This is a genomic window from Streptomyces sp. NPDC044719 (genome assembly GCF_056433405.1).
Genome location: NZ_JBWKHE010000001.1, coordinates 168,608 through 226,278, shown reverse-complemented (window position 1 = coordinate 226,278; position 57,671 = coordinate 168,608). Strand labels below are relative to the sequence as shown.

Sequence of the window (57,671 nt, the reverse complement as noted above, 5' to 3'; positions counted from 1 at the left end):
TGCGACATCGAACCCCTCCCCCGTCAGCGCCACGAACGCGTCCTCCAGCGAGGCCCGTTCGACCGTGAAGCCCCGTACCCGTACCCCGGCCGTCACCAGCGCGGCGTTCACCTCGGCGAGGTCGCGGTCCGGCGGTTCGCCGGTCACCCGGTCGTCGGTGACGACGACGTCGCCGACGCCCTGCTCCTTCAGCACCCGAGCGGCCTCGGCCGGGTCCGGCGTGCTCACCACGAGCCTGCCGCGCGCCCCCGCTGACAGCTCGGCGACCGGGCCCTGCGTGATCAGACGGCCCTGGGCCATCACGGCCGCGTGCGTGCAGACCTGCTCGATCTCGTCGAGCAGATGGGAGGAGAGGAAGACGGTCGTGCCGTCCGAGGCCAGCTCCCGGATCAGGGTGCGGATCTCGCGCATGCCCTGCGGGTCAAGGCCGTTGGTCGGCTCGTCGAGCACGAGCAGCCGGCGCGGCTGGAGCAGGGCGGCGGCGAGGCCCAGGCGCTGTTTCATGCCCAGTGAGTACGCCTTGGCCTTCTTGCCCCCGGCGGCCGTCAGACCCACCCGGTCCAGGGCGGCGGCGACCCGGGCCCGCCGGGTGCGGGGATCGGCGGCCGGGTCGGCCGAGTCGTACCGGACGAGGTTGTCGCGGCCGGAGAGGAAGCCGTAGAGGGCCGGGCCCTCGATGAGGGCGCCGACGTGCGGCAGCACGGCGCGGGTGGCCCGGGGCATGGGCTGCCCCAGGACCCGCGCCGTGCCGGAGGTGGCCTCGATGAGGCCCATCAGCATGCGGATGGTGGTGGTCTTACCGGAGCCGTTGGGGCCGAGGAAGCCGAACACGCTGCCCGCCGGGACGGTCAGGTCGAGACCGTCGACGGCGAGCTGTCCGCCGCGGTAGCGCTTGGTGAGCGCCCGGGTGGCGATGACCGGTTCCCCGGCCGCGACATCCGCGCCGCTCGGCTCCGGCACGCGCTCGGGCTCCGTGGCGGACGGTTCGCCCATCGGCTTCCTCGTTCTCTCGACGCCCCGTGGTTCTTTCGACGCCGGTGGTTCTTTCGACGTCCTGTGGCGGTACGGGACTCACTTGCCGGCGTCGGCCGCCTTCACGAGCGCGTCCTTGGTGACCAGGCCGACGTAGACCTTGCCGTCGTCCGTGATCAGGGCGTTGACCAGTCGGGTCGAGAAGACCGTGCCCGAGCCGAACTTGCCGGTGACCTTGTCGCCGAGCGAGTCCATGAAGCCGCCGAGTTCGCCGCCGGCCTCGCCGGAGGGCACGCCCTCGCCACCGGTGTCGAAGGTGGCTATGGAGTTCCAGCCCTCGCCGATGGTCTTCATGCCGTCGAGGCCCTTGCCGAGGTCCTCCTCGGACTTCGGGAGGGACTTCGGGGCGTGCCGGCCGGCCTCTCCCTTGTCGAAGCCCTTCTCAAAGCTCTTCTCGGAGCCCTTTTCGGAGCCCTTCTCTTCCGTGACCTTCGCACCCTTCGGCGGGGTGAAGTCGAAGGTCGAGGCGGCGGGCTTGGCGAAGCTGACCTGGGTGAAGCCCGCGTCGACGACGGCGGAGCCACCGCTCGCCGGGGTCAGCGTGAACTTCAGCGGCGTGCCCGTCTTCGCGTCCACGGCCACGGTGATCGCGCCGACCGTCGAGCCGGACTGCTTCGGCTTGATGAGCAGCTTGTAGGCGTCCCGGCCGGCGACCTGGGCGGTGCCGTCCACGGTCACGGAGGTCGTGTCGTCGGCGGCCTTGAGAGCCTCCTCGGCGAAGTCCTTGGGCGTGGCCGGCGGCTGCTGGTCCTTGCCGCTCTCGGAGGCGGTGCCGTGGTGGACCTCGTTGGACTTGCTGTCGTAGGCCCAGACGTCCTTGCCGTTGTGGACGATGCTGTACTCGGCGGCGTTCTCCAGCAGCGACAGCTTCTGCTTGTCCGGGCCGTCGGCCGCGACGCGCAGGGTGTGCGTGCCGGAGGCCAGTTCCGTGAGCTTGGCGGTCGGGTCGGCGGAGGAGCCGCCCTCGCCCTGGCTCGCGGCACCGGACATCAGGCTGCTCTCCAGACCGCCGAGGTCCGGCAGCCCGAGGTCCGTGCTGATCTTCACGGTGCCGGACAGCTGCTGGACGTCCGACTTGGCGATCTTCTCGATGAGCTGCTGTGCCGTGATCTTCGGGAGGTCGGGGTCACCGGAGTCGGCGAGCGCGGGGACCAGCCCGATCGTCGCGGCCGCCACCCCCATCACCGTGACCGGTACGACGTACCGCGCGGCCTTGCGCCGTCCGGAACGCTGCTCGTCGACCTCTCCGGCGGTCGTGCTGTCGTCGGATGCGTTCGGTGCCATGTGTGCCCTACCTCCGTGGTCGGCGGCGGCTGTCCGTGTCGTCCACGCACTCGTCCCTGGCCGCCATTCTCACCCGAACAGGTGAGGTTTGGTGTTTTCCGTGGTTTCCATCTGACCAAATCGGCCGGGCAGATACGTCAGACCGCGGACTCAACTCCACGTACTGCTGGGGTATGACACGGAGGGGCGGCTTCTCCCCCGACCCGTAGGGGTTGCCGGTCAGCCGGCCCGGTGCACCACGGCGTCGCACAGCTCCACGAGGGCCGTCTTGGCGGCGCACTCGGGCAGGGGGGCCAGCGCCGAGCGGGCGTCCTGGGCGTAGCGGACGGTGTCCTTCCGGGCCTGTTCCAGCGCCGGGTGGGCGCGCAGCAGGCGCAGGGCCTCGGCGTGCCGTTCGTCGTCGGTGAGGTCGGAGTCCAGCAGCTCGCACAGGGCGATGTCGTCCGCGAGGCCGAGCCGGGCCGCCCGCTCGCGCAGCCGCAGCACCGGCATCGTGGGGATGCCCTCGCGCAGATCGGTGCCGGGGGTCTTGCCGGACTCGTGGGAGTCGGAGGCGATGTCCAGGACGTCGTCCGCGAGCTGGAAGGCGACGCCGAGCCGCTCGCCGTACTGGGTCAGCACGTCCACGGTCGTCTCGTCGGCGCCGGACATCATCGCGCCGAACCGGCACGACACGGCCACCAGCGAGCCGGTCTTGCCGCCCAGCACGTCCAGGTAGTGCTCGACGGGGTCGCGGCCGTCCTGCGGTCCGGCCGTCTCCAGGATCTGCCCGGTCACCAGCCGTTCGAACGCCTCGGCCTGCACCCGCACCGCCTCCGGGCCGAGGTCGGCCAGGGTGTGCGAGGCACGGGCGAAGAGGAAGTCGCCGGTGAGGACCGCGACGGAGTTGTCCCAGCGGGCGTTCGCGCTCGCGACCCCGCGGCGCACCGTCGCCTCGTCCATCACGTCGTCGTGGTACAGCGTGGCGAGATGGGTCAGTTCCACGACGACGGCCGACGGCACGATCCCGGGCGCGTACGGGTCGCCGAACTGGGCGGAGAGCATCACGAGCAGCGGACGGAACCGCTTGCCGCCGGCCCGCACCAGGTGCTGGGCGGCCTCCGTGATGAAGGGCACCTCACTCTTGGTGGCCTCGAACAAGCCTTCCTCGACAGCCGCCAACCCGGCCTGGACATCGGCTTCCAGAGCCTGGTCCCGCACGCTCAGCCCGAACGGCCCGACGTCGGTCACGAGGGGTCTCCTGTCTGCTGTGTCTGCCGGTGATTACGCGGATTGTCGATAGGTCGCTGCCATCACTCGAGTCAGCGTATCCGGTCACGTTTCGATCACCGCCAGCGCCCATGGTTACAGGCCGGGTGGTATCTGATCACGACCGTTATGTTTTTGATCGGGCCATAAGAACAGACATTTGTCGACTTACCAGCCGATAGTGAGATATTCACGATTTGCCATGACGACTGAGCAAATTACCTTTGACGGTAATTGCCCCACAGGCTTGTGATCAGTGAGTTGAATCACGTTAACCCCTTTGCCGCGCCACCCCGGCATCGACCCGTACCTCCTTCAGCCGAACGCCAGTTGAGCCTTGGCTTCCGCAAAGGATCAAGCGGACCAAACACCCCCGACCAAGGTCAACCGCGCGATATGTGACTCCGGCGCTTGTTCCCGACATGTGCTCTCGCATACGTTCCCGGCCTGTCCGGCGGACGCCGAATCCTGCCGCCGCCCGGACCCCCACACGAACCGACTCACTCACGCAGGGCAGGAGCGGGGGACCCAGGTAAGTCGCCGGTCCGCACAGCGGCACGGCTCGGGGTGAAGCCGCGTACGGCAGTACACCGCCGTACGCGGCCGGGCACCTCCCGGCCCGAACCCGACAGCTCACCTCGCAGGCGCCGGAGAGGAACATCGCCATGGCCGGACGAGGCAAGCACCGTCGCCCCAGAACCAACCCGCTCACCCGAGGTGTCGCGATCGCCGGCACCGGCGGAGCGGCACTGACCCTCCCGCTCCTCGGCGCGACGCACGCGAACGCCGTGGAGCCCCAGGCGGTCAAGCCCGCCAAGTCCCTCACGTACACCGTGACCAAGGGCGACACGCTCTACCGCATCGCGGACAAGTACGACGTCTCGGGCGGCTGGAAGAAGCTCTACAAGGACAACCGCTCCGCCGTCGGCGACGACCCGAAGCTGATCCACCCGGGCCTGAAGCTGAAGGTGTCGACGACCAAGGCGGCCGCCACGAAGGAGGCGGCCAAGTCGTCCGCCGAGCCGGCCGCGAAGCCCGCCGGCGGCGTCGCCAAGGCCACCCCGGCCTCCGCCAAGACCTACGCCGACAACCTCGACGGATGGATCCGTGAGGCGCTGGACATCATGGCGCAGAAGGGCATTCCGGGGTCCTACGACGGCATCCACCGCAACATCATGCGCGAGTCGTCCGGCAACCCCCAGGCGATCAACAACTGGGACTCCAACGCGGCCAAGGGCACCCCGTCCAAGGGCCTGCTCCAGACCATCGACCCGACCTTCCAGGCCTACCACGTGGACGGCACGTCGTGGGATCCGTACGACCCGGTCGCCAACATCACGGCGGCCTGCAACTACGCGGCCGACCGCTACGGCTCGATCGACAACGTCAACGGCCCGTACTGAGCCGACCCGCCCAGCAGTCGCTCGAGGACGACGGCGATGCCGTCGTCCTCGTTCGACAGGGTGATCTCGTCGGCCACGGCCTTGAGTTCGGGATGGGCGTTCGCCATCGCGACGCCGTGGGCCGCCCAGTCGAACATCGGGATGTCGTTGGGCATGTCACCAAAGGCGATGGTGTCCGCCGGCCGCAGCCCCAGATGCTCGGCGGCCAGCGCCAGGCCCGTCGCCTTGGTGACGCCGCACGGCTGGAGCTCGACCGTGCCGGGCCCCGACATCGTCACCGTCGCCAGGGAGCCGACCACCGAACGGGCCGTCGCCGCCAACTCGTCGTCCGTCAGGTAGGGATGGCGCAGCAGCACCTTGCTGATCGGCTCGCCCCACAGATCGTCGCGCCGGTCGACCCGCACGGCCGGCAGGGTCGGGTGCGGCATGAGATAGCCCGGCTCGATGAGTGTGAGCCCGTCGACCCCGTCCTGGTCGACCGCGGCGTACACCTGCCCCACCTCGGCCTCGATCTTGCCGAGCGCGGTCTCCGCCAGTTCCCGGTCCAGGGTGATGGACCACAGCAGCCGGTCCGCGCCGGCGTCGTACACCTGCGCGCCCTGCCCGCACACCGCGAGCCCCGTGCAGCGGAGGTCGTCGAGGAGCGGTCGCACACGTGGCGCCGGCCGGCCCGTCACCACGAGGTGCTGGGCACCGGCCTCCGCCACCCGCGCGAGCACGGCGAGCGACCGGTCGGAGAGGGTGTCGTCGCCGCGCAGCAGCGTTCCGTCCAGGTCGGTGGCGATGAGTGAATATGCGATGGGTGCGGCCATGATCTGAGAATACGGACAGCGCGGCCCTTCGTTTCATCGCGCCGTGGACACCGATTGCCCGGTTGAAGGCCTCTGTACCAGTTGGCAACAACATGGTCCGCTACCTACCGGCGAGGCCGTCTCGGGCGGTACCTTCCAAGTGTCCAGGGGGGACTTGATCGGGGGGTCGGGTTGAGCAGTGGGCGCATTCGCGTGGCTGGGCCCGGGGAGCTCGGCGAAGGGGAAAGGGAGCGCTGGCGCGCGCTGCGCGCTGCCTCCGAGGCACCACGCAACCCCTTCATGGAACCGGAGTTCACCGAAGCCGTCGGCCTGGTGAGGCCGCAGGCCCGGGTCGCTGTGGTGTACGAGGGGCTGGAGCCGGCCGGCTTCCTGCCCCATGAACGGGGCCCGTTGGGCCAGGGCCGGGCGATCGGGCTGGGCGTCTCGGACGCGCAGGGGGCGATCCTGCGGCCGGGACTGGACCTGGAGGCGGGCCGGCTCCTCAAGGCCTGCTCGGTGTCGAGCTTCGCCTTCGACAACCTGGAGGCCGAGCAGCGGCTGTTCGTCCGGTACGCGGCCGAGGAGCACGCCACCTACGTCATCGACGTGGAGAAGGGCTACGAGACATACGAGTCGGTGCTGCGCGCCCAGTCGCCGAAGTTCCTGAAGACCACCCTGGCCAAGGAGCGCAGGCTGGGCCGGCAGGTCGGCGAGCCGCGGTTCGTGTTCGACGAACGCGACCCGGCCGCGCTGCGCACCCTCATGGAGTGGAAGTCGGCGCAGTACCGCAGGACGGGCCGGCAGGACCGCTTCGCACGGGAGTGGATCACCCGGCTCGTGGGACGGCTGGCCCGGACCCGTGCACCGGAGTGCAGCGGCACGCTGTCCGTGCTGTACGCCGGTGAGCGGCCCGTGGCCGCGCATTTCGGACTGCGCTCGGCATCCGTCCTGGCCTGCTGGTTCCCGGCCTACGACCTGGAGTTCGCGAAGTACTCGCCGGGTCTGGTGCTGCATCTGCGCATGGCCGAGGCGGCGGCCGCCGAGGGCATCGGCATGCTCGACCTGGGGCGGGGCGCATCGGAGTACAAGGACGCGCTGAAGACGGGCGAACTGCCCGTGTACGAGGGTGCGGTGACGCGGCCGGGGGCGGGCGCGGCACTGCACTGGCTGAGCCGCGAGCCGGCGCGCCGCGCGCACAGTTTCGTCCGCGCCAGGCCGCGGCTCGCGGCGCTGGCCGCGCGGACCCTGAAGGGCGCGGCCCGGCTGCGCCGTACCTGAACGCGAGTACGTACCTGACACGAGTGGGGGGTGAGGGGCGCATGGCTCGTTCGGCACGTGCCCGGGAGGAGATACGGCGGTTCCTGGACATCGGGGCGGTTCAGGTCGCCGAGCTGGACCTCGACGGTGACGAGGCGGTGCTCAGACCCGGCCCGGGGAGCCCGCCGTTGACGCACGGCGAGGTGTTCGTGCTGGTCCGCAGGGGTGGCCGGCCGGTGGGCACGCTGCTCGGGCGAGTGCCGGAGGGCGCGGACGCGAGGGTCGTGCTGGAGGCGCTGGCGCGGGCGGAGTGTGCGCCGCTTCCGTCCGCGCGCGCGGACGTGGGTGAGCCCAGTGAGCTTGGTGAGCCTCCGTACACCAGCGTCGTCGTCGCGACCCGGGAGCGGGCCGGGCAGCTGGCCCGTGCGCTGGACTCGCTGCTGGCGCAGGACCATCCGCGGTTCGAGATCGTCGTCGTCGACAACGCGCCGGTCACGGACGAGACGCGGGAGCTGGTGGAGCGGAAGTACGCCGAGCGTGTGCGGTACGTGTGCGAGAGGGCGCCCGGGCTCGCGGTCGCGCACAACGCGGGACTCGCGGCCGTACGGGGCGAGGTGGTCGCCTTCACCGACGACGACGTGGTCGCCGACCCGCGCTGGCTGACCGAACTGACCGCGCCCTTCGCCGCCGACGCCGGACTCGGCTGCGCCACCGGGCTGATCCTGCCCGCGCGGCTGACGACCCCGGCCCAGGTGCTGCTGGAGAGCCACGGCGGCTTCGCGAAGGGCTTCACTCCAAGGACGTACGACCCGGCGCGTCCGCCGGGCGACGAACCGCTGTTCCCCTTCACGGCCGGGCGGTTCGGCTCGGGCGCGAACATGGCGTTCCGTACGGCGGTGCTGCGTTCCGTCGGCGGTTTCGACCCGGCCACCGGTGCCGGTACGGCCGCCCGGGGCGGCGACGACCTCTACGGCTTCGTCCGTGTCCTGGCCCAGGGCCACCGGCTGCGCTACACACCGTCCGCGCTGGTGTGGCACCACCACCGGGAGACCTGGCAGGACCTGGAGACCCAGGCGTACGGCTACGGCGCCGGGCTCACCGCGTATCTGACCGCGGTGCTGGTGAACCGCCCCGCGCTGCTGCCGGCGTTCCTCGCGCGGCTGCCCCGCGGCCTCGCCCACGCCCGGACGCTGACGGCCGTACGCGAGACGGAGGGGGGCGGAGCGCCGGGTGACCACGACGTACGGACGCATCCCTGGCCGCGACGGCTGTCGAGGTTGCAGCGCAGGGGGATGCTGTACGGGCCTGTCGGCTATGTGCGGGCGCGGCGGGCGCTGCGCGCGACGGACCGGGCGACTGTTCGGGGGGCGAGATGAGGACGTCGGCGCGTACGCGGGGTGAGGGGCCGATATCGCCCTCGGGGACCCCGGCCATCCCCGTCTTCCTGTACCACGCCGTGATGGACGATCCGCCCGGCTGGATCGCCGAGTTCACGGTCACGCCACGGCAGTTCGCGGCCCACCTCGACGCCCTCGCCGACAGCGGCCGTACGCCCGTCACGATCAGTACGATCGCCGACCATCTGGCCGGGCGGGCGCCCCTGCCGCCCCGGCCCGTGCTGCTCACCTTCGACGACGGCTTCGCCGATCTGCCGGGCCCGACCGCCGAGACGCTGGCCGGCCGCGGGCTGCCCGCCACCGCCTATCTCACCACCGGCGCCATCACCCCGGGCGGCCGCAGTCTGCTGCCGCCCGCCCCGATGATGACCCTGGACCGGGCGGCGGAGCTGGAACGTTCCGGCATGGAGATCGGCAGCCACACCGTCACCCACGCACAGCTCGACACCCTGTCCGGCAAGGACCTGGCGTACGAACTGCGCACGTCGAAGGCCGTGCTGGAGGACGCCCTCGGGCACGAGGTCCGCCATCTCGCCTATCCGCACGGCTACAACAGCCCGCGGGTGCGGGCCATGTCGGCCCGGGCCGGTTACGAGACGGCGACCGCCGTACGGCACGCGCTCAGCTCCGACCACGACGAGCGGTACCGCATCGCGCGGCTCATCGTCCGGCGTACCCACACCGTCGCCGACGTCGAGGGCTGGCTGGCGGGGGCGGGCGCGCGGGTCGCGCCGTACCGCGACGGGCCGAAGACGATCGGGTGGCGGTGGTACCGGCGGGCCCGTGCCGTCGTGCACGGGCCCGAGTTCGCGGGGTGACCCCGGCGGGGACTACCGCAGCGGCTGGTTCAGGTACGGATCGGCGGCCGCCTTGCGCAGGCTGTCCCAGGCCGCGTCGTTCGCCAGCGCCAGGTCGCAGTGCGGTCCTGGGTCGCGGTAGTTCCACTGGAGGGCGGCCTTGACGCCCTCCAAGCCCTTCAGCACCCCGGGCACCTGCGCATACCACTCGGCCTGCCGCTGCGGGCGGGCCGAGTCCGCGGCGGTGCCGAACTCGGAGAGCATCAGCGGCTTGTCGTCGGAGATGTTCTCGCGGATCCAGTCGTGCGCGGCGTTCTGGGTCTGCGCGAAGGTCATCCAGCGCGTGTTGTGGCAGCGGTAGTAGTTGTACTGGTTGTAGCCGATCCAGTCGACGTACTCGTCGCCGGGATACATCCGCTCCATCTCGTCGGCGTGGTCGAGGTAACCGGTGGTGATCCACGTCCAGACCACGTTGTCGACGCCCAGCTCGCGGAACCGGTCGTGGATGTGCCGGTACGCCTTCACGTACTCGGCGGGGGTGCCGTTGTCCGGGGTGCGGGTGTCCATCTCCAGGTCGAAGGAGAGGAAGACCTTCTTGCCGTAGTCCTTGATGCGCTCGGCCTGGACGTCGATGACCTTGTCGTCCAGCTCACCGGACGCGATCTGCTTCCAGGTGGGCTGCTGCTTCTTCGTGCCGCCCCACCACTTGCTCTCCCAGGACAGCAGCAGCAGGTGGTCCTCGCCGACGCGGCGTTCCTCCGGGGTGAGCAGCTGGCCCTCGCGGCGGGTGCCCTGGGGCAGCGACATGTCGTGGTACGTGTACACGATGTCCAGCTCGCGGCCCACGCGTTTCTCGTAGGCGCGCACCTTCTCGGGCAGGTCGCCGCGCTCGTGCGGCACGAACGCGCCGAACCAGGCGCCGCAGGGCGGTTCCAGGAGTGCCGTGGGACGGCAGTCCGCCTCGGAGCCGGCGCCCTGGGGGTCCGGTCCGGAGGCGTCCCGGAGGGCGAGTACGCCGACCAGGACCGCGCTGACGACGGTGGCGGACGTGATCAGCAGTCGGCGCCGGCTCGATGCGAACGGGCCGGCGGCCGCCTGCCCGCTCGTGTCCGGGTCGCGGCGAAAGGGACGGTGGCGTCCGTGGGGACGATGGGGACGGTTGAACCTCACTGAGCGGAACCCTTCGGTGTACTCGGCGTCGGCCTCGGCTGCGGGGATGCGCGCAGCGGCGGGCAGAACGCGGCGAGCGTGGTCAGCAGAGTCAGTGTCAGCAGCACCCGCTGCGCGCTGAAGGTGTGTGTGGCGATCAGGACGGTCGCGACGAGCATCACGGCACCGATGCTCAGCAACAGCACCAACATCAGCCGCTCCAGCAGGTCGGAGTGGCGTGCGAAGTCCGGGTCCCGGCGCTCGACCGGGCCTTCGGCGGCCCGTGCCCCCAGCGCGGGGGCGCAGACTCTGACCATCGCCGCGCCCGGGCCCGCGGCCAGGAAGATGACGACCGCGGCGCCCCGCAGCGGCGAGCCGCCGGGCAGGGCGAGCGCGGCGAGCGCGAGCCAGCCGCCGAACGGCGGCAGCATCCTGACGACGAGATCCTGCGGTGTCATCGCTCCGCTCCCCCAGCCTGCTTCAGTACGTAGAGCCATCCGGCGCTGTTCTGTGCCACGAGCCGGAACCGCGGTGAGGCGGCGACGGACTTCCGGACGCGGTCCAGCTGTGCCTCGGTGAGCTGGCCGTTCATCTCGGAGTTGGCCAACTGCCCTTTAGTGAGCAGGAAGTAGGCCCGGGCCGGCCGCTCGACCCCGGCCATGTCACTGGCGAGGGTGGCGGCCGGCTTCTGGACGATCCGGTCGACGTGACTGCGGGCGTCGTCGAGGAACCAGTAGTGGTCGACGCTCCAGTAGGAGGCGTACGCGAGCGGGTAGTTGCGGTTGGCGGCCACGACGAGCGAGCCGTCGGGCGCCTGGTCGAACAGCTGCCGTACGAGGGCCACTTCCTGCGGCGGGAAGTAGTTGATCCGGTCCTTGCCGGAGTAGGCCGGGACGAACGCCAGGGTTCCGCCGAGCAGTGCGGCCAGCGGCAGCCAGACGCCGAGCCACCGTCGCCCGCCCTTGGCGGGGGCGGCCTGCCGGCCGCCGGCTTCCCGCGCCGCGGCGTCGGCGGCCAGAGTGCGGACCTTGGGCAGCAGCGCCGCGGCCGCGAAGAACGCGGCGCCGGGCAGCATGAAGAGCAGTACCCGGAAGATCATCTCGCTGCCGTAGCTGCTGGCCGCGAACATCGGCAGCGGGGCCGCCGCGATCAGCAGCAGCGGCCGGGCCCGGTGCCGCAGCACCCGTTGGCGCAGCACGCCGACGGCCGCGAGCAGCAGCACGGAGCCGGACAGCAGACGGGCCGCCCAGGAGGTCGCGATCGCTCCGGTGCCGGTCGGGGTGGCGCCGTACCCCGTCTCTACGTTGGCGCCGACGTCGCCGACGGAGCGGATCATGTCCGGCATCGCGGCGGACAGGAAGGGCAGCGCCGCCGTGAGACACCAGGCCAGGAAGATCACGACGGTCGTGACCACCGGGACCCAGTCGCGGTAGCGGCGGCTGAGGCACAGGGCGAGCAGACAGACGACCAGCATGCCCGGGGTGAGCTGGTGGGAGATGACGATCGCCACGAGCATGACGGTGATCACCACCGTCCACACGGCCTGCCGGGGCTGCCCGCGCCGCACCGCGGACCGGCCGAAGCGGCGCAGGACGACGGCCAGCACGCCGACATGCAGCGCGTAGGCCACGGACTGGGGTGAGAAGTAGTCCTGCCCGACCCAGTTGGCGACGCAGAAGAGCCAGACGGCGGTCCAGATCAGCCGCCGGTCCTCGGTGAAGGTGCGGTAGATCAGCAGCAGCGGGAGCAGCAGCATCAGGCTGGAGGCCAGGGGCCACCAGGCCATGAACATCGCCGCCGAGTCCACGCCCAGCAGCCGCACCAGGGCGGCCTGCGCGGCGAAGAAGCCCGGCCACTGGTCGTACACCGCCATGTCGCCGACCTGGTCGGCCGTTTGCAGACCGCCGGCCGTCAGCAGATGGTCGATGACCGCCTCGTGCTTCCACGCCCAGGCGTACAGCGGGGTCGGGTAGACCACGGCCTGGGTGGCCCGCTCCATCACCAGCAGCCCGAGGACGTACGCCGCCGCCCAGCCGCCCCGCCGGCGCGGATCGCGGACGGTGAACCAGAAGCCCGTGGTGAGCACCGCGAGGCCGGCCCAGAAGGTGGGGTGCAGCGCGGTGACCAGGCCGTAGTCGTCGAGCCGCGAGACGTCGGTGTGCCGCACGGCGTACACCCAGAGGGCGAGCGCGGCGAACAGCGGCACGCCGGGCCAGGCGAGGGCGCGGCGCCCGGGCCAGACGGGAGGCAGATCGGACAGGTCCGTCACGGGCTCATGGGCGGGGCTCGACGACTCCGAGGAAGAGGGGCTGGAGGACTGGCTGGAGGTCTCGGGGTGGGGAGCCGACGCGTCCGCTTCATCCCGGGCAGGTGTGGGTTCTGGCGTGGATCTCTCCCGTGGAGTTGCTGGCGGACGCACGGTGGTTCCCCCCTGGCGAATCGGCTCTGTTCGACTCTGGTCGGCGCTGGATCGTGTCTGTTCGGCGCTGGATCGTGATCAGTCGCTGGGCCGGCGGCTCGGTAATCCGTCGGCCGGTCGGTCGGATAGGGAGCGGGAGCGCGTCCACGCCGACGCGGCGCGGCGGAGCAGCAGAAGCAGGACGAGGACGACGAGCAGGGGCGGCGCGACGGGTGCGAGCGCGTCGCGCCACACCCAGCCGCCGACCGCGACGAGATACAGGACCCCCCAGCGCCCCGGCCACGTCAGCCGCCCGCCCGCGCTCGCGAGCAGCAGCCACAGGGGCACGAGGCACAGCAGCTGGCAGACCGGCGGCGCCCAGCGCAGCAGCGGCTCGGGCCCGTCGAGCCCCAGTGTGTCCGCGAGGAAGCCGGCCGTCTTCTCATACAACGCCCCGTCCACCGGCCGCGGTTCCCGCCCGAGGGCGACCGGTGCGGTGTACAGGGCGAGCAGGGCGGCGTACAGCGCCGTGCCGGGCAGCCACGGGTCGCGCCGGGTGCACAGGGTGAGGGCGGCGACGAACACCACGAGCAGCAGGCCCCCCGCGGTGAGCGAGGGCAACGGCAGCCCCTCCAGCAGCTGACGCCCGGTCAGTGCCGCTGCGGAGGCGTCGTCGAGCCAGGGCAGGTCGCGCAGCGGCGCCAGGAAGAAGACGGCGGCGACACCGAGCAGACTCCAGAGGGCGCCTCTCAGCCGCCGCTCCTGTGGCTCCTGGTCCGTGAGCGGTTCTCCGGGCTCGTGCGGTGATTCCCGGGGCGGTCCTTCCGGCCGCACGATCAGCGCCAGCGTGTCCGCCTGCAGCGCCTCGCGCTCGTACCCCGGCCGGCCGATGAACAGCGTGACCGTGTCCTGGTCACCGTCCTTGGGCTGGTACGCGGCCCGGCGCGCCCAGGTCGTGCCGTAGCCGGCGGTGGCGTTGAGTTTGGCCCAGCGGGTGCCGTAGGAGGGGTCGGGGGCCGTGCGGACGGTGGGCGCGGTGTCGTCGTGGCGCAGTGCCGCCCGGAGCCCGACCGTGGAGACGACGGCGATCAGCGTCATGCTCAGCAGCACCGCCCAGCCGGCGCCCGCGATCCCGGCCGGGGTGAACAGCACGGCCGCGCTGCCCAGCACCAGGGCGCACATGGCGCCCTGGAGCGCGGCCAGCACACCCGTACGCCCCTGGACGCGCAGCACGCCGATGTACAGCTCCACCACGACCCGCGGCAGTGCGCCGAGGGCGAGCAGCCGCAGCACGGTCGAGCCGTGCTCGGCGTAGTCCGGGCTGAAGGGCGTGAGGATGTACGGGGCGAAGAGGACCAGCACCAGCACGACCGGGACCAGCAGCAGCGTCATGCGCCGCAGTGCTCCCCGGACACCGTCGGCGAGTTGGCGTGGGTCGTGCGAGGCGTGCGCGGTGAGGGACGAGGCCATGTTGATGGCCATGAACTCCATGGTGCCGCCGACGGTGTACGCCACGTAGAAGTAGCCGTTCTCCGCGGCGCTGAAGCGGACCGCGACCATCACCGGCAACAGGTTGATCATGGCCAGGCTGAACAGCGCGCCCAGCGAGTCCCCGGCCAGGAAGCGGCCCATGTCGCGGACTTTCGGAGGCTCCTTCTCGCGGTCGCGGTCCGCCTGGCGCGGAATGAGCCTGCGGAAGATCAGCCAGCCCAGCGGCAGAGTCGAGAAGGCGATCGCCACCGCCCAGGAGACGAAGATGCCGAGGACGGGCAGCGTGCCGGCGAAGACGGCCAGCAGGGCCAGTTTCCCGACCGAGAACACCGCGTTCCCGGCCGGCACCCACTCCGCCTTGCGCAGTCCGGTGAGCACGCCGTCCTGGAGGGTGAGCAGCGCCCAGGCCACGCACGCCGCGACGAAGACCGCCCCCGCCATGGGTGTGCCCAGCGGGGCGTACGACGCTCCCCAGGCGTCGAGTGTGAGCAGGAAGACGGCGGCGGCGAGCGCCACGACCAGCGAACTGGCCACGTATGTGCCCCACACCAGGCGCCCGGTCTCCCGTCCCGCGCGTGGGACGAAGCGCACGACGGCCCCGATCATCGTCGTCGCCGTGATGCTGGCGAGCAGCCGCATCGCGGCGATCGCGGCGGAGCCCTGGCCGACGGCCTCCTCGGAGTAGTAGCGGGCGGCCACCAGCCAGAATCCCAGGCCCAGCACGGCGGACACGCCGGTGCTGAGCATGAGGAAGTAGGCGTTCTTGAACAGCGAGTCGTGCGTGCGCTCGCTGTCGGCAGGCTCGAGCCCGCCCCCTCCGGCGCGCGTGGGGGCGGGCTCGTGCACCTGGATCTCAGCCACGGGACTAACCCAGCCCTCCCGGTGTCGGCCTGGCCCTGGACAGCTCTCCCGGTGCTTCGGCCGGCCGTGCCCCGGACCGCTCCAGCACCTCGACGACCGTCCGCGCCCGCAGCGGGTCCACGGGCAGCGCGTGCCGCGCGAACCAGCGGGCCGCCTCGGGGGCCGGTGAGGGGTCGGTGAACTCCGCACCGGCGTAGTCGTCCAGGGGCGGGTCGTAGAGGTAGCCGACGACGACGCCCCGGCGGGCCAGTGCCGCGATCGCCGCGTCCCGGTCCGCCACGAACAGCGGGACGCGGAACAGCGGCTGTGTGCCGTACACGTCGCGCGGCTTGGCCCAGGGCGTGGAGAGCAGCAGCTCCGTGCCCGCCCGGCAGGCGTCCAGCACGTCGTCGAGCCGGTCGAGCTTGCGCCCGATGCGCCGCAGCCGCAGCAGGCCGGACTCCTGGCGGTAGTCGTGCATGTCGACCCGTACCCAAGGGTGGTGCGCCTCGAGGCCGGGCGCCCGGCGCTCGGCCTGGGCGAGTTCGTCCGGGCGCAGCGGCATCCGGATCTCCTCGCGGTCCGCGAGACCCAGCAGCCGGATCGCGGCCCAGGCGGCGCGCCGCAGCCGCAGCCCGCGCACCGTCGCCTCCGCGAACGGCCGGACCGCGTAAGCCAGTTCGGAGCTCATCCGGCGCGGGACGAGCAGCCCCGCGACGGTCTTCTCCACCGCCTCCCGCAGTCCCGGATCGGCGAGCGAGAGCATGCCTCCGGCCTTGGCGCCCACATGCTTGGACAGGCTGAACGCGGACGCCTCCCCCCACGCCCCCACCGGCCGATCCCCCACCCTGCTGCCGATGGCGTGCGCCGCGTCCTCGAACAGCGGGATCCCCAGCGCGTCGCACTTCTGTCTGAGGCGCGGCGCCGGGTCCGGGTTCCCGTACAGGTTCGTCGTGAGCACGGCCGACACCGAGCGCCACGTCTCCTCGGGCACGGCATCGACGTCGATGGACGCGTCGAGCGGGTTCAACGGCGCCTGCACCGGACGCAGTCCGGCCGCGAGCACGACGAAGAAGATCACGTCGTCGTTGACCGGCGACATCAGCACCCGTCCGCCGGGCGGGCACCAGTGGCGCAGCGCCACGTACAGCCCGAAACGGCACGACGGTACATACACACATTCCCGGCCGAGCCGGACGCGCATGGTCTCTTCCAGCCGCTTCGGCTGTGGACCACGCCGCACCGAGCCCGGACCGGCCTCCCCTATGGCCATCCGCCCCCCTGATGTGCCATGGGAACGCCCCCTCCCCGAGGCCTTCCGGCACCCGCCCAGAGTCGCCCCGTTCGCACCGCTCCGTCAAGATTGCGTCGCGTCCTGTGGATAACTTCCGCCACGTACGAAAGTGGCGTCTCGTCCGCCGCGCCGGAGTCGCGCCGTCCGGTCACCCCCACACCCACCTGCCCCGTTCGCCCGTGTCCGCCTCCTCGGACTCTGCCCACGACCGGCGCGCCACCCGTAACGTGTGGCATGACCACGAACACGTGGCGACGACATGGCACACCCGAAAGCGAGGCAGCACCCGATGCCCCCCTTCGATGTCCCCGAGGGCGACCCCTTCGGCCCGCACAATCTGCCGTACGGCGTGTTCTCCCTCCCCGGCTCGTCCCACCGGTCCGTGGGCGTCCGGCTCGGCGACCATGTGCTGGACGCCGGCGCCGCGGCCCACGCGCTCGGCTCCCCGTACGCCGCCCTGCTGGCCCGGCCGACCCTCAACCCGCTACTGGCGGCGGGGCGCACGGCCTGGTCGGACGTGCGCCGGGCGCTGACCGCCTGGGTGACGGTGCCGTCCCACCGCGAGACCGTCGAACCACTGTTCCACCCGCTGTCCTCGGTGACCCTGCACCTCCCCTTCGAAGTCGCGGACTACGTGGACTTCTACGCCTCCGAGAACCACGCCCGGAACGTCGGCCAGATCTTCCGCCCCGACGCCGAGGACTCCCTCACCCCCAACTGGAAGCATCTGCCGATCGGCTACCACGGCCGCTCCGGCACGGTCGTCGTCTCCGGCACGGACGTCGTACGCCCCTCCGGCCAGCGCAAGGCGCCCACCGACGCCGCTCCCGTGTTCGGCCCGTCCGTCCGCCTGGACATCGAGGCGGAGGTCGGCTTCGTGGTCGGCGCGCCGTCCTCCATGGGCGAGCCGGTGGCCCTCGACAGTTTCCGCGAGCACGTCTTCGGCCTCTGCCTCCTCAACGACTGGTCCGCACGCGACATCCAGGCCTGGGAGTACGTCCCCCTCGGCCCGTTCCTCGGCAAGTCCTTCGCCACGTCGGTGTCGGCGTGGATCACCCCGCTGGACGCCCTGGAGGACGCCCGGGTGGCCCCACCGGCCCGGACGCACGAGCTGCTGCCGTACCTGGACGACCGCGACGAGGAACCCGGCGGCTACGACCTGCGGATCACCGTCGCCGTCAACGGTCACGTCGTCTCCGAGCCGCCCTTCTCCACCATGTACTGGACGGCCGCCCAGCAGCTGGCCCACATGACCGTGAACGGCGCCTCCCTGCGCACCGGCGACCTGTACGGCTCGGGCACGGTCAGCGGCCCGGCGGACCGGGAGCGCGGCTCCCTGCTGGAGCTGACCTGGAACGGCCGAGACCCCCTCGAACTCCCGGACGGCAAGCGGACGTTCCTGGAGGACGGCGACGTGGTGACCCTCTCGGCCTGGGCCCCGGGGCCGGACGGTGTACGGGTGGGGCTCGGTGAGGTGACGGGGCGGGTGACACCGGCAGCGGAGTGAGGCCTCGCGGCAGGGGCGAGTCTGGCCGACAGTCGCCCCTCCCGGCTCTTCCGATGGCGTTCGACTCCTGACTCACACCGTCCGGCCCGTCATACTGGGCGTCGGGCGGTGTGTCCGCCCGCGCGCGGTACCCGGCAGGTTCGGCGAGCACTTCGGCCGTGGCACCGGCGCGCACAGCAGCCGCTCTCCCCCGCACCACCCGTAGCCGCCCCTCTTCCGACCAGGAACCGGAGCCCGTGGCAATGACCGTCTGCCTGCTCCTGCTGAGCGTTGTCGCCGTGACGGCCGCCGTGCCCGTGCCCCGGGCGCTGACCCGGTCGGCGTGGCCCGAGCGGGAACCGGTGGTCGCGCTGTGGGTGTGGCAGTGCCTGGTCGCCACCGTCCTGCTGTGCTGTGTGACGGCTCTCGCCCTGGGCGGCGCCGCCGTCTTCGGCACGGTGCGCGCCCAGCTCTTCGCTCCGGCGCCGCCCGCCGTGACCGCGGCATACGACCTCTCCACCGCTCCGCCGTGGGCCGCCACCCTCACCCTGCTGCTGGCCTGCGGGGCCGCCTGGACGACCGCGATGCTCGCACGCGAACTCGTCGAGGCGCGCCGGCGCCGCGCCCAGGCCCGCGCCCATCTGCGCGAACGCGCCCCCGACCTGCCGGCCGGCCTGCCCGCTGCCCGCGGGCCCCTCCTGGTCCTGGAGGACGAGTATCCCGACGCCTGGTGGATGCCCGGCAGTCCGTCCCAGCTGATCGTCACCACGGGCGCCCTGCACCGTCTCACCGGCCACCAGCTCGACGCCGTCCTCACCCACGAGCGCGGCCACGCCCGCGCCCGCCACGACTGGCTGCTGCATCTGTCCACGGCCCTGGCCACCGGCTTCCCCCGCATCCCGCTGTTCGCCCACTTCTGCGACCAGACCCACCGCCTGGTCGAACTGGCCGCCGACGACACCGCCTCCCGCCGCTGCGGCCATCTGACCACCGCACTGGCCCTGATCGAGCTCAACCAGCACCGCGGCGTCCTGTCCTGCGCCTCCAGCCACCGTCTGCTGGGCGAACGGGTCGACCGGCTCCTGGAACCGCCGCCCCGGCTGGACCGCAGGCGCCGGGCCCTGACGACCACCACGGCCGCCCTCGTACCGCTGCTGCCCCTGCTGATCGCGTTCGCCCCGGGCCTGACGGCGCTGTCGTAGCCGCACCGGCCGGGAGCCAAGGGGGCGAATCCGGCCGTGGAACGTGGGCGGCCGTGGTGGCGGATCTCCCCACGGGCCCGCCGAAACCACAGCTCAACCGTCGAACCGGTCACATTCCCGGTGGCGCAACACTCCCGCAACACTACTTTTCCTATCGGATAGGTATGGTCCGAGCCATGCCCATCGACCGCAGCCGAGACCACGCCGGACAGGGAGCCGCGACCACCGTCGCCGCCCACCGGGCGCGGCGACGGCTGCGCGCCGACCGGGCCAGGCAACTGGCGGACCTGCTCCGCCAGCAGACGCTCACCGGTGCTTTCCCCGACGGCACTCTCCCCCACGAGTCGACCCTCGCCGCCGACTACGGCGCCGGCCGCAACATGGTCCGCGAGGCGCTCGACCTGCTGCGGGCCGAGGGCCTCGTGGAACGCCGGCCCGGCGTCGGCACCGTGGTCGTGGCACACAAGTACCCCCACGGTCTCGACCGCCTGATGGGCCTCGCGGAAACCCTCCGCGAACACGGCCGGGTCACCAACGAGGTCCGCACCATGGGTCCCGCCCCGGCACCGGCGCCGGTCGCCGAGCGCCTCCACCTCGCGCCCGGCACCGACGTCCTCTACATCGAACGCCTGCGCCGTCTCAACGGCCTCCCCCTGTCCCTCGACCTCACCTACATCCCGCTCGACATCGGCACCGAACTGCTCGGCGCCGACCTGGAGAACACCGACGTCTTCCGCCTCCTGGAGGCCGTCACCGGCCAGCCCCTCGGCCACGCCGAGATCACCCTGGAAGCGGTCAGCGCGGACACCCACTCGGCCGCCGTGCTCGAGGCCCCGCGCGGCGCCGCCGTCCTCATGCTGGAACGCCTCACCCACCTCGCGGACGGCCGCCCGGTCGACCTGGAGTTCATCCGCTTCCGCGGCGACCGCATCACCATGAGCGGCCTGCTGCACCGGTCCTAGCCACCACCCCGCTCGCGCAGATCCCTGGAGACAGCCATGCCCTTGGCGCCCCAGCGGGCCGACGTGCCCGTGACCATCGACGAGTCGAAGTGCATCGACGGCTGCACGCTCTGCGTGGACATGTGCCCGCTGGACTCCCTCGCCATCGACGAGAGCAACGGCAAGGCGTACATGCATGTCGACGAGTGCTGGTACTGCGGCCCGTGCGCGGCCCGATGCCCCACCGGAGCCGTCACGGTCAACATGCCCTATCTGCTCCGGTGAGAGGCCCGAACCGTCATGTCCCGAACCGTCATGTCCCGAACCATCACGCCCCGAACCACACGGAAACGCACAGCGGTGGCGGTGTCGGCCGTCGTCCTCCTGCTCCCGCTCAGCGCCTGCGGCGGTGACGCCGAGGCCGGCAGCGGCTCCACGGTCACCGTCACCGTCGGCTACCAGTCCAGGACCATCAACACCGTCACGGCGGGCACCCTGCTCCGCTCCCTCGGCTACTTCGAGAAGCAGCTCAACGCCCGCCACGACGGCATCAAGTACAAGGTGGACTGGCAGGACTACGCCACCGGCGCCCCCATCACCGCCCAGATGACCGCCGGGAAGATCGACATCGGCTCGATGGGCGACTTCCCGCTGCTCATCAACGCGGCCCGCGGCAAGCAGCTGAACAGCCCCACCCGCCTGGTCTCGGTCACCGGCTACAACCTCCGCGGCGGCCTCAACACCATCGTCACCGCGCCCGGTTCCAAGCTCGCCTCCCTGAAGGATCTGAAGGGCAAGAAGGTCTCCACGAGCGTCGGCTCGGCCGCCGACGGCACCCTCGTACGGGCCCTGCAGCGCGCCGGAGTCGATCCGAACAGCGACATCGAGAAACTCAACCAGCAGCCTTCCGTCGGCGCCTCCGCCCTCACGGCGGGCAGCGCGGACGCGCTGTCCCAGTTCGTCGCCTGGCCGGGTCTGCTCGCCTACCAGGGCAAGGCGAAGGCCCTGTACGACGGGGCGCGGCTGAATCTGCCCACCTTCCACGGCGTCACCGCCCGCGAGGACTTCGCCAAGGAGCGGCCCGCCGTGCTGGACGCGTTCCTGAAGGCGCAGGCGCAGGCGACGGACTATCTGAACGACCACCCGGTGGACGCCGCCGAGAAGGTCGCGAAGGCGACCGGCCTGCCCGCCGAGGTCGTCTACCTCTACAACGGCACTCACGGCATCGCCACCTTCGACCCGGCGATCAAGCCCCAGCTGGTCTCCGCCCTGAAGCAGGACGTCTCGATCCTGAAGTCGGCCAAGCTCACCGGCGACGTGGACGTCGACTCCTTCGTCGACGACCAGTACGTGAAGAAGGCCCTCGGCCCGGCGGCGTACGCCGAACATCTCGCCACGAAGCCCGCGCCGGCCGCGAGCGAGGCCTGGCCCAAGGGCGCCTCGAAGACCGTCACCTTCACCTCCCCCTCCCAGCTGCTGACATACGTGGCCGGGCACCGCGACGGCGTCCGCGCCTCCTACGTCCCGGACACCACCACCGGCACCCTGTGGTTCGCCGACAAGGCCGTGTGGGTGGCCGACGGCTCCAAGCTGCTGCCCTTCGTCGCGCCCGAGACCGCGCAGGCGTATATCGCCGGGCACGGCGGGGCGCGGGTCGTCTCCTACGCCGACGCTCTGGAGCAGGCGTCGTGACGCGTTATGTGCTCCGCGTGGCCTCCCTGGCCGTCGCCCTCGGCCTGTGGCAGACGCTGACCAGCCTGAAGGTCGATCTGTGGCTGCGCTTCTCGCAGTTCCCGACGGTCACCGACGTGGCCCGGGCCTTCGCCGCCCGGCTGTCCGGTCCTGACTACTGGACGGACCTGACCGACAGCCTCACCCGGATCCTGACCGGCTTTCTGCTGGCCGCCGTCCTGGGTGTCGCCACGGGCGTGCTCGTGGCGCGCTCGCGGCTCGCCGAGGACCTGCTCGGCCCGGTGCTGGAGGTGATCCGCCCGATCCCGGCCATCGCGCTCGTGCCCGTGGCGATCCTGCTCTTCCCCTCCAACGAGCAGGGCATCGTCTTCATCACCTGCACCGCCGCCTTCTTCCCGGTCCTGGTCTCCACCCGGCACGCGGTGCGCGCCCTGACCCCCATGTGGGAGGAGGCGGTGCGCACCATGGGCGGCGGCCGGTGGCGGATCCTCGGCTCCGTCGTCCTGCCGGGCGCGCTGCCCGGCGTGTTCGGCGGCCTGTCCGTCGGCATCGGCGTGTCCTGGATCTGCGTGATCTCCGCCGAGATGATCTCCGGGCAGTACGGGGTGGGCTACCGCACCTGGCAGGACTACACCGTCGTCGACTACCCGGGCGTGTTCGTCGGCATGGTCACCATCGGTGTGCTCGGCTGGCTCACCTCCACCGCCGTGGAACTGCTGGGCCGCCGCCTCACCCGCTGGCTGCCCCGCACCGCCTACGTCCCCGGCGCCCGGCCGCCCCGGCCCGCCCGGCCCGTGAAGCGCGCGCCGGCGGCCCCCGCCGCCGCATCCGGCGGCCCCGTGTCCGGGAGCCCCGTGTCCGGGAGCCCCGTGTCCGGGGGCCCCGCATCCGGGGGCCCCGCATCCGAGGAGGCACGCGATGAGCACCTCGTCTGAGACCGTCGGCACCTCGCCCGAGACCGGCGTGAGCGCCTCGAAGGAGACCGCCTCAGGCGCCTCGTCCGAGGCGAGCCCGCCGGTGCGCGGCACGCGGCTCACCCTGACCGGCGCCTGCCTCGGCCGCCCCGGCGCACCCGCCCTGGACGACGTCGACCTGGACATCGCCCCCGGTGAGATCCTCACCGTCGTCGGCCCGTCCGGCTGCGGCAAGTCGACCCTGCTGCGCACCCTGGCCGGCCTGCTGTCGCCGCTCTCCGGGGAGATCACCCAGGACGGGCATCCGCTGACCGGCCCCGGGGCCGATCGCGCCCTGGTCTTCCAGGAGGACGCACTGCTCCCGTGGCGCACCCTGCGTGCCAATGTCGAACTGCCCCTCGCCATCAGCGGCGTGCCCCGAGCCGAGCGCCGGGAACAGGCCCAGGCCTGGCTGGAGCGGGTCGGACTCGGCAGTCGGGCACGGCAGTTGCCGCACCGGGTCTCCGGCGGGCAGCGCCAGCGCGTCCAGCTGGCCCGCGCCCTGGCCGCACGCCCGCGCGCCGTGCTGATGGACGAGCCGTTCGGCGCGCTCGACGCCCAGACCCGGGCTGGCATGCAGGACCTGCTGGTGGAGGTGCTGCACGGCACGGGCGCGACAGTCGTCTTCGTCACCCACGACGTGGACGAGGCCCTCTTCCTCGGCGACCGTGTGGCCCTGCTCGGCGCGGGCGGCCTCGCCGCCGTACGGGACGTGCCCCGCCCGCGTGACCGGGACGCGCACGACGACCCGGCGCGCGTGGCCCTGCGGCGCGACGTCCTCACCTCGCTCGGTACGTGAAAGGCACCCCGGTGACCACCTCCGTGAACCCCCCTGCGGACACCTCCCTGGCTGTCCCGTCCCTCGCCGACGCCGAGGAACTGGCCTGCGACGTCCTCGTCATCGGCGGCGGCACCGCCGGCACCATGGCCGCACTGACCGCCGCCGAGCACGGCGCGAACGTGCTGCTGCTGGAGAAGGCCCACGTCCGCCACTCCGGCGCGCTCGCCATGGGCATGGACGGCGTCAACAACGCGGTCATCCCGGGCCGCGCCGAACCCGACGACTACGTCGCCGAGATCACCCGCGCCAACGACGGCATCGTCGACCAGTCCACCGTCCGCCAGACCGCCACCCGCGGCTTCGGCATGGTGCAGCGGCTGGAGTCGTACGGCGTGAAGTTCGAGAAGGACGAGCACGGCGACTACGCGGTCCGCCAGGTCCACCGCTCCGGCTCCTACGTGCTGCCGATGCCGGAGGGCAAGGACGTCAAGAAGGTCCTGTACCGGCAGCTGCGGCGGCGCGAGATGCGGGAGAGGATCCGCATCGAGAACCGGGTGATGCCGGTGCGCGTCCTCACGGCCGGGGGGCGGGCCGTCGGAGCGGCGGGCTTCAACACCCGCACCGGGCAGTTCGTCCAGGTCCGCGCGGGTGCGGTGATCCTCGCGACCGGCGCCTGCGGCCGCCTCGGCCTGCCCGCCTCCGGCTACCTGTACGGCACCTACGAGAACCCCACCAACGCGGGCGACGGCTACGCCATGGCCTACCACGCGGGCGCCGAGCTCACCGGTATCGAGTGCTTCCAGATCAACCCGCTGATCAAGGACTACAACGGCCCGGCCTGCGCCTACGTCGCCAACCCCTTCGGCGGTTACCAGGTCAACCGGCACGGCGAGCGCTTCGTCGACTCCGACTACTGGTCGGGCCAGATGATGGCCGAGTTCGCAGCGGAGGTCGCGTCCGACCGGGGCCCGGTCTACCTGAAGCTGAGCCACCTCCCCGAGGAGTCGGTCTCGGCCCTGGAGACGATCCTCCACTCCACCGAACGCCCGACCCGGGGCACCTTCCACTCCGGCCGCGGCCACGACTACCGCACCCACGACATCGAGATGCACATCTCCGAGATCGGCCTGTGCGGCGGCCACTCCGCCTCCGGCGTAAGGGTGGACGACCACGCCCGCACGACCGTGCCCCGGCTGTACGCGGCCGGCGACCTGGCCTGCGTCCCGCACAACTACATGATCGGCGCGTTCGTCTACGGCGACCTCGCGGGTGCGGACGCCTCCCAGTACCAGGCCTACGCGGGCGAGTTGCCGGCGCAGCAGCTCCGGGAGGCGCACGAGCTGATCTACCGCCCGCTGCGCAACCCCGACGGCCCGCCGCAGCCCCAGGTCGAGTACAAGCTGCGCCGCTTCGTGAACGACTACGTGGCCCCGCCGAAGTCCGGCGCCCGGCTGTCGCTGGCCCTGGAGGCGTTCGAGCGGATGCACGCCGACATCGCCGAGATGGGCGCCCACACCGCGCACGAACTGATGCGCTGCGCGGAGGTCACCTTCATCCGCGACTGCGCGGAGATGGCCGCCCGGTCCTCCCTGGCCCGCACGGAGTCCCGCTGGGGCCTCTACCACGACCGTCTCGACCACCCCCGGCGCGACGACGCGTCCTGGTTCCACCACCTCGATCTGCACAAGTCCCCCTCTGGTGCGATGGAGTTCACGGCCCGACCCGTGGCTCCCTATCTCGTTCCGGTCGACGGCTTCACCCCCGTCGGCGGCCCGTCCCGGCTGATCGGCGAGGTCCACGCCGAGGACGTGGCGATGGCGGGGCCGCGGGATGTGGCTCCGGTGGCGGCCCAGGTGGGGGCGGCCGGGGCTGGGCAGTCGCGGCCGACCGCGCCGTCCTCGTCCTCCGCTCCCGCCCCCGAGCAGTCCTCCGCCCGCCTCCTCGAACTCGTCGCCCTGGCCGATGAGGAGCCCGAACTCGACGCCCTTCAGCCGTACCTGACCGACCCCGCGCCCGCCGTCCGGCGCGAGGCGGTCGCCGTGCTCACCGAGACGCTGCCGCCAGGCACCGGCCGCGCCCTCGCCTCCGCCCTGCGCGACACCGCCGCCGAGGTACGGGCCGCCGCTGCCGCCTCACTGCGGGAGCTCGTCGAGACGCTCCCGCCCGAGCCCGACCTGCGCGACGGCCTCGCCGCCGCCCTGGCCGAGCCCGACCCAGTGGTACGCGCCGCCGCGCTGGACGTCCTGCGTGCCCTGCGCCTCGGAGACGCCGTCCTGTTCGCGGACGCCCTGGCCGACGCCGACATCGCCGTCCGGATCGAGGCCGTACGCGCCCTGGTGTCGGTCGACGCCGCCGGGGAACTGGCCCGCGCGGCGGTCGCCGACCCGTCCCGGGAGGTCCGGGTGGCGATCGCCAAGGGGCTGGCCACGGTCGGTGCCGAGCGACTGTCCGGTGGTCTTCCGGCCGGCTCCGATTCCGCCTCCGGCTCGATCGAAGCGGCCCTCACCGGCCTCCTCGACGACCCCGACGCCCTGGTGCGGGCGGCGGCCTACGGAGCACTGGGCACCACCGGCTGCCCGGCGAGCCTCACCGCGCGTGCCGTGGCCGCCCTGTCCGAGTCGGCCTGGCAGGTACGGGCCGGAGCCGCCACGGCCCTGTCCGTCGCCCACCCGGAGGTGGCGGTCCCCGCCCTGGCCAAGGCCCTCGCGGACGCCAACGCCGATGTCCGCAAGGCCGCCGTCCTGGCACTGACCCGGCACCGCAACGCCGAGGAGGCCCGCGCGGCCCTGGCCACGGCGACGGCTGACTCCGACGCGGATGTCAGGGCGTACGCGGCACGGGCGCTGTGACCGCCGTCGGCTGACACGCAGCCCTGACGACGCCCCACGGAAGCTCTGCGGATGCCAGGCGAGGGCCCTGCCCCTGCCGGAGCCCGGCCCTATATCCAGTCGGGCTCCGGCTCCTCAGCCATCTCCGGCCAGTCGTCTGGGACGCCCGGCTCCTGGCCGGGGGCGGGGGCGTGCCCCGGAGCCTGGCCGGACGCCACAGCCGGAGCCGGAGCCGAGCCAGGCGGTCCGCCCAGCGAGGTGAGGACCTCGAGCACGCCCTCCCCGTACGTCGCGAGCTTCTTCTCGCCCACTCCGCCGATTCCACCGAGCTCGGCCACCGACGCCGGCCACACCGTGGCGATCTCCCGCAGCGTGGCGTCGTGGAAGATGACGTAGGCCGGTACGCCCTGCTCGCGTGCCTGCTCGGCCCGCCAGGCGCGCAGTGCCTCGAAGGCCGGCATCAGTTCCCCGGGCAGCTCGGCGGCAGCCGCCCTGCCCTTGCGCTCGCCTCGCCCGGAGCCCGAGGACGAGGACCCCGACCGGGAGGCCACCGGCTTCTTCGGCTCCTTGCGCAGCGGCACCTCCTGCTCCCGCCGCAGCACCGTCCCGCTGCCCTCGGTCAGCACCAGCGTGCCGTACTCGCCCTCCACGGCGAGCAGTCCCTGGGCCAGCAGCTGCCGGATGACGCCCCGCCATTCGGCCTCGGTCAGCTCCTCGCCGATGCCGAACACCGACAGCTGGTCGTGGTCGAACTGGATCACCTTGCCGGTCCGCTTCCCCAGCAGGATGTCGACGATCTGCACCGCGCCGAACTTCTGGCCGCGCTCGCGCTGCAGCCGCACCACCGTCGACAGCACCTTCTGCGCCGCGACGGTGCCGTCCCAGGTCTCCGGCGGGGTGAGGCAGGTGTCGCAGTTGCCGCAGCCGGCCGGGTCCGGTTCCTGGCCGAAGTAGGCGAGGAGCTGGCCCCGGCGGCACTGGACGGTTTCGCACAGCGCCAGCATCGAGTCCAGGTGGGACTGGGCCCGCCGCCGGAAGGCCTCGTCGCCTTCGCCGGACTGGATCAGTTTGCGCTGCTGTATGACGTCGTTCAGCCCGTAGGCCATCCAGGCCGTCGACGGCAGCCCGTCACGGCCGGCCCGGCCCGTCTCCTGGTAATAGCCCTCGACCGACTTGGGCAGGTCGAGGTGGGCGACGAAGCGGACATCCGGCTTGTCGATGCCCATACCGAAGGCGATGGTCGCCACCACGACCAGGCCGTCCTCCCGCAGGAAGCGGGACTGGTGGGCCGCGCGCGTGCCCGCGTCCAGGCCCGCGTGGTACGGCACCGCCTCGACGCCGTTGCGGCTCAGGAACTCGGCGGTCTTCTCCACGGAGTTGCGCGAGAGGCAGTAGACGATGCCCGCGTCGCCCGCGTGCTCCTCGCGCAGGAAGCTCAGCAGCTGCTTCTTCGGGTCCGCCTTCGGCACGACCCGGTACTGGATGTTGGGCCGGTCGAAGCTCGCCACGAAGTGCCGGGCCGCCGGCATGTTCAGCCGCTCGGTGATCTCCTGGTGCGTGGCACGCGTGGCCGTCGCGGTGAGCGCGATCCGCGGCACGTCCGGCCAGCGCTCGCCGAGCAGCGACAGCGTCAGGTAGTCGGGCCGGAAGTCGTGGCCCCACTGGGAGACGCAGTGCGCCTCGTCGATCGCGAAGAGGGAGATCTTGCCGCGAGAGAGCAGGTCGAGGGAGCTGTCCAGCCGAAGCCGCTCGGGGGCCAGATACAGCAGGTCAAGCTCGCCGGCGAGAAACTCGGCCTCCACCAGCCGCCGCTCGTCGAAGTCCTGCGTGGAGTTCATGAACCCGGCCCGCACGCCGAGCGCCCGCAGCGCGTCGACCTGGTCCTGCATCAGGGCGATGAGGGGGGAGACGACGACACCCGTGCCCGGCCTGACCAGGGCCGGGACCTGGTAGCACAGGGACTTGCCGGCGCCGGTGGGCATGAGCACGACGGAGTCACCGCCCGCGATCACGTGCTCGATGACCGCTTCCTGCTCGCCACGGAAGGCCTCGTACCCGAAGACCCGGTGCAGCGTGGCCAGCGCCTCGCTCTGCGTCACTGCCATCTCGGCGATACCGCCTGTCCCACCCATCGTCGTGCCCCCCGTACGTCGTCCCTCGACCACTGCGTCCACGATAGGGGTCAGCACCGACAAGGCCGGAGTTATCCACAGGTCACCCCCGCCCGTCTCCGTCAAGGACACGATCGTCGTTCACACGTTCGCGGGAGACCCGCCCGTTTCCGGCGGATAGTCTGAATGCACCGGCGAGACTCCGTCCCATGGGAGCACTGATGAGCGTCGCACCGAAGGCGTCCACGCCCAGCTGGCCGACCCCGCCGGAAGGCGGCTGGACCGCCGACGACCTGGACCGCCTCCCGAATCTGCCTCCGCACACGGAACTGATCGACGGGAGCCTCGTCTTCGTGAGTCCGCAGACGCTTTTCCACTCACGCGCTGTGAGCTACTTCGAATGGCAGCTCCAGTCCCTGGCCCCCTCGGAATTCGAGGTCATTCGCGAGTTCACCATCGACATCGACCGCCAGAACCGGCCCGAACCGGATGTGATCGTGGTGCGCGAGGACGTGGTGGAGGACCCCGAGCAGACCCGGTATCCGGCGGAATCCGTCCTTCTTGCCATCGAGGTCGTCTCGCCGGACTCCGTCTCCCGTGACCGCGAGACCAAGCCGCTGAAGTACGCCCGGGCCGGCATCCCCCACTACTGGCGTGTGGAGAACGAAAAGGGCCTCGCCGCCGTGCACGCCTTCGAGCTGGAGCCCACCACCGGCGCGTACACCAGCATCGGCATCTTCCGTGAGCGGATGAAGGTGAGTGCCCCGTTCCCCGTGGATCTGGATCTCACCGACATCAAGGCACGCCGCAAGGGCGGCGAATAACCACCGGGCACCGAAAGCGGCGGCCCGGCATCCCGAGAGGGGCGCCGGGCCGCCGCCCGCCTGCAAGCGTCTGGTCAGCGCACGAACACTCCCGCCTGACCGGCCAGATCCAGGAAGTACTGCGGCGCCACACCGAGCACCAGCGTGACCGCCACGCCCAGACCGATCGCCGTCATGGTCAGCGGCGACGGCACGGCCACCGTCGGGCCCTCCGGCCGCGGCTCGCTGAAGAACATCAGCACGATGACGCGGATGTAGAAGAACGCCGCGATCGCCGACGAGATCACACCGACCACGACCAGCGGGGCCGCCCCGCCCTCCGCCGCCGCCTTGAACACGGCGAACTTCCCGGCGAAGCCGGAGGTCAGAGGGATGCCCGCGAAGGCCAGCAGGAACACCGCGAACACGGCCGCCACCAGCGGGGACCTGCGTCCGAGCCCGGCCCACTTGGACAGGTGTGTCGCCTCGCCGCCCGCGTCCCTCACGAGCGTGACCACCGCGAAGGCGCCGATCGTCACGAACGAGTACGCCGCGAGATAGAACAGCACCGACGAGACACCGTCCGGCGTGGTCGCGATGACACCCGCGAGGATGAACCCGGCGTGCGCGATCGACGAGTACGCCAGCAGCCGCTTGATGTCGGTCTGCGTGATCGCGACGATCGCACCGCCCAGCATCGTGATGATCGCCACCGCCCACATCACCGGACGCCAGTCCCAGCGCAGGCCGGGCAGGACGACGTACAGCACGCGCAGCAGCGCGCCGAACGCCGCCACCTTCGTCGCCGCCGCCATGAAGCCGGTCACCGGCGTCGGCGCACCCTGGTACACGTCCGGCGTCCACATGTGGAACGGCACCGCGCCCACCTTGAACAGCAGGCCCATCACCAGCAGCGCGGCGCCGATCAGCAGCAGCGCGTCGTTGCCCATGGTGCCGGCGAGCGCCGGGTTGACGTCCTGCACCGTGCCGTCGACGACCTGGGCGATCGTCGCGTACGACATCGAGCCCGCGTAGCCGTACAGCATCGCGATGCCGAACAGCGTGAACGCGGAGGCGAAGGCGCCGAGGAGGAAGTACTTGACCGCCGCCTCCTGCGACATCATCCGCTTGCGGCGGGCCAGCGCGCACAGCAGGTACAGCGGGAGGGAGAAGACCTCCAGCGCCACGAACAGCGTCAGCAGGTCGTTGGCCGCCGGGAAGATCAGCATGCCGGCGACGGCGAACAGCAGCAGCGGGAACACCTCGGTGGTGGTGAACCCGGCCTTGACCGCGGCCTTCTCGCTCTCGCTGCCCGGCACGGACGCGGCCTGCGCGGCGAAGGAGTCGACGCGGTTGCCGTGCGCCTCCGGGTCGAGCCGCCGCTCGGCGAAGGTGAACAGACCGACCAGGGCCGCCAGCAGGATCGTGCCCTGCAGGAAGAGGGCCGGTCCGTCGACGGCGATGGCGCCCATCGCCGCGATGCGCGCCTTGGTCGTGCCGTACCCGTCGGCCGCGAGCGCCACGACCGCCGCGAAGGCGGCCGCGATCGCGACGACGGACACGAACATCTGGACGTAGTAACGGGACTTGCGCGGTACGAACGCCTCGACCAGGATCCCGACGATCGCCGCACCGACGATGATCAGGGTGGGAGCGAGCTGCCCGTACTCGATCTTCGGCGCGTCGATCTTCGTGATCGGTTCGGCCGCCGTTGTCCACAGGCTGTGGACGGCTGTTGCGCTCACTTGGCCGCCTCCACCTCGGGCTTGGGGTCCTTCTGCTGTACGTCGGACATGGTCTGTTTGACCGCCGGATCGATGATCTGGGTGACGGGCTTCGGATAGACGCCCAGGAAGATCAGCAGGACGACCAGCGGGGCGACGACCACGAGTTCACGCACCCTGAGATCCGGCATCTTCGCGAGCTCGGGTTTCACCGGGCCCGTCATCGTCCGCTGGTAGAGGACGAGGGTGTAGAGCGCGGCCAGGACGATGCCGAAGGTGGCGATGATGCCGACCACCGGATACCGCGTGAACGTGCCGACCAGGACCAGGAACTCGCTGACGAACGGTGCGAGGCCCGGCAGCGACAGGGTCGCGAGGCCGCCGATCAGGAACGTGCCGGCGAGCACCGGAGCGACCTTCTGCACTCCGCCGTAGTCGGCGATGAGCCGCGAGCCCCGCCGGGAGATCAGGAAGCCCGCCACCAGCATCAGCGCGGCGGTCGAGATGCCGTGGTTGACCATGTAGAGCGTCGCCCCGGACTGGCCCTGGCTGGTCATCGCGAAGATGCCCATGATGATGAAGCCGAAGTGGGAGATCGACGCGTACGCCACCAGCCGCTTGATGTCGCGCTGGCCGACCGCGAGCAGCGCCCCGTAGATGATGCTGATCAGGGCGAGGACGAGGATCGCGGGCGTCGCCCACTTGCTCGCCTCCGGGAAGAGCTGGAGGCAGAAGCGGAGCATCGCGAAGGTGCCGACCTTGTCGACGACGGCCGTGATGAGCACGGCGACCGGGGCGGTGGACTCCTGCATCGCGTTGGGCAGCCAGGTGTGCAGCGGCCACAGTGGCGCCTTCACCGCGAAGGCGAAGAAGAAGCCCAGGAACAGCCACCGTTCGGTGTTGGTCGCCATGTCGAGCGAACCGTTGGCCCGGGCCTCGGCGATCTCCGTGAGCGAGAAGTTCCCGGCGACCACGTACAGGCCGATCACCGCGGCCAGCATGATCAGGCCGCCGACCAGGTTGTAGAGGAGGAACTTCACCGCCGCGTACGAGCGTTGCGTCGCCGCCGCCTTCTCGCCGTGCTCGTGGGCACGGTCCCCGAAGCCGCCGATGAGGAAGTACATCGGGATGAGCATGGCTTCGAAGAAGATGTAGAAGAGGAAGACGTCGGTGGCCTCGAAGGAGATGATCACCATCGCCTCGACGGCCAGGATCAGGGCGAAGAAGCCCTGCGTCGGCCGCCAGCGGGTGCTGCCGGTCTCCAGCGGGTCGGCGTCGTGCCAGCCCGCGAGGACGATGAACGGGATCAGCAGTGCCGTGAGCGCGATCAGCGCCACCGCGATGCCGTCCACGCCCAGTTCGTAGCGGACGCCGAAGTCCGCGATCCAGGCGTGGGACTCGGTGAGCTGGTAGCGGTCGCCGTCCGGGTCGAAGCGCACCAGGACGACGATCGCCAGGACGAGCGTGGCAAGCGAGAAGAGCAGCGCCAGCCATTTGGCGACGGTGCGCTGCGCGGCCGGTACGGCGGCCGTGGCGATCGCCCCGACGGCCGGGAGCGCCGCTGTCGCTGTCAGCAGAGGAAAGGACATCGGTATCAGACCGCCCTCATCAGCAGGGTCACGGCGACCAGGACCGCCGCACCGCCGAACATCGAGACCGCGTAGGAGCGGGCGAAGCCGTTCTGCAGCTTGCGCATCCGCCCGGAGAGGCCGCCGACCGAGGCCGCCGTGCCGTTGACGACGCCGTCGACCAGGGTGTGGTCGAGGTAGACCAGAGACCGCGTGAGGTGTTCGCCGCCGCGGACCAGGACGACGTGGTTGAAGTCGTCCTGGAGCAGGTCGCGCCGGGCGGCCCGGGTGAGCAGCGATCCGCGCGGGGCGACGGCCGGGACCGGGCGCCGTCCGTACTGCGTCCAGGCGAGGGCGACGCCGATGACCATGCAGGTGACGGTCGCGCCGGTGACCGCGCCCGCGCTGATCGGCGAGTCGCCGTGGCTGTGCCCGGTGATGGGCTCCAGCCAGTGCACGAACCGGTCGCCGATGCTGAAGAACGCACCACCGAACACCGACCCGACGGCCAGCACGATCATCGGGATCGTCATGACCTTCGGCGACTCGTGCGGGTGCGGCGGGGTGTACTCGCCGCGTGTCTCGGCGGCGGGCTCCGCGCTCGGCTCCACCGGCGACGGCGTCGGGGCGTTGCGCCAGCGCTCCTCGCCGAAGAACGTCATCAGCATCACGCGCGTCATGTAGAACGCCGTGATGGCCGCGCCCAGCAGGGCCACGCCGCCGAGGATCCAGCCCTCGGTGCCGCCCTTGGCGAACGCCGACTCGATGATCATGTCCTTGGAGAAGAAGCCGGACAGACCCGGGAAGCCGATGATGGCCAGGTAGCCGAGGCCGAAGGTGATGAAGGTGATCGGCATGTACTTGCGCAGTCCGCCGTAGCGGCGCATGTCGACCTCGTCGTTCATGCCGTGCATGACCGAACCGGCGCCGAGGAACAGCCCCGCCTTGAAGAAGCCGTGCGTCACCAGGTGCATGATCGCGAAGACGTAGCCGATGGGGCCGAGCCCCGCGGCGAGCACCATGTAGCCGATCTGCGACATGGTCGAGCCGGCCAGTGCCTTCTTGATGTCGTCCTTCGCGCAACCGACGATCGCACCGAAGAGGAGCGTGACCGCACCGACGACGGTGACGACCAGCTGCGCGTCCGGGGCGCCGTTGAAGACGGCCGCGGAGCGGACGATCAGGTACACGCCCGCCGTCACCATCGTCGCGGCGTGGATGAGGGCCGAGACCGGGGTCGGGCCCTCCATCGCGTCCCCGAGCCAGGACTGCAGCGGCACCTGGGCGGACTTGCCGCAGGCGGCGAGCAGCAGCATCAGGGCGATGGCGGTCAGCTTGTCCTCACCGGCGGCACCGGCGAGCCCGGCCTCCTCATGGCTGCCGAGCACCGGCCCGAAGGCGAAGGTGCCGAACCACAGGAACATCAGCATGATCGCGATGGACAGGCCCATGTCGCCGACGCGGTTGACCAGGAAGGCCTTCTTCGCCGCCGTGGCGGCGCTGGGCTTGTGCTGCCAGAAGCCGATCAGCAGGTAGGAGGCGAGACCGACGCCCTCCCAGCCGACGTACAGCAGCAGGTAGTTGTCGGCGAGGACGAGCAGCAGCATCGCCGCGAGGAACAGGTTCAGGTAGCCGAAGAAGCGGCGGCGCCGCTCGTCGTGCTCCATGTACCCGACGGAGTAGAGGTGGATCAGCGAGCCGACGCCCGAGATCAGCAGGACGAACGTCATCGACAGCTGGTCGAGCTGGAAGGCGACGTCCGCCTGGAAGCCCTCGACCGGGATCCAGCTGAACAGGTGCTGGTTCATCTCCCGGTGGTCGGCGCCCTTGCCCAGCATGTCCGTGAACAGGACCATGCCGAGCACGAAGGAGGAGGCGGCCAGGGCCGTGCCGATCCAGTGGCCGACGGCGTCCAGCCGGCGTCCGCCGCACAGCAGGACCACCGCTCCGAGCAGGGGCGCCGCCACCAGCAGCGCAATCAGGTTCTCCACGATTCTTCCGACCCCTTACAGCTTCATCAGGCTGGCGTCGTCGACCGAGGCCGAGTGACGGGCACGGAACAGGGACACGATGATCGCGAGCCCGACCACGACCTCGGCGGCGGCGACGACCATCGTGAAGAAGGCGATGATCTGGCCGTCGAGGTTGCCGTGCATCCGGGAGAAGGCGACGAACGCGAGGTTGCAGGCGTTGAGCATGAGCTCGATGCACATGAACACGACGATCGCGTTGCGCCTGATCAGCACGCCGGTGGCGCCGATCGTGAACAACAGGGCCGCGAGATAGAGGTAGTTGACGGGGTTCACTTCGACGCCTCCTCGGACCGCTTGAACTTCGCCGGCCCGACCGCCTTGCGCTCCAGACGATCCTCGGCCCGCTGCTCCAGGGCCTTGAGGTCGTTGAGCGCCTGCTGCGACACATCGCGGATCTGGCCGCGCTCACGGAGCGTCTTGCTGACGGTGAGCTCGGAGGGCGTGCCGTCGGGCAGCAGACCCGCGATGTCGACCGCGTTGTGCCGGGCGTAGACACCGGGTGCCGGCAGCGGCGGCAGCTGCGTGCCCTTGCGGACGCGCTCCTCGGCGAGTTCGCGCTGCGTCTTGGCACGCTCGGTGCGCTCGCGGTGGGTGAGCACCATGGCGCCGACGGCGGCCGTGATGAGCAGGGCGCCGGTGATCTCGAACGCGAAGACGTACTTGGTGAAGATGAGGGCGGCGATGCCCTCCACGTTGCCCCCGGCGTTCGCCTGGCCGATGCCGTTGAACTCCGTGAGGGAGGCGTTGCCGATGCCGCCGATCAGCAGGACGCCGAAGCCGAGACCGCACAGCAGGGCCAGCCAGCGCTGGCCCTTGATGGTCTCCTTCAGGGAGTCCGCCGCGGTCACGCCGACGAGCATCACCACGAACAGGAACAGCATCATGATCGCGCCGGTGTAGACGACGATCTGTACGACGCCCAGGAAGTAGGCGCCGTTGGCGAGGTAGAACACCGCCAGGATGATCATGGTGCCGGCGAGGCAGAGGGCGCTGTGCACGGCCCTCTTCATGAGGATGGTGCACAGGGCGCCGATCACCGCGATCGTGCCGAGGATCCAGAACTGGACGGCCTCTCCGGTGGAGGTGGAGTAGGCGGCGAGCTGGGCGGTCATCGGCCGATCACCTTCTCCGACGCCGGCTCGGTCCCGCCGAAGGTGGAGTCGGACTCCTGCACCACCTCACCCTTGGAGTGGGCGACCTGCTGCTCGGTGCCGGGCGCGGCCTCGGTCACCAGGCCCCGGTAGTAGTCCTGTTCGTCCGTCCCCGGGTAGATGGCGTGGGGCGAGTCGACCATGCCGTCCTCTAGACCGGCGAGCAGCTGCTCCTTGGTGTAGATGAGGTTGGCCCGGCTGGAGTCGGCCAGCTCGAACTCGTTCGTCATCGTGAGCGCGCGCGTGGGGCACGCTTCGATGCACAGGCCGCACAGGATGCAGCGGGCGTAGTTGATCTGGTAGACGCGGCCGTACCGCTCGCCCGGCGAGTAGCGCTCCTCGTCGGTGTTGTCGGCGCCCTCCACATAGATGGCGTCGGCGGGGCAGGCCCACGCGCACAGTTCACAGCCGACGCATTTCTCCAGGCCGTCCGGATGGCGGTTGAGCTGGTGCCGTCCGTGGAAGCGCGGAGCCGTGGTCTTCTGCTGCTCCGGGTACTGCTCGGTCAGCCGCTTCTTGAACATGGCCTTGAAGGTCACGCCGAAGCCGGCCACGGGGTTCTGGAAACCGGGCTTGGTGTCCTTGGGTTCCGCAGCCTTCGAACGCTCGAGTTCCTCAGCCATCGGACGCCTCCTTTCCATCCGTAGATCCGCCCAGAGATTCGTCACTCTGAGTATCGGGCCCACCACTGACAATCAGCTCCCGCTCACGGCGCGAGCGCCGCCTGGGAGCCGGCGGAAGCTCCTGCCCGGGCAGCGGCGGCACGGGGAATCCGCCCGCCATCGGGTCGAAGGCGGCCGGGGTCTCGACCGGCCGCTCGGCCTGCTTGGACTTCTCGCGGAACATGTCGACGACGAAGGAGAGCAGCAGCAGGGCCAGTACGCCGCCGCCGACGTAGAGCACGATGTCGGCGAAGTCGTAGTTCTCGTTCCGCAGGGCCCGCACGGTGGCGACGAGCATCAGCCACACCAGTGAGACCGGGATGAGGACCTTCCAGCCGAGCTTCATCAGCTGGTCGTAGCGGACGCGCGGGAGCGTGCCGCGGATCCAGATGAACATGAACAGCAGCAGCTGGACCTTGACGGTGAACCAGAGCATCGGCCACCAGCCGTGGTTCGCACCCTCCCAGAATGTGCTGATCGGCCACGGGGCCCGCCAGCCGCCGAGGAACAGCGTGGTGGCGACGGCCGAGACGGTCACCATGTTGACGTACTCGGCGAGCATGAACATCGCGAACTTGATCGACGAGTACTCGGTGTTGAAGCCGCCGACCAGGTCGCCCTCGGACTCCGGCATGTCGAAGGGGGCGCGGTTGGTCTCGCCGACCATCGTGACGATGTAGAGGATGAAGGAGAGCGGCAGCAGCAGGATGTACCAGCGGTCGGCCTGCTGCTCGACGATCGTCGACGTCGACATCGACCCCGAGTAGAGGAACACGGAGGCGAAGGCGGCGCCCATCGCGATCTCGTAGGAGATCATCTGCGCGCAGGAGCGCAAGCCCCCCAGCAGCGGGTAGGTCGAGCCGGAGCTCCAGCCCGCGAGGACGATGCCGTAGATGCCGACCGAGGCGACCGCGAGGATGTAGAGCATCGCGATCGGCAGGTCGGTGAGTTGCATCGTGGTGCGCTGGCCGAAGATCGAGATCTCGTTGCCGGCCGGGCCGAAGGGGATCACCGCGATCGCCATGAAGGCCGGGATGGCCGCGATGATCGGCGCGAGGACGTAGACCGCCTTGTCCGCGCGCTTGACGACGACGTCCTCCTTGAGCATCAGCTTGATGCCGTCGGCGAGCGACTGGAGCATGCCCCAGGGGCCGTGCCGGTTGGGGCCGATGCGCAGCTGCATCCAGGCGACGACCTTGCGCTCCATGACGATGGAGATCAGCACGGTCACCATCAGGAAGGCGAAGCAGAACACCGCCTTGATGACGACCAGCCACCACGGGTCCTGGCCGAACATCGAGAGGTCTTCAGCGGCGAGGTACGGGCTCATGCCTCCACCTCCTTGGGGGCCTCGCCGGCGAGCGTCGCCGGGCCGATGCGGACGAGGGAGCCGGGCCGCGCCCCGGTGTCGGAGGCGACGCCGCCGCCGGTGGAGTTCAGCGGCAGCCACACCACCCGGTCGGGCATCTCACTGATCTGGAGCGGGAGTTCCACGACGCCCAGGGGGCCGGTCACGGCGAGGAGGTCGCCGTCCTTGACGCCCGCCTCGGCCGCTGTCGCGGCCGACACGCGCGCGTGTGCGGCGTGCCGGGTTCCGGCGAGCGCCTCGTCGCCCTGCTGGAGGACGCCCTGGTCGAGCAGCAGCCGGTGCCCGGCGAGGACGGCCTCGCCGACGGCCGGGCGGGGCAGCGCCGCCGCGGTCTCCAGGGGTTCGCCGGCCCGCGGGCCGTCCCAGACGCCGAGCCGGTCGATCTCCGCGCGCACGGTGCGCAGATCCGGCAGTCCGAGGTGGACGTCCATGGCGTCGGCGAGCATCTGCAGCACGCGCGCGTCGCTCGGCGCGAGGCGGCGGGTCATCTGGTCGGGCTTGAGCGCGGCCTCGAAGAAGCGGACCCGGCCTTCCCAGTTGAGGAAGGTGCCGGCCTTCTCGGCGACCGCGCCGACGGGCAGGACGACATCGGCCTCGCGGCTGATCTCGCTGGGCCGCAGTTCGAGGGAGACCAGGAAGCCGACCTCGTCGAGCGCCTCACGCGCGCGTGCCGGGTCGGGCAGGTCGGCGATCTCGACGCCCGCCACCAGCAGGGCCTGCAGCTCGCCGGTCGCGGCGGCCTCGACGATCTGGCCGGTGTCACGGCCGTAGCGGTGCGGGAGGCCGGCCACGCCCCAGACGTCGGCGACCTCGTCACGCGCGCGTGGGTCGGTGGCCGGGCGGCCGCCCGGCAGCAGCGACGGCAGCGCGCCCGCCTCGATCGCGCCGCGTTCCCCGGCCCGGCGCGGGATCCACACCAGCCGGGCCCCGGTGGCCGTCGCGGTGCGCATGGCGGCGGTGAGTCCGCCGGCCACCGCGGCCAGCCGCTCGCCGACGACGATCACAGCGCCCTCGGCGCGCAGCGCCTCGGCTGCCGTCGCGCCGTCGTCCTCCAGGCCGACACCGCTGCCGAGCGCGTCCAGCCACTCGGTCTCGGTGCCGGGAGCCGCGGGCAGCAGGGTGCCACCGGCCTTCTCCAGACCGCGTGTGGCGTGCGTGGCCAGCGAGAAGACCCGCTGCCCGTGCCCCCGCCAGGCCTTGCGCAGCCGCAGGAAGACGCCGGGCGCCTCCTCCTCCGCCTCGAACCCGACCAGCAGGACGGCGGGGGCCTTCTCCAGCGCGGTGTACGTGACGCCCGTGCCGTCGAGGTCCCGGCCGCGGCCTGCGACCTGGGCGGCGAGGAAGTCGGCCTCCTCACTGCTGTGCACCCGCGCGCGGAAGTCGATGTCGTTGGTGTCGAGCGCCACGCGCGCGAACTTGCTGTACGCGTAGGCGTCCTCGATGGTGAGCCGGCCGCCGGTCAGGACACCGGTGCGGCCCCGGGAGGCCAGCAGCCCCTGAGCGGCGATCTGCAGCGCCTCGGGCCAGGAGGCCGGTTCCAGCTCGCCCTCGGCGTTGCGCACCAGCGGCGTCTCGAGCCGGTCCCGCTGCTGGGCGTACCGGAACCCGAACCGCCCCTTGTCGCAGATCCACTCCTCGTTGACCTCGGGGTCGTTGGCGGCGAGCCGCCGCATGACCTTGCCGCGCCGGTGGTCGGTGCGCGTGGCGCAACCGCCGGAGCAGTGCTCGCAGACCGACGGGGAGGAGACCAGGTCGAAGGGGCGGGAGCGGAATCGGTACGCCGCCGAGGTCAGCGCGCCGACCGGGCAGATCTGGATGGTGTTGCCGGAGAAGTACGACTCGAACGGGTCGCCCTCGCCGGTGCCGACCTGCTGGAGCGCTCCCCGCTCGACCAGCTCGATCATCGGGTCGCCCGCGATCTGGTTGGAGAACCGGGTGCAGCGGGCGCACAGCACGCAGCGCTCACGGTCGAGCAGCACCTGCGTGGAGATCGGCACGGGCTTCTCGTACGTGCGCTTGCGGCCCTCGAAGCGGGAGTCGGCGTCACCGTGCGACATGGCCTGGTTCTGCAGCGGGCACTCGCCGCCCTTGTCGCAGACCGGGCAGTCCAGCGGGTGGTTGATGAGCAGGAGCTCCATCACACCCTTCTGGGCCTTCTCCGCCACCGGCGAGGTGAGGTGGGTCTTCACCACCATCCCGTCGGTGCAGGTGATGGTGCAGGACGCCATGGGCTTGCGCTGGCCCTCGACCTCGACGATGCACTGGCGGCAGGCGCCGGCCGGATCGAGGAGCGGGTGGTCGCAGAACCGGGGGATCTCGATGCCGAGCTGTTCGGCGGCCCGGATGACCAGGGTGCCCTTGGGCACGCTGATCTCGGCGCCGTCGATCGTCAGCGACACGAGGTCCTCCGGCGGGACCGCCGCCTCTCCCCCGCCGGAGGGAGAGCTGGTGGTCACGGTCATGCGTTCACCTCCGTGCGGTCGGCCCAGGCCGTCGACTTGGCCGGGTCGAAGGGACAGCCCCGGCCCGTGATGTGCTGCTCGTACTCCTCGCGGAAGTACTTGAGCGAGGAGAAGATCGGCGAGGCGGCGCCGTCGCCGAGGGCGCAGAAGGACTTGCCGTTGATGTTGTCGGCGATGTCGTTCAGCTTGTCGAGGTCGGACATCCGTCCCTTGCCGGCCTCGATGTCGCGCAGCAGCTGCACGAGCCAGTAGGTGCCTTCGCGGCAGGGTGTGCACTTGCCGCAGGACTCGTGGGCGTAGAACTCCGTCCAGCGCGTGACGGCACGGACCACGCAGGTCGTCTCGTCGAAGCACTGGAGAGCTTTGGTGCCGAGCATGGAACCCGCGGCGCCCACTCCTTCGTAATCAAGAGGGACGTCGAGATGCTCGTCGGTGAACATCGGGGTCGAGGAGCCCCCCGGCGTCCAGAACTTGAGGCGGTGCCCGGGGCGCATGCCGCCGCTCATGTCGAGGAGCTGGCGGAGCGTGATCCCGAGCGGCGCCTCGTACTGGCCGGGGCCCGCGACATGGCCGGACAGGGAGTAGAGCGTGAAGCCTGGCGACTTCTCACTCCCCATCGACCGGAACCAGTCCTTGCCCCGGGTCATGATCGCGGGAACCGACGCGATCGACTCGACGTTGTTCACCACAGTCGGGCACGCGTAGAGGCCCGCGACAGCTGGGAAGGGGGGACGAAGCCGCGGTTGGCCCCGGCGGCCTTCGAGCGAGTCGAGCAGTGCGGTCTCCTCACCGCAGATGTACGCGCCCGCGCCCGCGTGCACGGTGATGTCGAGGTCGAGTCCGCTGCCCAGGATGTTCTCGCCCAGGAAGCCCGCCTCGTACGCCTCGCGCACGGCCGAGTGCAACCGCCGCAGCACTGGGACGACTTCACCACGCAGATAGATGAAGGCATGCGAAGACCTGATGGCGTAACACGCGATGATCATGCCCTCGATGAGGCTGTGCGGGTTCGCGAAGAGGAGCGGGATGTCCTTGCACGTCCCCGGCTCCGACTCGTCGGCGTTGACAACTAGATAGTGCGGCTTTCCATCCCCCTGGGGAATGAACTGCCACTTCATCCCCGTCGGGAATCCCGCGCCGCCCCGCCCGCGCAGACCGGACTCCTTGACGTACGCGATCACGTCGTCCGGCGACATGGCGAGCGCCTTGCGCAGGCCCTCGTAGCCGTCGTGCCTTCGGTACACGTCCAGCGTCCAGGACTTGTCCTCGTCCCAGAAGGCCGACAGCACCGGTGCGAGCAGCTTCTCGGGGCTCATGTCTTTCAGCTCGGGTGCCAAGGTCATCACTCCCCCTCCTCGGCGGCGGGCCCGGCCGGGTGGGACGGGTCGGAGGCCGACGTGTCCTGCGGCGCGTCGTGCGAGCTCAAGTGCTCCGTCGGTGACGGGTCGTGGGGTGCCTCGGTCCGGGCCGCCTCACCGCGCGGATGCACCACGCGCGCGGGGGCGCTCTCGCCCTTGGCGAGCTTCAGGCCGATCAGGGAGGCGGGGCCCGCGCTCCCGCCGGACTCCACGGCTCCGTCCCGCTCGTCGGGGAAGCCCGCCAGGACCCGGGCGGTCTCCTTGAAGGTGCACAGCGGCGCCCCGCGCGTGGGCGTGACCGGCCGTCCCGCACGCAGGTCGTCGACGAGGCGCTTGGCGCTGCCGGGGGTCTGGTTGTCGAAGAACTCCCAGTTGACCATCACGACCGGAGCGAAGTCGCAGGCCGCGTTGCACTCGATGTGCTCCAGGGTGACCTTGCCGTCGTCGGTGGTCTCGCCGTTGCCGACGCCGAGGTGCTCCTGGAGCTCCTCGAAGATCGCGTCCCCGCCCATCACGGCACACAGGGTGTTGGTGCACACCCCGACCTGGTAGTCACCGCTCGGCCGGCGCCGGTACATGGAGTAGAAGGTGGCGACCGCGGTGACCTCGGCCGTGGTCAGGCCGAGGATGTCCGCGCAGAACCGCATTCCCGTGCGCGTGACGTGTCCCTCCTCCGACTGCACGAGGTGCAGCAGCGGCAGGAGGGCGGACCGGGAGTCCGGGTAGCGGGCGATGACCTCGCGCGCGTCCGTCTCCAGACGGGCTCGGACGTCGTCCGGGTAGGCGGGCGCGGGCAGTTCGGGCATGCCCAGGCTGACGCCCCGCTCGGAAGATGAGGTGGTCACCGGTCGACGCCTCCCATCACGGGGTCGATGGACGCGACGGCGACGATGACGTCGGCGACCTGGCCGCCCTCGCACATCGCCGCCATGGCCTGCAGGTTGGTGAAGGACGGGTCGCGGAAGTGGACCCGGTAGGGGCGGGTGCCGCCGTCGGACACGACGTGCACCCCGAGTTCGCCCTTGGGCGACTCGACCGCCGCGTACGCCTGTCCCGGCGGGACGCGGAAACCCTCGGTGACCAGCTTGAAGTGATGGATCAGGGCCTCCATGGAGGTGCCCATGATCTTCTTGATGTGGTCGAGGGAGTTGCCGAGACCGTCGGGCCCGAGGGCCAGCTGGGCGGGCCAGGCGATCTTCTTGTCGGCGACCATGACCGGGCCGGGCTGGAGCCGGTCCAGGCACTGCTCGACGATCCTGAGCGACTGGCGCATCTCCTCGAGCCGGATGAGGAAGCGGCCGTAGGAGTCGCAGGTGTCGGCGGTCGGGACGTCGAAGTCGTACGTCTCGTAGCCGCAGTACGGCTGCGTCTTGCGCAGGTCGTGCGGCAGGCCGGTGGAGCGCAGGATCGGGCCCGTCGCGCCGAGGGCCATGCAGCCGGCCAGGTCCAGATAGCCGACGTCCTGCATGCGGGCCTTGAAGATGGGGTTCCCGGTGGCGAGCTTGTCGTACTCCGGGAGGTTCTTCTTCATCTTCTTCACGAACTCGCGGATGTGGTCCACCGCGCCGGGCGGCAGGTCCTGGGCGAGTCCTCCGGGGCGGATGTACGCGTGGTTCATCCGCAGGCCGGTGATCAGCTCGTAGATATCGAGAATGAGTTCACGATCACGGAATCCGTAGATCATGACCGTGGTGGCGCCCAGCTCCATGCCGCCGGTGGCGATGCACACCAGGTGCGAGGAGAGCCGGTTCAGCTCCATCAGGAGCACCCGGATGATCGAGGCGCGGTCCGGGATCTGGTCCTCGATGCCGAGGAGCTTCTCGACTCCGAGGCAGTACGCCGTCTCGTTGAAGAACGGCGTCAGGTAGTCCATGCGCGTCACGAACGTCGTGCCCTGCGTCCACGTCCGGTACTCGAGGTTCTTCTCGATGCCGGTGTGCAGGTAGCCGATGCCGCAGCGGGCCTCGGTGACGGTCTCGCCCTCGATCTCCAGGATCAGGCGGAGCACTCCGTGGGTGGACGGGTGCTGCGGGCCCATGTTGACGACGATGCGCTCGTCGTCGGCACGGGCCGCCGACTCGACGACCTCGTCCCAGTCGCCGCCGGTGACGGTGTAGACGGTGCCCTCGGTGGTCTCGCGAGGGGAGGCGTGCGAAGTGCTCATGAGTACGACCTCCGCTGGTCCGGAGCCGGGATCTGGGCGCCCTTGTACTCGACGGGGATGCCGCCGAGGGGGTAGTCCTTGCGCTGCGGGAAGCCCTGCCAGTCGTCCGGCATCATGATCCGCGTCAGGGCCGGGTGACCGTCGAAGACGATGCCGAAGAAGTCGTACGTCTCGCGCTCGTGCCAGTCGTTCGTCGGATAGACCTCGAACAGCGACGGGATGTGCGGGTCGCTGTCCGGGGCGCTGACCTCCAGGCGGATCAGCCTGTTGTGGGTGATCGAGCGCAGGTGGTAGACGGCGTGCAGCTCGCGGCCCTTGTCGCTCGGGTAGTGGACGCCGCTGACGCCGGTGCACAGCTCGAAGCGCAGGGCCGGGTCGTCGCGCAGGGTGCGGGCGACGCGGACCAGGTGCTCGCGCTCGATGTGGAAGGTCAGCTCGTCGCGGTCGACGACCGTCTTCTCGATGGCGTTCTCCGGGAGCAGCCCCTGTTCCTCCAGGGCCCCCTCCAGCTCGTCGGCGACCTCGTCGAACCAGCCGCCGTAGGGGCGGTTCGCCGGTCCCGGGAGCCGGACCGAGCGGACCAGGCCGCCGTAGCCGGAGGTGTCGCCGCCGTTGTTGGCGCCGAACATGCCGCGCTGGACGCGGATCTCCTCGCCGCCCTGGCCGCGCTGGCCCGGGAGGTTGGAGGCCGACAGGTCCTTCTCGGGGTTGGCGCCGCCGGTGCCGTTCACGTCGCTCATCGCAGCAGCCCCTTCATCTCGATCGTGGGCAGGGCCTTGAGCGCCGCCTCCTCCGCCTCGCGGGCCGCCTCCTCGGCGTTCACGCCGAGCTTGGAGGTCTGGATCTTCTGGTGGAGCTTGAGGATGGCGTCCATCAGCATCTCCGGCCGTGGCGGGCAGCCGGGGAGATAGATGTCGACCGGCACGATGTGGTCGACGCCCTGGACGATGGCGTAGTTGTTGAACATGCCGCCCGAGGAGGCGCAGACCCCCATGGAGATCACCCACTTGGGGTTCGGCATCTGGTCGTAGACCTGCCTGAGCACCGGCGCCATCTTCTGGCTGACCCGGCCGGCGACGATCATCAGGTCCGCCTGCCGGGGCGAGCCCCGGAAGACCTCCATGCCGAAGCGCGCCAGGTCGTAGCGGCCAGCGCCGGTGGTCATCATCTCGATGGCACAGCAGGCGAGGCCGAACGTGGCGGGGAAGACCGATGCCTTGCGCACCCAGCCCGCGGCCTGCTCGACGGTGGTCAGCAGGAATCCGCTCGGCAGCTTTTCTTCGAGTCCCATGACTAAATGCCCCTCAGTCCCATTCCAGGCCGCCGCGCCGCCATACGTACGCGTACGCGACGAAGACGGTGAGCACGAAGAGCAGCATCTCCACGAGCCCGAAAATCCCCAGGGCGTCGAAGGTGACGGCCCAGGGGTAGAGGAAGACGATCTCGATGTCGAAGACGATGAAGAGCATCGCCGTCAGGTAGTACTTGATGGGGAAGCGCCCGCCGCCGGCCGGCGTGGGGGTCGGCTCGATTCCGCACTCGTAGGCCTCGAGCTTGGCCCGGTTGTACCGCTTCGGCCCGATCAACGTGGCCATGACCACGGAGAAGATCGCAAAGCCTGCCCCGAGGGCTCCCAGTACGAGGATGGGCGCATACGCGTTCACCGCTCCTCGCTCCTCTCAGTCGGCACTGACTGCTGGCGGTTTGCATCGGGCTCACATCCGCCCCGTCCGTCCCGCGAACCCCGCCCGCCCCGGCGAAGATCGGGAACATGTGAAGCAGGTCACAAGCCCAACCGCGTGCATCTTATGCCTGTCGCTCTGTGATCTGCGACACGGGGTATTACTCAACCTTTGTGATCTCCACCACCTGACGATCGATCATGAAGTCGGATGAGCGGTGATCTTCACACTCGAAGCGTCCGAGTGATCACGAGAGGTGACATTTTGGCTCGTCAGTGCAGGCCGGAGGGGTCGTCTCAATATCAAGAGAGTTCTCTTGCATGCAAATTGGCGATGGACTTGATCTCTTGATAGTGGCGCGTTCACACGTCAGAGGGCACAGGGAGCGGGATGTGGACGTGTGCGCGCGTTCACGATCTTCGCGAGGCCGTGACCGCGTCGTGATCTACGGCGCGCGACGCGACCGCCGGGCCGACCGTTCCGTGACCTCCGTCACATGGATGAGAGCTCCATGAGAACGGGGCTTGGCCAATCAAACCAACCGGTGGTAGGCGCGGGGCAATTCGGGCGTATTGATCAAAGACCGTGATCACAGGCCGGTCACGGTGCGCCCGCAATGTCCGTTACGGCGTCAATAAAGGGCCTCGAACGGGGGTTTTGGGGGCCTGATTGAACAACTGTGGCGCAGCACACGTTTCTTGAAGATATGAAGGAGCCCCTGGTACCGGTTGTTCCCATGTCCCACACCGCTCACATACGCAGCCACCGGAAACCCCGCCGCAGTGCGACCTCGTCGATCGCCCTGCGTGCCGGAGTCACCGGTGGCATCCTCAGCATGGCAGCGGCGGGTGCGTCGGCCTCGGCGAACGCCGCCGAGCCGGTGACGCAGACCATCGAACTGCCCACCCTGACGGCCGACATGTCCACTCAGGTCGCCCAGTCCGCGGCCGCCACCCAGCAGGCGGCCGCGAACTACGAGCTGCGCGCCGAGCGTGACGCCGCCGCCGCCAAGGCCGCCACCGAGGCCAAGAAGGACCTCGCCGAGGCGAAGAAGAAGGCGGAGGCCAAGAAGAAGGCCGCCGAGGAAGCCCGCAAGGCCGCCGCCGAGCGCGCCACGCGCAGCGCCGAGCGCGCCACCCTCTCCGCCTCCGCCTCCGCGTCGGCGTCCACGTCGGTGTCCGCGCCCTCCAGCGGCAGCGTCGCGACCGTCATCGCCTTCCTCAAGGCTCAGGTCGGCGACGCCTACGTCATGGGCGCCACCGGTCCCAGCGCCTGGGACTGCTCCTCCCTCGTGCAGGCCGCGTACAAGCAGGTTGGTGTGGACCTGCCGCGCGTCTCGCAGGACCAGTCGATGGCCGGCACGGACGTACCGCTGTCCAGCGTCCAGGTCGGCGACATCCTCTACTGGGGTGGCAAGGGCTCGGCGTACCACGTGGGTGTCTACATCGGAGACGGCCAGTACCTGGACGCGGCCAACCCGTCCAAGGGCGTCGTCATCCAGGACCTGTCGGGTTACCCGGCGTCGGGCGCGGTACGCGTCCTCTGACGTCACGCACACGGGTTTGAGGGCCGCTGCCACTGATGGCAGCGGCCCTCCCAGCGTGTCCGCATCCCTCCTGCGGTGGGTCCGCACCCCCTCCTGCAGCCCTCACGGGCCGTCTCCCGGCCTTTCGGGGTCGCGGTGTGCCCGGGGCGGGCCGAGCCGCGGCTCAGAGCTCAGACGGCCCTCTGGCCCCTCCGGCCGTCCCCACACCCGGCGGTGCGGTGTGGCCGGACTCCTCCTGGGACGGGTACGGGGGTTCTGCTGTGATGAGTGCCGGTCACCACAACCGACACCCCAGGAGAGCCACATGCCCAGCGTCTTCGTGCAAGGACAGCCCGTCGACTCCTACCCTCGGCTCGCGCCCGAGGCCCGGCAGGGGAAGGTCCGGCGGATCACCGAGGTCGGTGAGGAGGTCCTGCACAAGCCGTGCCGGGACGTCACCGAGTTCGGCCCCGACCTCGCCGCGCTCATCGACGACATGTTCCTGACGATGTACATCGCGGACGGTGCCGGACTCGCGGCGAACCAGGTCGGTGTCGGACTGCGGCTGTTCGTGTACGACTGCCCGGACGACGACGGGGTGCGGCACGTCGGGCACATCGTCAATCCGGTCCTGGAGTCGCTCGACGCCGCTGACCGGAGGCTGCTCGACGAGGGCGAGGGGTGCCTGTCGGTGCCGGGCGCCACGATGGACGTACCGCGGCCGGACCGGGCCGTCGTGCGCGGATTCGACAGGGACGGCGAACCGGTCGTCATCGAGGGCACGGGGTACTTCGCCCGCTGCCTCGCCCACGAGGCCGACCACTGCGCCGGGCAGCTCTATCTGGACCGGCTCTCCACGCGGGAGCGCAAGGACGTGCTGCGGCAGGTGGCGGACCGGCGGGACGAGGTGCTCGCGCGCCGGGCCGCCAACGTCGAGGCGCTCAGTGCCTGATCAGGCACTCACGCCGGGCGTGATCAACCCTTCGCGGACACCATGCCGCGGACGTGATCAGGCCTTCGGGGCCACCTTGCTCAGCCCGTTGATGATGCGGTCCATCGCGTCGCCCCCGGTCGGGTCCGTGAGGTTCGCGAGGAGCTTCAGCGTGAACTTCATCAGCAGCGGGTGCGTCAGACCGCGCTGGGTGGCGATCTGCATGACCTTCGGGTTGCCGATGAGCTTCACGAAGGCACGGCCGAGCGTGTAGTAGCCGCCGTAGGTGTCCTTGAGCACGCGCGGGTAGCGCTGGAGCGCCAGTTCGCGCCGGGCCGGGGTGGAGCGGGCGTGGGCCTGGACGATGACGTCGGCGGCGATCTGGCCGGACTCCATGGCGTAGGCGATGCCTTCGCCGTTGAAGGGGTTCACCAGGCCGCCGGCGTCACCGACGAGCAGCAGGCCCTTGGTGTAGTGCGGCTGGCGGTTGAAGGCCATGGGCAGGGCGGCGCCGCGGATCGGGCCGGTCATGTTGTCGGGGGTGTAGCCCCAGTCCTCCGGCATGGACGCGCACCAGGCCTTCAGGACCTCGCGCCAGTCCAGTTCCTTGAAGGAGTCGGAGGTGTTGAGCACGCCCAGACCGACGTTCGAGGTGCCGTCGCCCATGCCGAAGATCCAGCCGTAGCCGGGCAGGAGCCGGTCCTCCCCCGGGCCCCGGCGGTCCCAGAGCTCCAGCCACGACTCCAGGTAGTCGTCCTCGTGGCGGGGACTCTCGAAGTACGTCCGTACGGCCACGCCCATCGGGCGGTCCTCGCGGCGGTGCAGGCCCATCGCGAGGGAGAGGCGGGTGGAGTTGCCGTCGGCGGCGACGACGAGCGGCGCGTGGAAGGTGACCTCGCGCTTGTCCTCACCGAGCTTGGCGTGCACGCCGGTGATCCGGCCCGTGCGGTCGTCCAGGATCGGGGCGCCCACGTTGCAGCGCTCGAACAGCCGGGCGCCCGCCTTCTGGGCCTGCCGGGCGAGCTGGTCGTCGAAGTCGTCGCGCTTGCGGACGAGGCCGTAGTCGGGGAAGGAGGCGAGATCCGGCCAGTCGAGCTGGAGCCGTACTCCGCCGCCGATGATCCGCAGGCCCTTGTTGCGCAGCCAGCCGGCCTCCTCCGAGATGTCGATGCCCATCGCCACCAACTGCTTGACGGCGCGCGGGGTGAGGCCGTCGCCGCAGACCTTCTCGCGCGGGAACGCGGTCTTCTCCAGCAGGAGGACGTCGAGTCCCGCCTTGGCGAGGTGGTAGGCGGTCGTGGAGCCGGCCGGCCCCGCGCCCACGACGATCACATCGGCGGTGTTCTCGGAGAGGGGCTCGGTCACGACGGTCACGGCGGGATCTCCCCAAGCTTCGGAATCTGTGTGCCGGCCGGCACAGGACATGCGCAGTCTATGCAGCGGTATTGATCACCCGGCCGAAGGGCTGCCTACGCGAACCGAGCCCCTGTTGACGGAGCGTAGCCGACTGTCACAGAAAGACACCCGTCGCTTCCGGGCGGCGTGAGACCGGAGTTACCCTTCCTGTACCGCTGGGGGTGACATCTGTGCAGATATCCCGCAAAGCACCCGAAGTGCGCGTCCCGCGTCTGGTCGGTCTGATGGCCGTGGACGCGCGCGAGACGGCCCGGGCACGGGGCCTGTTGCTCAACGCGCCGGACCGGCCCGACTTCCACCTCGCCGTCGTCGACTACGTCGTGCGCCAGTACCCGCAGCCCGAGGCCGAGGTGCCGCGGGACTCGATGGTCTACGTGTGGTTCGACTTCGGCCCCGGCGAGGGCGGCGGAGGCGTGCACGAGCCGCGGATCCCGAGACCGCCCAGGGGCGGACTCCAACGGGAGCTGGACGAGCCGGGCGACCCGTACATGGTCCTCAGCTCTCCATGAGCCCCTCGTAGGGGATCAGCTCTCCTTGAAGCCCCGGTGCAGGGCCACGATCCCGCCGCTCAGGTCGCGCCAGGCCACCCGTGACCAGCCGGCCTTGCCCAGCCGCTGAGCCAGGGCGGGCTGGTCGGGCCAGGCGCGGATGGACTCGGCGAGGTAGACGTAGGCGTCGGGGCTGGAGGACACGGCCCGGGCGACCGGCGGCAGGGCGCGCATCAGGTACTCGGTGTAGACCGTGCGGAACGGCGCCCACGTCGGGTGCGAGAACTCGCAGATCACGATCCGCCCGCCGGGCCGGGTCACGCGCTGCATCTCCCGCAGGGCCGCGTCCGTGTCCTGCACGTTGCGCAGCCCGAAGGAGATGGTGACGGCGTCGAAGGTGCCGTCCTTGAAGGGCAGCCGCGTCGCGTCGCCGGCGGTGTACGGCAGCCAGGGCCGGCGCTGCTTGCCGACCTTGAGCATGCCCTGGGAGAAGTCGCACGGGACGACGTAGGCACCGGTCTGCGCGAAGGGCAGCGAGGAGGTGCCCGTGCCCGCCGCCAGGTCGAGGACCTTCTGCGCGGGGCGCGCGTCGACCGCCTTGGCGACCTCCTTGCGCCATCGCCGGTCCTGGCCGAGGGACAGCACGTCGTTGGTCAGGTCGTACCGTTCCGCCACGTCGTCGAACATCGAGGCGACTTCGTGCGGCTGCTTGTCCAGGGATGCGCGGGTCACGGGCCCATTCTTGCAGTACGCCCCCCAGGGGCCTCGAAGTGACCTCTCGGCAGCAGCCTCGGCCTCTTCCGTGCCGCCACGTCCTCCACCCACCCGCACAGCAGCACGAACACCGCGATCAGCACCCAGCCCACACCGAACATGAACCACTGGCTGTCCAGCGGCAGGTACGCCTCGAAGGCGGGCACGTCCCAGAACCGGTCGATCAGCGGTACGGCGAGGATCAGGGCGATCTCGTGCCAGAGGTAGAGCGTGACGGCCCGCGCGTTGAACACCGTGACGAGCCGGTCCAGCCGCCGGAACCGGGCGAGTCCCGCGAGGTCGGTCCGGAAGCGGGCCTTGGCGTACATCAGGAGCGTCACGAACCCGGCCGACCAGAAGGCCTGCGCGAGCGGGTTCTCGTCGAGGTCGTACGTGCCGTACTCCGCCTGGTGGGCGAGGGCGTACCAGCCGCCGTACGCGAGGGCGCCGAGCGCGAGCGGGACGACCGCGGCGGGCTTCAGACGGGCCAGGACGCCGTCGTGGTGCGCGAAGCCGAGGAGCCAGCAGAACAGGAACGTCGCCAGGTCCCACAGCGCGGCACCGAGCCGGTCGTCCGGGGGCTGCCACACGAACCGGAGAGCCAGGACCGGTGTCAGCGACAGCAGCAGGACCGGGACGGGGGCGATCCGGAAGACCCGCAGCAGGAGCGGGGAGAGCAGCACGAACCAGAGGTACGTCCGCAGGTACCAGAGGATCTCCCAGGCCTGCTCGCCCCAGGCGTTGCCCGGCGGGTCGCCGAGGGGCACGACCCAGTAGACGATCTGCCACCCCGGCATCCAGCCGTGCACCAGCATCGCGCCGACCACGAACACGCCCCAGAACCAGAAGGGCGGCAGCAGTCTGCGGACGCGGCTTCTGATCACCGTGAGCGCGGGGCGCTGGAGCGACCTCGCCATCAGGGTCCCGGCCAGGCCGAACATGACCCCCATGGAGGGGAAGACCAGCCCGGCCCAGGCCCAGCCGAAGGTGTGATACGTGACGACACGGACCAGGGCGACGGCCCGCAGGGTGTCGAAGTAGCGGTCCCGCACCGGGCGGGCGACGGTCTCCGTGGGCGTCCGCTCGGCCGTCCTGCTGTGCGCCCCCATCAGCCCGCACCCGCCGGGGTGCCGACCTCGCCGGTCCGCTTCAGCTTCTGCCAGCGCAGCCGGCCACCCGTGAGGGCGGTGACGCAGGAGTGGATGAGGACGAGGTACATCATCTGCCGGTAGGCCAGTTGCTGGAGCGGCATCATCAGCAGGTAGCGGTACTTCTCGCGGTCGAGGCGGAAGGCGTACGCCGCGCACACCAGCTGGACCCCGAGCACCGCGAGCCACGCCAGCAGCGCCGCCCTGAAGTCGATGAAGATCATCGAGTAGGCCGTGAACACGTCGATGAGCGGCGCGAAGACCGGCGTGACGATCTGGAACAGCACCACCAGCGGCATGCCGACCCGCCCGAAACGCCCCGAAGGCCCCTTGTCCGTGAGCGACTTGCGGTGCTTCCACAGCGCCTGCATCGTGCCGTACGACCAGCGGTAGCGCTGGGACCAGAGCTGCTTGAGCGAGCCCGGCGCCTCGGTCCAGGCGCGCGCGTGCTCCTGGTAGACGACCCGCCACCCCGCGCGGTGCATCGCGATGGTGATGTCGGTGTCCTCGGCGAGGGTGTCCTCGCTCATGCCGCCGACCTGGAGCACCGCCTCGCGGCGGAACGCGCCGATCGCGCCGGGGATGGTCGGCATGCAGCGCAGCAGGTCGTACATGCGCCGGTCGAGGTTGAAGCCCATCACGTACTCGATGTGCTGCCAGGCGCCGATGAGCGTCTTGCGGTTGCCGACCTTGGCGTTGCCCGCGACCGCGCCGACCTCCGGGTCGGCGAAGGGCTGGACGAGCCGCCGTACGGTGTCGGGCTCGAAGACGGTGTCGCCGTCCATCATCACGACGATGTCGTGAGCCGCGTTCCGTACACCGTTGTTGAGGGCGGCCGGCTTGCCCGCGTTGGTCTGGCGGATGACGCGCACGTTGGGCATGCCGAGGGACTCGGCGATGTCGGCCGTGCCGTCCGTGGAGCCGTCGTCCACGACGATGATCTCGATCGGATGCGTGCTCCGCGCCAGCGAGTCGAGGGTGTTGGCGATGCACTCCTTCTCGTTGTACACCGGGACGATCACGCTCACCGGCCGGGTGACCGTCGGCCCCCAGCTGAAGCGGCGCCTGTTGCGCAGGCGGTGGTGGCGGCGGGCGAGGACGAGCATCATCCCGAAGCGGCCCATGACGGCCACGCCGACCACCAGCAGGCCGACGGACAGCGTCGGCACGGCCCATTCGGCTACGGCCACGGCGGCGACCAGGGCCTTGCCCTCGTAGAGGATCGCGCCGGTGGCCTCTCGGTGGGCGGCCTGAAGGCGGGCGCCCCCGACCTGCGGCACTCCGGCCGGCGCCTGCTGCTGCTTGTCGAGGACGCCGCTGATGGTGGTGAAGGTGTACCCCTTCGCCCGCATCTTCTCGATGTACTCCGGCAGCGCCTCGATCGTCTGCGAACGCTCGCCGCCCGCGTCGTGGAAGAGGACCGACGCGCCCTTGTTCTTCTTCGGCGTGGCCCACTGGACGATCTTCGAGACGCCCGGCCGTTTCCAGTCGTCGCTGTCGGTGTCGACGAAGACGCTGGTGTAGCCGTCCTGGCCGAGTTTCTTGTAGACGGGCCAGCTGTAGTTGTCGATGGCGTCCGTCTCCGAGGAGTAGGGCGCCCGGAACAGGGTGGTCGTGATGCCGGCCGCGCCCGCCAGCGCGAGCTGGGTCTGCTCCATCTCGCGCCGGACCCGGGCGTCGCTCTGGTACGACAGGTCGACGTGCGTGAAGGTGTGGATCCCCACCTCGTGGCCCTGCTCGACCATGTCCGACACGATGCCCGGGTAGCGCGACACCATCGAGCCGACCAGGAAGAACGTGGCGGGCACGTCGTACTTCTCGAGGATCGCCAGCACCTGGGGCGTCCACGTCGGGTTGGGGCCGTCGTCGAAGGTGAGCGCGATCGTCTTGTCGGGGACGGAGACGGTCGTGGCCTGTCCGCCGCGGAAGGTGACGATCGGCCCGCCGTCCAGGACGTCGTCCGGTACATCGCTGGAGCTGGCCCCGGTGCGCACGCGCTGGTCGCCTCCGACCTCGGCGCGCAGATAGCCGTCGAGGAGCATCACGCAGATCAGCGCGAGCAGGAGCAGCAGGGCGAGGATGACGCGCGGCCGCTGCAGCGCGGCGGCCTTGCCTGCGGCCCGCTCCATCCGGGAGGGGGCGCGGCGGCGGCCGCGGGAGGGGGTGGTCGTGGTCATACGGCGGCCCCCGGTCAGTCGGAGCCCACGGCCGCGGCGGCGGAGGCCGAGGCAGAGGCAGAGGCAGAGGGGGATGCGGTGGACGGGGACGTGGTCGACGGGGATGTGGTGGACGGGGACGTGGTGGAACCGGCGGCGCCGTCTCCGGTTGCCCGGGGCGGCGCCGACGGGACACCGCTCGGCGGGGTAGCGCCGGGGCCACCGCTCGGCGGGGTGGCGCCGGGGCCGCCGGGCCCCTCGCCCTGCGGCCCGCCTCCACCGGGCCCGGCGCCCGCGAACGGCAGCAGCCGCGACGGTGTGAGCGAGGTGCCCCAGCCCATGAAGGCCGCGCCGAGCACGGCCGCGTACCCGAGGCAGACCACCCCCAGGACGAGACCGATCCGGCGCAGCAGCCGGGCCCGGCGTCCGGAGTTGTCAACGAACACGGGCCCTTCGGCGGACTCGTTACCGCGTTTGCGGCGGCGACCGCGGGTGACGCGGCTTTCGATGGCAGGCTCGGAATGCATTCCCCGGACATTAGGCGGCCTTTATGTGCCCTAAACTTGGGTTTTGATGTGAGAGACCCATGAGAAACGACCGAAGCTGTCCTTTCTCTGAGAGTTGCCGGGAACTCCTGCGGAACTCGTTCTGAGCGCCCATCATCGTGAGACGTTTGCTGCCGGGAAACGTACTGGGGGTTTGGACCTTTATGACCTCACGAGAACGGGAGCGTGCGCTATGAGGAGTCACCGGAAGCGGGCGGCGGTCGGGCTGAGCTGTCTGCTCGCCCTGGCCGGCACGGCCTGCTCCGAGCAGGGCGAGGCGGCCCGCCCGGCGCCCCCGGCGTCAGCCGCGCCCAGCGCCTCGTCCCCTGCCGAATCCGAGTCCGGCTCTGATTCCGAGTCCGATACCGATACCGGCACCGGCACCGCGTACGCCCCGTACGTCGACGCCAAGGACGCCGCCGCCACCGACTCCGCGGGCTCTCCCACGACGTACAACCTGGCCTTCGTGCTGGCCGGCGGCAGCGGCTGCACCCCGCGCTGGAACGGCACGGACGCCCTCGGCGACTCGGCGGTGAAGTCCCGTATCGCGGCGCTCAAGAAGGACGGCGCTCAGGTCAGGGTTTCCTTTGGCGGCGCCTCCGGCAAGGAACTCGCGGCGGCCTGCGACAGCGCCTCGGAGCTGGCGGCGGCGTACGGCAAGGCCCTCGACGCGGCCGGCGCCACCCGGGCGGACTTCGACATCGAGGGCGACGAACTGGCCGACTCGGCTTCCATCGCCCTGCGTTCGAAGGCGATCGCCCTGTTGCAGCGGGAGCGCGACGACCTGGAGGTCTCCTTCACGCTGCCGGTGATGCCCTCGGGCCTCGGCAAGGACAGCCTGGCACTCCTCGCCTCCGCCAACGACAACGGCGTGAAGGTCGCCACCGTCAATCTGATGACGATGAACTACGGCAGTTCGTTCGACGGCGACATGGGCGGCTACGCCCTCGCTGCCGCGAAGGCCTCACACACCCAGTTGAAGAAGGTCTTCGGCACGTCGGACGCGACCGCCTGGCGGGGTATGGCGCTCACCTCGATGATCGGTGTCAACGACGTCGCGGGCGAGACCTTCACCCTTGCCGACGCCGCCGAGGTCCGCGCCTTCGCCGAGGGCAAGGGCGTCGCGTGGGTGTCGATGTGGTCGGCGGCCCGGGACCGGCAGTGCGCGGACGGGGCGAAGAACGACAAGCCGGCGACCGACTGCAGTGGGGTGAAGCAGAGTTCGGGGGCGTTCGCGGAGGAGTTCTCGGGCTGACGCGGTGTGCTGACGCGGCCTCAAGCGCCGTCGGCTCAGCGCCGCCGGTGCACCAGCCGCCCCGCGCAGACCGTCGCGACGCACTCCCCCGCCTCGTCGAACACGGCGAGGTCGGCCCGGCCGGTCGGGACGAGGACGGTGCGGCGGGTACGCGGCAGGACGACGACGTCGTTGCGCTCGGCGGCGGACCGCAGTTCCGCCGAGTCGACGTACTCCTCGAGGACCGCCACCGCGCCGAGCTTCAGCACCGCGTGGATACGCTCGCGGGGGCTCGGGGCGTCCGGGAGCGGGCCCTCGTGGACGTGGGCGGGGCCGAGGGTGCCGGGCCAGCTGCGCACCCGGGCCTTCGGGAACGCCTCGCGCACGTCGCCGAGTTTCCCGACGGCACCGATCCGGTCCCGCCCGACGACCACGGCGCCGTTCTTGACGGGATCGGAGTCCCAGGTGACACGGACCGCGTCCGCCGTGTGAATCGTCTCCAACTCTTGCCTGCCGCCGCCTAGTTGGGTGCGAGCAGCTTGAGCTCGGGGTGAGCCGTGCCGCCCTCGATGGCCGTGGACGAGATGTGCGAGGCCACGCGGTCGTCGGCGGGGTCGTTCGCCGGGTCGTCGTGCACGACGAGGTGCTCGTACGTGGTCGCCCGCTGGGCGGGCACGCGCCCGGCCTTGCGGATCAGGTCGATGATCTCCAGCCGGTTGGAGCGGTGCTTGGCGCCGGCCGACGACACCACGTTCTCCTCCAGCATGATCGAGCCGAGGTCGTCGGCGCCGTAGTGCAGGGAGAGCTGACCGACCTCCTTGCCCGTGGTCAGCCAGGAGCCCTGGATGTGGGCGATGTTGTCCATGAACAGCCGCGCGATCGCGATCATCCGCAGGTACTCGAAGATCGTGGCCTGCGTACGGCCCTTCAGGTGGTTGTTCTCGGGCTGGTAGGTGTACGGGATGAAGGCGCGGAAGCCGCCCGTGCGGTCCTGGACCTCGCGGATCATCCGCAGGTGCTCGATGCGCTCGGCGTTGGTCTCGCCGGTGCCCATCAGCATGGTGGACGTCGACTCCACGCCCAGCCCGTGCGCGATCTCCATGATCTCCAGCCAGCGCTCGCCGGACTCCTTCAGCGGGGCGATCGCCTTGCGGGGCCGCTCGGGCAGCAGCTCGGCACCGGCACCGGCGAAGGAGTCGAGCCCGGCGGCGTGGATGCGCTGGATCGCCTCCTCGACGCTCACCTTGGAGATCCGGGCCATGTGCTCGACCTCGGACGCCCCCAGGCTGTGGATGACGAGCTGCGGGAAGGCCTGCTTGATGGCGGAGAAGTGCTTCTCGTAGTACTCGACGCCGTAGTCCGGGTGGTGGCCGCCCTGGAACATGATCTGCGTGCCGCCCAGCTCGACGGTCTCCGCGCACCGGCGCAGAATGTCGTCCAGGTCGCGCGTCCAGCCCTTGTCCTTGGCCTTCGGCGGGGCGTAGAACGCGCAGAACTTGCACGCCGTGACGCAGACGTTCGTGTAGTTGATGTTGCGCTCGATGATGTACGTCGCGATGTGCTCGGTCCCGGCGTACCGGCGGCGTCGTACGGCGTCGGCGGCGGCGCCCAGCGCGTGCAGCGGGGCGTCCCGGTACAGCACGAGCGCCTCGTCCGGGGTGATCCGCCCACCGGCGGCTGCGCGGTCGAGGATGGGCTGAAGGTCGGCCTTCTCGGTCACCGGGCGTCCCTTTCGTAAGGGTTGTGGACGGACCAGCCCAGCGTACGCCAGGGGTCGTGAGAGCAGGACGTCAGGCCGTGCAGGCACCACGATGTCAGGCCGTGCAGGCACCACGGTGTCAGGCCGTGTAGGCACCCACGAGCAGTCCCAGCAGGGCGCCCGTGATCAGGAACGGCCCGAACGCGATCGCCGTCTTGCGCGATGCTCGCCGTGCGACCACGAGGGCACCGCCGTACAGTGCGCCCAGCAGGAACCCGGCGAAGGTGCCGAGCATCACGGTCGGCCAGCCGTACCAGCCGAGGACCGCCCCCGTGCCCAGGGCGAGCTTGACGTCGCCGAAGCCCATGCCCGCGGGGTTGATGAGGAACAGCACGAAGTAGCCGCCGCCGAGCGCGAGCGAGCCG

Annotated in this window: 50 protein-coding genes and 1 riboswitch (3 of these 51 only partly in view); of the genes, 17 read left to right on the top strand and 33 right to left on the bottom strand. The window is 70.7% G+C overall.

The annotated features are described in order from the left end of the window. Positions 1–8, bottom strand: partial view of an ABC transporter permease gene (locus AC07DF_RS01060; protein ID WP_478965773.1) — the beginning only. 871 nt of this gene lie to the left of the window's left edge; only the first 8 of its 879 coding nucleotides appear in the window; its start codon is at positions 6–8; its stop codon lies off the left edge, out of view. Continuing rightward, on the bottom strand, positions 1–993 hold the 5' portion of the coding sequence (locus AC07DF_RS01055) for an ABC transporter ATP-binding protein (protein WP_478965771.1). The gene continues 6 nt to the left of window position 1, outside the view; 993 of the gene's 999 nt are visible here — the first part of the coding sequence; it begins with the start codon at positions 991–993; its stop codon lies beyond the left edge, outside the window. Before AC07DF_RS01055 ends, AC07DF_RS01060 begins: the two co-directional genes overlap by 14 nt. 78 nt (positions 994–1,071) lie before the next feature. After that, positions 1,072–2,316: a LolA family protein gene (locus tag AC07DF_RS01050; protein ID WP_478965769.1), complete on the bottom strand. Its 1,245-nt coding sequence runs from the start codon at positions 2,314–2,316 to the stop codon at positions 1,072–1,074. Between the two features lie 219 nt (positions 2,317–2,535). Then, positions 2,536–3,546, bottom strand: coding sequence for a polyprenyl synthetase family protein (locus tag AC07DF_RS01045; protein ID WP_478965767.1), 1,011 nt, complete (start codon positions 3,544–3,546; stop codon positions 2,536–2,538). 509 nt (positions 3,547–4,055) lie between these two features. Beyond that, a riboswitch (cyclic di-AMP (ydaO/yuaA leader) is annotated at positions 4,056–4,226 on the top strand. A gap of 3 nt (positions 4,227–4,229) precedes the next feature. On the opposite strand from AC07DF_RS01045, the gene AC07DF_RS01040 reads away from it, so the two are divergent. Beyond that, positions 4,230–4,967 carry a transglycosylase SLT domain-containing protein gene (locus AC07DF_RS01040; protein ID WP_478965765.1) on the top strand — a complete coding sequence of 246 codons (738 nt, stop codon included), beginning with the start codon at positions 4,230–4,232 and terminating at the stop codon, positions 4,965–4,967. On the opposite strand, the gene AC07DF_RS01035 is transcribed toward AC07DF_RS01040, so the two are convergent. After that, complete coding sequence (locus tag AC07DF_RS01035; protein WP_478965763.1) at positions 4,931–5,779, bottom strand: HAD family hydrolase; 849 nt, start codon at positions 5,777–5,779, stop codon at positions 4,931–4,933. The genes AC07DF_RS01040 and AC07DF_RS01035 overlap by 37 nt on opposite strands. 186 nt (positions 5,780–5,965) lie before the next feature. Here AC07DF_RS01035 and AC07DF_RS01030 point away from each other — a divergent pair, with 186 nt between their 5' ends. From AC07DF_RS01030 to AC07DF_RS01020, 3 genes are all read left to right on the top strand, one after another. Continuing rightward, positions 5,966–7,036, top strand: a complete 1,071-nt coding sequence (locus AC07DF_RS01030) for a GNAT family N-acetyltransferase (protein ID WP_478967537.1) — start codon at positions 5,966–5,968, stop codon at positions 7,034–7,036. A gap of 41 nt (positions 7,037–7,077) precedes the next feature. Next, positions 7,078–8,391, top strand: coding sequence for a glycosyltransferase (locus AC07DF_RS01025; RefSeq protein ID WP_478965761.1), 1,314 nt, complete (start codon positions 7,078–7,080; stop codon positions 8,389–8,391). Positions 8,392–8,474: 83 nt separating this feature from the next. After that, positions 8,475–9,230, top strand: a complete 756-nt coding sequence (locus tag AC07DF_RS01020; RefSeq protein ID WP_478965759.1) for a polysaccharide deacetylase family protein — start codon at positions 8,475–8,477, stop codon at positions 9,228–9,230. Between the two features lie 12 nt (positions 9,231–9,242). Here AC07DF_RS01020 and AC07DF_RS01015 read toward each other — a convergent pair whose 3' ends face one another. The 5 genes from AC07DF_RS01015 to AC07DF_RS00995 all read right to left on the bottom strand — a co-directional run bounded on the left by AC07DF_RS01015 (position 9,243) and on the right by AC07DF_RS00995 (position 16,291). Further along, complete coding sequence (locus AC07DF_RS01015) at positions 9,243–10,379, bottom strand: glycosyl hydrolase (protein WP_478965757.1); 1,137 nt, start codon at positions 10,377–10,379, stop codon at positions 9,243–9,245. Beyond that, positions 10,376–10,816 carry a hypothetical protein gene (locus AC07DF_RS01010; RefSeq protein WP_478965755.1) on the bottom strand — a complete coding sequence of 147 codons (441 nt, stop codon included), beginning with the start codon at positions 10,814–10,816 and terminating at the stop codon, positions 10,376–10,378. Before AC07DF_RS01010 ends, AC07DF_RS01015 begins: the two co-directional genes overlap by 4 nt. Further along, on the bottom strand, positions 10,813–12,627 hold the full coding sequence (locus AC07DF_RS01005) for a glycosyltransferase (RefSeq protein ID WP_478965753.1): 1,815 nt from the start codon (positions 12,625–12,627) through the stop codon (positions 10,813–10,815). Before AC07DF_RS01005 ends, AC07DF_RS01010 begins: the two co-directional genes overlap by 4 nt. A 228-nt stretch (positions 12,628–12,855) precedes the next feature. After that, positions 12,856–15,093 (bottom strand): lipopolysaccharide biosynthesis protein, encoded by a 2,238-nt coding sequence (locus tag AC07DF_RS01000; RefSeq protein WP_478967535.1) that lies wholly within the window; start codon positions 15,091–15,093, stop codon positions 12,856–12,858. A gap of 19 nt (positions 15,094–15,112) precedes the next feature. Further along, positions 15,113–16,291, bottom strand: coding sequence for a DegT/DnrJ/EryC1/StrS family aminotransferase (locus tag AC07DF_RS00995; RefSeq protein WP_478967533.1), 1,179 nt, complete (start codon positions 16,289–16,291; stop codon positions 15,113–15,115). A 379-nt stretch (positions 16,292–16,670) separates the two neighbouring features. On the opposite strand from AC07DF_RS00995, the gene fahA reads away from it, so the two are divergent. The 8 genes from fahA (at position 16,671) to AC07DF_RS00955 (ending at position 26,285) form a co-directional block, all read left to right on the top strand. Further along, positions 16,671–17,888, top strand: a complete 1,218-nt coding sequence (gene fahA / locus AC07DF_RS00990; RefSeq protein WP_478965751.1) for a fumarylacetoacetase — start codon at positions 16,671–16,673, stop codon at positions 17,886–17,888. Positions 17,889–18,130: 242 nt separating this feature from the next. Further along, positions 18,131–19,069 carry a M56 family metallopeptidase gene (locus tag AC07DF_RS00985; protein ID WP_478967531.1) on the top strand — a complete coding sequence of 313 codons (939 nt, stop codon included), beginning with the start codon at positions 18,131–18,133 and terminating at the stop codon, positions 19,067–19,069. A 164-nt stretch (positions 19,070–19,233) separates the two neighbouring features. Then, complete coding sequence (locus AC07DF_RS00980; protein WP_478965749.1) at positions 19,234–20,031, top strand: GntR family transcriptional regulator; 798 nt, start codon at positions 19,234–19,236, stop codon at positions 20,029–20,031. Between the two features lie 36 nt (positions 20,032–20,067). Next, positions 20,068–20,295: a 4Fe-4S dicluster domain-containing protein gene (locus AC07DF_RS00975; protein WP_010986276.1), complete on the top strand. Its 228-nt coding sequence runs from the start codon at positions 20,068–20,070 to the stop codon at positions 20,293–20,295. A gap of 30 nt (positions 20,296–20,325) precedes the next feature. After that, positions 20,326–21,702 (top strand): ABC transporter substrate-binding protein, encoded by a 1,377-nt coding sequence (locus AC07DF_RS00970; RefSeq protein ID WP_478965746.1) that lies wholly within the window; start codon positions 20,326–20,328, stop codon positions 21,700–21,702. Beyond that, positions 21,699–22,637, top strand: a complete 939-nt coding sequence (locus AC07DF_RS00965; RefSeq protein ID WP_478965744.1) for an ABC transporter permease — start codon at positions 21,699–21,701, stop codon at positions 22,635–22,637. The genes AC07DF_RS00970 and AC07DF_RS00965 overlap by 4 nt, the downstream gene beginning before the upstream one ends. Beyond that, the gene (locus AC07DF_RS00960) at positions 22,621–23,454 is read left to right on the top strand and encodes an ABC transporter ATP-binding protein (RefSeq protein WP_478965743.1); all 834 of its coding nucleotides are present in this window, start codon (positions 22,621–22,623) and stop codon (positions 23,452–23,454) included. Before AC07DF_RS00965 ends, AC07DF_RS00960 begins: the two co-directional genes overlap by 17 nt. A gap of 11 nt (positions 23,455–23,465) precedes the next feature. Continuing rightward, positions 23,466–26,285, top strand: a complete 2,820-nt coding sequence (locus tag AC07DF_RS00955) for a fumarate reductase/succinate dehydrogenase flavoprotein subunit (protein WP_478965741.1) — start codon at positions 23,466–23,468, stop codon at positions 26,283–26,285. A gap of 89 nt (positions 26,286–26,374) precedes the next feature. On the opposite strand, the gene recQ is transcribed toward AC07DF_RS00955, so the two are convergent. Continuing rightward, positions 26,375–28,396: a DNA helicase RecQ gene (gene recQ, locus AC07DF_RS00950; RefSeq protein WP_478965740.1), complete on the bottom strand. Its 2,022-nt coding sequence runs from the start codon at positions 28,394–28,396 to the stop codon at positions 26,375–26,377. 200 nt (positions 28,397–28,596) lie between these two features. Between recQ and AC07DF_RS00945 the strand changes: the two genes are divergently transcribed. Further along, entirely contained in the window at positions 28,597–29,199 is a 603-nt protein-coding gene (locus AC07DF_RS00945; RefSeq protein ID WP_478965738.1) for a Uma2 family endonuclease, read from the top strand. A 74-nt stretch (positions 29,200–29,273) separates the two neighbouring features. Here AC07DF_RS00945 and nuoN read toward each other — a convergent pair whose 3' ends face one another. From nuoN to AC07DF_RS00875, 14 genes are read right to left on the bottom strand one after another with little or no spacing between them, the layout of a single operon-like run. Continuing rightward, the gene (nuoN, locus tag AC07DF_RS00940) at positions 29,274–30,923 is read right to left on the bottom strand and encodes an NADH-quinone oxidoreductase subunit NuoN (protein WP_478965736.1); all 1,650 of its coding nucleotides are present in this window, start codon (positions 30,921–30,923) and stop codon (positions 29,274–29,276) included. Next, on the bottom strand, positions 30,920–32,491 hold the full coding sequence (locus AC07DF_RS00935; RefSeq protein WP_478965735.1) for an NADH-quinone oxidoreductase subunit M: 1,572 nt from the start codon (positions 32,489–32,491) through the stop codon (positions 30,920–30,922). The genes nuoN and AC07DF_RS00935 overlap by 4 nt, the downstream gene beginning before the upstream one ends. Positions 32,492–32,496: 5 nt before the next feature. Next, a complete protein-coding gene (gene nuoL / locus AC07DF_RS00930; protein WP_478965734.1) occupies positions 32,497–34,461 on the bottom strand; it encodes an NADH-quinone oxidoreductase subunit L in 1,965 nt (654 codons plus the stop codon). A 15-nt stretch (positions 34,462–34,476) separates the two neighbouring features. Then, positions 34,477–34,776 (bottom strand): NADH-quinone oxidoreductase subunit NuoK, encoded by a 300-nt coding sequence (gene nuoK / locus AC07DF_RS00925; protein ID WP_003992252.1) that lies wholly within the window; start codon positions 34,774–34,776, stop codon positions 34,477–34,479. Further along, positions 34,773–35,615 (bottom strand): NADH-quinone oxidoreductase subunit J, encoded by an 843-nt coding sequence (locus tag AC07DF_RS00920; RefSeq protein ID WP_478965732.1) that lies wholly within the window; start codon positions 35,613–35,615, stop codon positions 34,773–34,775. Before AC07DF_RS00920 ends, nuoK begins: the two co-directional genes overlap by 4 nt. After that, entirely contained in the window at positions 35,612–36,277 is a 666-nt protein-coding gene (gene nuoI, locus AC07DF_RS00915; protein ID WP_478965730.1) for an NADH-quinone oxidoreductase subunit NuoI, read from the bottom strand. The genes AC07DF_RS00920 and nuoI overlap by 4 nt, the downstream gene beginning before the upstream one ends. After that, a complete protein-coding gene (gene nuoH, locus AC07DF_RS00910) occupies positions 36,270–37,646 on the bottom strand; it encodes an NADH-quinone oxidoreductase subunit NuoH (RefSeq protein WP_478965729.1) in 1,377 nt (458 codons plus the stop codon). Before nuoH ends, nuoI begins: the two co-directional genes overlap by 8 nt. Then, a complete protein-coding gene (locus AC07DF_RS00905) occupies positions 37,643–40,147 on the bottom strand; it encodes an NADH-quinone oxidoreductase subunit G (RefSeq protein ID WP_478965726.1) in 2,505 nt (834 codons plus the stop codon). Before AC07DF_RS00905 ends, nuoH begins: the two co-directional genes overlap by 4 nt. Then, positions 40,144–41,490: an NADH-quinone oxidoreductase subunit NuoF gene (nuoF, locus tag AC07DF_RS00900; RefSeq protein ID WP_478965724.1), complete on the bottom strand. Its 1,347-nt coding sequence runs from the start codon at positions 41,488–41,490 to the stop codon at positions 40,144–40,146. Before nuoF ends, AC07DF_RS00905 begins: the two co-directional genes overlap by 4 nt. Next, positions 41,490–42,350: an NADH-quinone oxidoreductase subunit NuoE gene (nuoE, locus tag AC07DF_RS00895; RefSeq protein WP_478965722.1), complete on the bottom strand. Its 861-nt coding sequence runs from the start codon at positions 42,348–42,350 to the stop codon at positions 41,490–41,492. Before nuoE ends, nuoF begins: the two co-directional genes overlap by 1 nt. Next, positions 42,347–43,669 carry an NADH-quinone oxidoreductase subunit D gene (locus AC07DF_RS00890; RefSeq protein WP_391103352.1) on the bottom strand — a complete coding sequence of 441 codons (1,323 nt, stop codon included), beginning with the start codon at positions 43,667–43,669 and terminating at the stop codon, positions 42,347–42,349. The genes nuoE and AC07DF_RS00890 overlap by 4 nt, the downstream gene beginning before the upstream one ends. After that, entirely contained in the window at positions 43,666–44,409 is a 744-nt protein-coding gene (locus AC07DF_RS00885; protein WP_478965720.1) for an NADH-quinone oxidoreductase subunit C, read from the bottom strand. The genes AC07DF_RS00890 and AC07DF_RS00885 overlap by 4 nt, the downstream gene beginning before the upstream one ends. Beyond that, positions 44,406–44,960, bottom strand: coding sequence for a NuoB/complex I 20 kDa subunit family protein (locus AC07DF_RS00880; protein WP_003998928.1), 555 nt, complete (start codon positions 44,958–44,960; stop codon positions 44,406–44,408). Before AC07DF_RS00880 ends, AC07DF_RS00885 begins: the two co-directional genes overlap by 4 nt. A 13-nt stretch (positions 44,961–44,973) precedes the next feature. Further along, positions 44,974–45,333 (bottom strand): NADH-quinone oxidoreductase subunit A, encoded by a 360-nt coding sequence (locus AC07DF_RS00875; RefSeq protein ID WP_003992243.1) that lies wholly within the window; start codon positions 45,331–45,333, stop codon positions 44,974–44,976. A gap of 724 nt (positions 45,334–46,057) precedes the next feature. On the opposite strand from AC07DF_RS00875, the gene AC07DF_RS00870 reads away from it, so the two are divergent. Continuing rightward, the gene (locus AC07DF_RS00870) at positions 46,058–46,897 is read left to right on the top strand and encodes a C40 family peptidase (protein WP_478965718.1); all 840 of its coding nucleotides are present in this window, start codon (positions 46,058–46,060) and stop codon (positions 46,895–46,897) included. 304 nt (positions 46,898–47,201) lie between these two features. Beyond that, entirely contained in the window at positions 47,202–47,828 is a 627-nt protein-coding gene (gene def, locus AC07DF_RS00865; protein WP_478965716.1) for a peptide deformylase, read from the top strand. A gap of 57 nt (positions 47,829–47,885) precedes the next feature. Here def and AC07DF_RS00860 read toward each other — a convergent pair whose 3' ends face one another. After that, positions 47,886–49,181: a geranylgeranyl reductase family protein gene (locus AC07DF_RS00860; RefSeq protein ID WP_478965714.1), complete on the bottom strand. Its 1,296-nt coding sequence runs from the start codon at positions 49,179–49,181 to the stop codon at positions 47,886–47,888. Positions 49,182–49,420: 239 nt separating this feature from the next. On the opposite strand from AC07DF_RS00860, the gene AC07DF_RS00855 reads away from it, so the two are divergent. Beyond that, the gene (locus tag AC07DF_RS00855) at positions 49,421–49,732 is read left to right on the top strand and encodes a PASTA domain-containing protein (RefSeq protein WP_382489183.1); all 312 of its coding nucleotides are present in this window, start codon (positions 49,421–49,423) and stop codon (positions 49,730–49,732) included. 15 nt (positions 49,733–49,747) lie between these two features. Here the strand turns inward: AC07DF_RS00855 and AC07DF_RS00850 are convergent, their stop codons facing one another. Genes AC07DF_RS00850 through AC07DF_RS00835 form a run of 4 tightly spaced genes read right to left on the bottom strand, consistent with a single transcriptional unit; the run spans position 49,748 to position 54,295 of the window. Then, complete coding sequence (locus AC07DF_RS00850) at positions 49,748–50,443, bottom strand: demethylmenaquinone methyltransferase (protein ID WP_478965712.1); 696 nt, start codon at positions 50,441–50,443, stop codon at positions 49,748–49,750. Further along, entirely contained in the window at positions 50,440–51,573 is a 1,134-nt protein-coding gene (locus AC07DF_RS00845; protein WP_478965710.1) for an acyltransferase family protein, read from the bottom strand. The genes AC07DF_RS00850 and AC07DF_RS00845 overlap by 4 nt, the downstream gene beginning before the upstream one ends. After that, a complete protein-coding gene (locus AC07DF_RS00840) occupies positions 51,573–53,789 on the bottom strand; it encodes a bifunctional polysaccharide deacetylase/glycosyltransferase family 2 protein (RefSeq protein WP_478965708.1) in 2,217 nt (738 codons plus the stop codon). Before AC07DF_RS00840 ends, AC07DF_RS00845 begins: the two co-directional genes overlap by 1 nt. A 14-nt stretch (positions 53,790–53,803) precedes the next feature. Further along, the gene (locus tag AC07DF_RS00835) at positions 53,804–54,295 is read right to left on the bottom strand and encodes a hypothetical protein (RefSeq protein ID WP_478965707.1); all 492 of its coding nucleotides are present in this window, start codon (positions 54,293–54,295) and stop codon (positions 53,804–53,806) included. A 211-nt stretch (positions 54,296–54,506) separates the two neighbouring features. Between AC07DF_RS00835 and AC07DF_RS00830 the strand changes: the two genes are divergently transcribed. Continuing rightward, positions 54,507–55,568, top strand: a complete 1,062-nt coding sequence (locus AC07DF_RS00830; protein WP_478965705.1) for a chitinase — start codon at positions 54,507–54,509, stop codon at positions 55,566–55,568. Between the two features lie 35 nt (positions 55,569–55,603). Here AC07DF_RS00830 and AC07DF_RS00825 read toward each other — a convergent pair whose 3' ends face one another. From AC07DF_RS00825 to AC07DF_RS00815, 3 genes are all read right to left on the bottom strand, one after another. Continuing rightward, complete coding sequence (locus tag AC07DF_RS00825) at positions 55,604–56,050, bottom strand: hypothetical protein (RefSeq protein ID WP_478965703.1); 447 nt, start codon at positions 56,048–56,050, stop codon at positions 55,604–55,606. 17 nt (positions 56,051–56,067) lie between these two features. Further along, the gene (gene mqnC, locus AC07DF_RS00820; protein ID WP_478965701.1) at positions 56,068–57,267 is read right to left on the bottom strand and encodes a cyclic dehypoxanthinyl futalosine synthase; all 1,200 of its coding nucleotides are present in this window, start codon (positions 57,265–57,267) and stop codon (positions 56,068–56,070) included. A 118-nt stretch (positions 57,268–57,385) separates the two neighbouring features. Beyond that, positions 57,386–57,671: the 3' portion of a prepilin peptidase gene (locus AC07DF_RS00815; protein WP_478965700.1), read on the bottom strand. It continues 443 nt past the right edge of the window; the window shows 286 of its 729 coding nt (coding positions 444–729); its start codon lies off the right edge, out of view; the stop codon is at positions 57,386–57,388.

Coding starts and splice junctions, on each gene's coding strand:
- AC07DF_RS01050 (WP_478965769.1), bottom strand. CDS start 2,316: ATGGCACCGAACGCATCCGACGACAGCACGACCGCCGGAGAGGTCGAC.
- AC07DF_RS01040 (WP_478965765.1), top strand. CDS start 4,230: ATGGCCGGACGAGGCAAGCACCGTCGCCCCAGAACCAACCCGCTCACC.
- AC07DF_RS01035 (WP_478965763.1), bottom strand. CDS start 5,779: ATGGCCGCACCCATCGCATATTCACTCATCGCCACCGACCTGGACGGA.
- AC07DF_RS01025 (WP_478965761.1), top strand. CDS start 7,078: ATGGCTCGTTCGGCACGTGCCCGGGAGGAGATACGGCGGTTCCTGGAC.
- AC07DF_RS01020 (WP_478965759.1), top strand. CDS start 8,475: ATGGACGATCCGCCCGGCTGGATCGCCGAGTTCACGGTCACGCCACGG.
- AC07DF_RS01010 (WP_478965755.1), bottom strand. CDS start 10,816: ATGACACCGCAGGATCTCGTCGTCAGGATGCTGCCGCCGTTCGGCGGC.
- AC07DF_RS00995 (WP_478967533.1), bottom strand. CDS start 16,291: ATGCGCGTCCGGCTCGGCCGGGAATGTGTGTATGTACCGTCGTGCCGT.
- fahA (WP_478965751.1), top strand. CDS start 16,671: ATGCCCCCCTTCGATGTCCCCGAGGGCGACCCCTTCGGCCCGCACAAT.
- AC07DF_RS00985 (WP_478967531.1), top strand. CDS start 18,131: ATGACCGTCTGCCTGCTCCTGCTGAGCGTTGTCGCCGTGACGGCCGCC.
- AC07DF_RS00980 (WP_478965749.1), top strand. CDS start 19,234: ATGGTCCGAGCCATGCCCATCGACCGCAGCCGAGACCACGCCGGACAG.
- AC07DF_RS00975 (WP_010986276.1), top strand. CDS start 20,068: ATGCCCTTGGCGCCCCAGCGGGCCGACGTGCCCGTGACCATCGACGAG.
- AC07DF_RS00970 (WP_478965746.1), top strand. CDS start 20,326: ATGTCCCGAACCATCACGCCCCGAACCACACGGAAACGCACAGCGGTG.
- AC07DF_RS00960 (WP_478965743.1), top strand. CDS start 22,621: ATGAGCACCTCGTCTGAGACCGTCGGCACCTCGCCCGAGACCGGCGTG.
- recQ (WP_478965740.1), bottom strand. CDS start 28,396: ATGGGTGGGACAGGCGGTATCGCCGAGATGGCAGTGACGCAGAGCGAG.
- AC07DF_RS00945 (WP_478965738.1), top strand. CDS start 28,597: ATGAGCGTCGCACCGAAGGCGTCCACGCCCAGCTGGCCGACCCCGCCG.
- AC07DF_RS00935 (WP_478965735.1), bottom strand. CDS start 32,491: ATGTCCTTTCCTCTGCTGACAGCGACAGCGGCGCTCCCGGCCGTCGGG.
- AC07DF_RS00920 (WP_478965732.1), bottom strand. CDS start 35,615: ATGACCGCCCAGCTCGCCGCCTACTCCACCTCCACCGGAGAGGCCGTC.
- nuoI (WP_478965730.1), bottom strand. CDS start 36,277: ATGGCTGAGGAACTCGAGCGTTCGAAGGCTGCGGAACCCAAGGACACC.
- nuoH (WP_478965729.1), bottom strand. CDS start 37,646: ATGAGCCCGTACCTCGCCGCTGAAGACCTCTCGATGTTCGGCCAGGAC.
- AC07DF_RS00905 (WP_478965726.1), bottom strand. CDS start 40,147: ATGACCGTGACCACCAGCTCTCCCTCCGGCGGGGGAGAGGCGGCGGTC.
- nuoF (WP_478965724.1), bottom strand. CDS start 41,490: ATGACCTTGGCACCCGAGCTGAAAGACATGAGCCCCGAGAAGCTGCTC.
- AC07DF_RS00890 (WP_391103352.1), bottom strand. CDS start 43,669: ATGAGCACTTCGCACGCCTCCCCTCGCGAGACCACCGAGGGCACCGTC.
- AC07DF_RS00885 (WP_478965720.1), bottom strand. CDS start 44,409: ATGAGCGACGTGAACGGCACCGGCGGCGCCAACCCCGAGAAGGACCTG.
- AC07DF_RS00880 (WP_003998928.1), bottom strand. CDS start 44,960: ATGGGACTCGAAGAAAAGCTGCCGAGCGGATTCCTGCTGACCACCGTC.
- AC07DF_RS00870 (WP_478965718.1), top strand. CDS start 46,058: ATGAAGGAGCCCCTGGTACCGGTTGTTCCCATGTCCCACACCGCTCAC.
- def (WP_478965716.1), top strand. CDS start 47,202: ATGCCCAGCGTCTTCGTGCAAGGACAGCCCGTCGACTCCTACCCTCGG.
- AC07DF_RS00845 (WP_478965710.1), bottom strand. CDS start 51,573: ATGGGGGCGCACAGCAGGACGGCCGAGCGGACGCCCACGGAGACCGTC.
- AC07DF_RS00840 (WP_478965708.1), bottom strand. CDS start 53,789: ATGACCACGACCACCCCCTCCCGCGGCCGCCGCCGCGCCCCCTCCCGG.
- AC07DF_RS00835 (WP_478965707.1), bottom strand. CDS start 54,295: ATGCATTCCGAGCCTGCCATCGAAAGCCGCGTCACCCGCGGTCGCCGC.
- AC07DF_RS00830 (WP_478965705.1), top strand. CDS start 54,507: ATGAGGAGTCACCGGAAGCGGGCGGCGGTCGGGCTGAGCTGTCTGCTC.